Below are 55,006 nucleotides of genomic sequence, written 5' to 3'. Positions count from 1 at the left end.
GACCGGGGTGGCACCGGCCGGGAGACCGATCACCCGCCCCTTCGGCGTGAAGACGTAGACCTCCTTGGCGCCGATCTCGAACCGGAGGGAGTCGAGGAACTCGCCGGGGTCCGCGGTCTCGGCCTGCCAGTCGGAGATGTGTGCGAGCCACGCCATGTCGGTGTCGGAGGCGCGGACCTCGGCCTTGCCGCCGCCGTTCATCCGCTCCTTGTACATCCAATGCGCGGCGACGCCGTACTCCGCCTGGTGATGCATCTCGTGCGTGCGGATCTGGATCTCGACCGTGCGTCCGGCCGGGCCGATCACGGTCGTGTGCAGCGACTGGTAGAGGTTGAACTTCGGGGTGGCGATGTAGTCCTTGAACCGGCCGGGCAGCGGCGTCCAGCGGGCGTGGATGGCCCCGAGCACGGCGTAGCAGTCGCGCACGGAGGAGACGAGGACACGGATCCCGATCAGGTCGTAGATGTCGTCGAACTCGCGGCCGCGGATGACCATCTTCTGGTACACCGAGTACAGCTGCTTGGGCCGGCCGACGACCTTGCCGCGGATGCGCAGGTCGCGGAGGTCTTCGTCGATCTCCTCGATGACCTGGCTCAGGTACTTCTCCCGCTGCGGGGTGCGCTGGGCGATGAGGCTGTGGATCTCGTTGTAGATCTTCGGGTGCAGGACGGCGAAGGAGAGGTCTTCGAGCTCCGACTTGATCGCCTGGATACCGAGGCGGTTGGCCAGCGGCGCGTAGATCTCGAGCGTCTCCTTGGCCTTCTTCGCGGCCTTCTCCGGCGGGACGAAGCCCCAGGTGCGGGCGTTGTGCAGCCGGTCGGCGAGCTTGATGAGCAGCACGCGGATGTCCTTCGACATCGCGACGATCATCTTCCTGACGGTCTCGGCCTGGGCGCTCTCGCCGTACTTGACCTTGTCGAGCTTTGTCACGCCGTCGACGAGCATCGCGACCTCATCGCCGAACTCGGCGGTGAGGTCGGTGAGGGCATAGCCCGTGTCCTCGACCGTGTCGTGCAGCAGGGCGGCCGCGATCGCCCGCGGGCCGAGCCCCAGCTCCGCGAGGATCTGGGCGACGGCGAGCGGATGCGTGATGTACGGCTCGCCGCTCTGCCGCTTCTGCCCCTCGTGCTTCTCCTTGGCCACGGCATAGGCGCGGGAGATGACGGCGAAGTCGCCCTTGGGGTGGTTCGCCCTGACGGTGCGGATCAGGTTGTCGAGATCGTTGATCCGGGACGCACGCGAGAAGATGCGGGGCACCAGCCGTCGCAGACTCGAACCCTGCGATGCCGTCTGCGGCTCCGCCATCCACTCACCTCCGAATCAGACAATCCTACGCGCGCTGAGCGGGGGTCGGCCCCGCAACGGGGGCGTCAGGCTTCGACAGCCGCTTTGGCTCGCGCAGCGCGGATACGGGCGTCGCGCTCCTTGATCTGCGGCTCGTTCTCGCGGAAGAGCGAGTACAGCGGCGCGGCCACGAACAGGGTCGAGTAGGTCGCCACGAGGATGCCCACGAAGATCGACAGCGAGATGTCGGTCAGCGTCTCCGCACCGAGCCAGAAGGCGCCGATGAAGAGGATCGCACCGACCGGCAGCGCGGCCACCACGGAGGTGTTGATCGAGCGGATGAGGGTCTGGTTCACCGCGAGGTTGACCGATTCCCCGAACAGCCGCGACGTCTTCTCCCCGTCCTCCGTGGTGTTCTCCCTGATCTTGTCGAACACGACGGTGGTGTCGTACAGGGAGTACGCGAGGATCGTGAGGAAGCCGATGACGGCCGCGGGCGAGATCTCGAATCCGGCCAGGGCGTACACGCCGACCGTGATCACGAGCACGTCGAGCAGGCCGATGATCGCGGCCGCCGACATCTTCCACGTACGGAAGTAGATGGCGAGGATGAGGAAGGTCAGCGCGAGGAAGATCGCCAGGCCCCACAGGGACTGCCGGGTCACGCTCTCGCCCCAGGCCGGACCGATGTACGAGGAGGCGACGGCGTCCGGTTCGACGCCGTAGGCATCCGCGAGGGCGCGCGCCACCTGCTGCGTCTCGCCCGCGGTCATCTGGTCGGTCTGCACCCGGACATCCTGGTCGTTGACGATGACGACCTTGGTCGCGGCACCGGGGACGACGGACTGCACCGCTTCGGTCGCGGTGTCCTGATCCGTGGTGTCGGGCGCAGCGACGGTGAACTGCGAACCGCCGGTGAACTCGATCGAGAACTGGATCGGGCGGAACAGCGGCACGAGGGCCGAGCCGACGACCAGAGCGATCGCGATGATGAACCAGAGACGACGGCGCCCGACGAACGGGAAGGACGTCTTGCCCGTGTAGAGGTTGTTGCCGAACTCATTCATGGAAGGCATCAGTTGTCTCCCTCACTTCCGGCCGTGGTCTGTCTCTCGGCGGCGAGGGCCTCCGCCCGCTTGCGCTCGGCGATGGTCTGCCGGCGATCCGCCTCTCCGCGCGAACGCGCGTTCTTCGCTCCGCGCCCCGCGGACGCCGTGGCGACCTCGCGGTACTGCGAGCGGCTCCGGTACACGGCGCCCAGGGCCTCCGGATCCAGACCGGAGAGCTTGTGCCCGCCACCGAAGAACCGCGTACGAGCGAGCAGCTGCATCACCGGGTGGGTGAAGATCACGAAGATCAGCACGTCGATCACGGTGGTGAGGCCGAGCGTGAACGCGAAGCCCTTCACCGTCGAGTCGGCGAGGATGTACAGCACCACGGCGGCCAGGACGTTGATGGACTTGGAGATGTAGATCGTCCGCTTGGCCCGACCCCAGCCGTCCTCGACGGCACCGGTGATCGACTTGCCGTCGCGCAGCTCATCGCGGATGCGCTCGAAGTAGACGATGAAGGAGTCGGCGGTGAAGCCGATCGACACGATCAGGCCGGCGACGCCGGCGAGCGACAGGCGGAAGCCGATCCGCCACGCCAGGATGCAGATGACGATGTAGGTCAGCACTGCCATCACCGCGATCGACGCGATGATCACCGTCCCGAGCGCCCGGTAGGACAGCAGCGAGTACACCGCCACGAGCGCGAGGCCGATGAGGCCCGCGATGAGGCCGATCTGGAGCTGCTGGGTGCCGAGGGTCGCGGAGATCGTGTCCGAGCTCTGCACCTCGAAGCTGAGCGGAAGGGCTCCGAACTTCAGCTGGTCGGCCAGGGTCGTCGCGCTCTCCTGCGTGAAGCTGCCGGAGATGCTGGGGCGGCCGTCGAGGATGACGCCGTTCATTCGCGGCGCGCTGATGACCTCGCCGTCGAGCACGAAGGCGAACTGGTCGCGCGGCGACAGCCCGTCGATGCGGTTCTGGTTGAGCCGGGTGCTCACCTGACCGAAGGCGTCCGCGCCCTCGCCGTTCATGGTGAGCTGCACGATCCAGGCGCCGGAGCGCGGGTCGCGTCCCGCCGTCGCGTCGGTGATCGCACGGCCGTCGAGCTCCGCCGGGCCGAGGATGAACTTGGCGGTGTCGTCGGGCGAGCAGGCGATCACCGGCTCGTCCTTCGGCGCCTTTGACGGGTCGTTGGACGGGTTGGCGCAGTCGTACGCCTGGAACTCCGCCGCGAGCTTGTCGGTGACCCACGACAGGTCGCTGGCGTCGGTGGGCTCGGCCGTGGGCTCGGCGTTCAGCGAGGGGTCAGGGCTCGGGTACGGGGTGGAGTTGCCGTCCTCTCCGACGAACTCCGTGCTCGCGGCCGTGGTGTAGAGCACCGGACGGAACTCGAGCTGGGCGCTGGACTGGATCCGCTGCCGCGTCTGCTCGTCCGCCTCACCGGGGATCTGGACGACGATGTTGCGTCCACCCTCGGTCGTGATGTCGGCCTCGGCCACACCGGAGGCGTCGACGCGCTGACGGATGATCGCCGCGGCCTGGTCGAGCTGCTCCTGTGTCGGTGCCGCGCCGTCCTCCGTCTCCGCGCTCAGGACGATCTGGGTGCCGCCCTGCAGATCGAGCGCGAGCTCAGGTGTCCACGAACTCTGCTTGAAGACGTACACACCCAGCGCGTTGATGCCGAAGAGCACGCCCGTCACGAGGAGCAGGCCGAGGAGGACCCGCCAGGCGTGACGGACAGGAGAGGATGAAGCCACGTGTGTTCAGCTTTCTGGAAGGACGGTGATCCGGGAGGCCGCGACGGCCCTCGTCTTACTTGTCGTCGGCGTCCCGCTCGAGGCGGGCACGGGTCTCCTCCGGCGTCTCCAGCGCGGGAGCGGCGGTCTCGTCGACGACGTGGTCGTCCGCGGCGTCGACGGGCGCGTCGACGATGGCGTCCTTGGGCTCCACGACGCGGAGGATCGCCTGGCTGTGCACCTCGATGACGGTACCGGGAGCGATCTCCACCAGGGCCGGGGAGTCGAGGTCTTCGGCGTCGTACGCGACGATGGTGCCGTAGATGCCGCCCTGCAGCAGGACCTTGGCGCCGGGAACCGTCTTGGTCGCCTTCTCCTCCTGCTCGGCCTTCATCTGCCGGGTGCGCTTGCGCGTGTTGAAGATCATGAAGATCAGCAGGACGGCGAGGAGTCCGAAGAGGACAAATTCCATGGGCATGGGGATGGCGCCTTTCTCAGGTGCACGCACCAGCCTTTGGGCGCACAGCGGTATCGGGGAAGTCTTCAGCGATTATAGGTCATCCAACTTCAGCATCCCGTCCGGGTGCGCCACGCCGAGGTGGGCATACGCCTCCGGCGTCGCGACCCGCCCGCGAGGGGTGCGACCGAGGAAGCCGATCCGCACGAGGTAGGGCTCGACCACGCTCTCCACGGTCTCCGGTTCCTCCCCCACCGCGACCGCCAGTGTGCTGAGGCCGACGGGCCCGCCGCGGAACCGACGGACCAGGGCGTCCAGCACCGCGCGGTCCAGACGGTCCAGGCCGATCGCGTCCACGTCGTAGAGGTCGAGCGCCGCCCGCACGCCCCCGAGGGTCGCCTCGCCTCCGCCGTGCACGAGCGCATAGTCGCGCACCCGGCGCAGCAGGCGATTGGCGATGCGCGGGGTCCCGCGGGAGCGTCGCGCGATCTCGGAGAGCGAGTCGGTCGGGAGGTCGACACCGAGTACCGAGGCGGACCGCCCGATGACCTGCTCCAGCTCGCCCTCGTCGTAGAACTCGAGGTGACCGGTGAAGCCGAAGCGGTCGCGGAGCGGGTTCGGCAGCAGTCCGGAGCGCGTGGTGGCGCCGACGAGCGTGAACGGGGACAGCTCCAACGGAATGCTGGTGGCCCCCGCGCCCTTCCCGACCATGATGTCGATCCGGTAGTCCTCCATGGCGAGGTACAGCATCTCCTCCGCCGACCGGGCCATGCGGTGGATCTCGTCGATGAAGAGGACCTCGCCGGGCACGAGACTCGACAGCAGCGCCGCGAGGTCGCCGGCGTGCTGGATGGCCGGACCGCTGGACATGCGCAGCGGACGGTCGCTCTCGTGCGCGACGATCATGGCCAGTGTGGTCTTGCCGAGTCCCGGGGGCCCCGCGAGCAGGATGTGGTCCGCGGGGCGGGACTGGATGCGGGCCGCCTCCAGGAGCAGCTGCAGCTGTCCACGTACCTTCTGCTGTCCCACGAACTCGCCGAGGCTCGACGGCCGGAGAGCGCCCTCGATGGCGAGCTCGGACTCGTCGGTCGGCTCGGTCGGATCGAGGGCGTCAGCCACGACTCTGGCCTGCCTGCGCCGGGCCGAGCAGCGCGAGCGTGCGCCGCAGCAGCAGGGCCACAGAGGCCCGCTCGGCATCCGTGGCGTCCGTCGCCGTCTGGGTCGCCGCCTCGGCGGCGACCTTCTCGGACCAGCCGAGGCCGACCAGAGCCACCGTCACCTGGGCCACGACACCGTCCCCTCCCGACCCGGCGGGCGTCGACGGGGCAGCCACGGCCTGGACCTTGCCGGCGAGCTGCACGACGATGAGCTTCGCGGTCTTCGGTCCGATGCCGGAGACCCGGCGGAACGGTGCATCGTCCTCTGCGGTCACGGCCTCCGCGATCTGGTCCGCGGTGAGGTGCGACAGCACCCCGAGCGCAGACTTCGGGCCGACGCCGGTGACGCTGAGCAGCAGGGAGAAGATCTCCAACTCGCCGCGGTCGGCGAAGCCGAACAGCGAGAGCGAGTCCTCGCGCACGATGAGGCTCGTGTGCAAGAGGAGCTTCTCCCCCACCGTTGCGGTGTGGGCGACATCGGCGGGGACGGCGACCGCGAAGCCCACGCCCCCGACGTCAATGATGACCTGGTCCGGCGTCGTGTGCAGCACGGTGCCGTGCAGAGAGGAGATCATCCTGTCAGTCTAGGAGCCGGCTCGTAGATATGTTCGAGCGACACGCTCCGCGTCGGCCCACGCGCGCTGCGCGGGAGTCAGGCCGCCACCCGTGCGACTCGTCGACGGAGCGCCGCGGCGCCAAGCGTGACACAGCGCGATCGCCAGGGCGTCCGCCGCGTCCGCGGGCTGCGGAGGCGCGTCCAGCCGGAGGATCCGCGCGATCATAGCCTGGACCTGACGCTTGTCGGCGGAGCCGTACCCGGTCACCGCGGCCTTCACCTCGCTGGGCGTGTGGGTCGCCGCCGGCAGGCCGGCCTCGGCCGCGATCAGGAGGGCGACCCCGCTCGCCTGCGCCGTGCCCATCACGGTGTGCGTGTTCTGCTGCGCGAACACCCGCTCGACCGCGACGGCATCGGGCCGGTGCTCGGCGATCGCCGCGCGGATCCCCGCGGCGACGATCGCGAGCCGGTCGCCGATCTCCGCATCCGGGGCGGAGCGGATGACTCCGACGTGGACGAGCGTGCCGCGACGAGCGCGATCGACGTCGACGATGCCGACACCGCACCGGGTCAGTCCGGGGTCGATGCCGAGCACGCGCAACGAAGTGGTCACCTGACCAGGCTAGGCCGCGCGCCGCGTCGCCGGCTCGCGCCGCGCCTACGCGTCGTCGTTCTCGAGCTCTGCCTGGACCTCGGCCGACAGATCGAAGTTGCTGAAGACGTTCTGCACATCCTCGCTGTCCTCGAGCGCATCGATGAGGCGGAACACCTTGCGGGCGGTCTCCGCGTCGATCTCGACCTTGAGGTTCGGCACGAACTCGACGTCGGCCGACTCGTACTCGATCCCGGCGTCCTGCAGGGCGGAGCGGACGGCCACCAGGTCGCTCGCCTCGGTGATGACCTCGAAGCCCTCGGCGTGCGGTTCGATCTCCTCGGCGCCGGCCTCCAGCGCCGCCATCATGACGTCGTCCTCGGTCGTGCCCTCGGAACCGACGACGATGACGCCTTTGCGGCTGAAGTTGTACGCGACGCTGCCCGGATCGGCGAGGGTGCCGCCGTTGCGGCTGAGCGCGGTGCGTACCTCGGCCGCTGCACGGTTCTTGTTGTCGGTCAGACACTCGATCATGAGGGCGACGCCGTTGGGACCGTAGCCTTCGTACATGATCGAGGTGTATTCGACGGCCTCACCGCCGATGCCGGCGCCGCGCTTGATGGCGCGGTCGATGTTGTCCTTGGGGACCGAGGTCTTCTTCGCCTTGAGCACCGCGTCGAAGAGCGTCGGGTTGCCCTGCAGGTCGGCGCCGCCCAGCTTGGCCGCGACCTCGATGTTCTTGATGAGCTTGGCCCAGGACTTCGCACGGCGCGCGTCGATGACGGCCTTCTTGTGCTTGGTCGTGGCCCACTTGGAATGCCCGGACATAAGTCTCCGCTCGTCGTCTGCGCCCCGGAACGCCGCCCAGGGCGTCGTCCAGTCTATCGAACCGTGCCGCGGCACCGCTGTCGTCCCCCTCGCGCAGGCGTTCGCGCGAGTTCAGGCACCTGCGTGCGCACGCGCCTGAACTCGCGCCGATGCCTGAACCCACGACACCGTCAGCGGCGGGCGACCCGGTCGAGGAAGCGCCGGTGGAACCGCGTCTCGTTCGTGATCTCCGGGTGGAAGCTGAGCCCGAGCAGCCCGTCCTGCTCCACTGCGACCACGCGGCCGTCCGGCAGCGTCGCGAGCACCGAGGCCCTCGGCCCGACCGCCTCCACGACGGGTCCGCGGATGAAGGCCGCCGTCACCGGCTCGTCGAACGCGGGCACGGTCAGCTCGGCCTCGAACGATTCGGCCTGACGCCCGAACGCGTTGCGCCGCACGACGGCATCGAGTCCGCCGAAACTCTGCTGTCCTTCGATCGCGTCGACGACCTCGTCGGCCAGCAGGATCAGCCCCGCGCAGGTGCCGAGCATCGGCATCCCGTCGGCGATCGCCTCGCGGATCGGCTGCTGCAGCCCGAACAGTCGGGACAGCTTGTCGATCACGGTCGATTCGCCGCCGGGGAGCACGAGACCGTCGACGCGCGCGAGCTCCTCGGCCCTACGGACCAGGGTGACGTCGGCGCCGAGCACTTCCAGGAGCGCGGCGTGCTCCCGCACATCGCCCTGCAGGGCGAGGACGCCGACGCGCGGGCTACCAGCCACGCTCGGCGAGGCGGTGCGGCGCAGGCAGGTCGCTCACGTTGATGCCGACCATAGCCTCGCCCAGCCCGCGGGACACCTCGGCGATCACCTTCGGGTCGTCGAAGAACGTGGTGGCCTTGACGATGGCCTTCGCGCGCTCGGCCGGGTTTCCGGACTTGAAGATGCCGGAGCCGACGAACACGCCGTCGGCGCCGAGCTGCATCATCATCGCCGCATCGGCCGGGGTCGCGACGCCTCCGGCGACGAAGAGCACCACGGGGAGCTTCCCGGTCTCGGCGATCTCCGCGACGAGCTCGTACGGTGCCTGCAGCTCCTTCGCGGCGACGAACAGCTCATCCTTCGGCAGCGCGGTCAGCGCGGCGATCTCTCCCCGGATCTTCCGGATGTGCTTCATGGCCTCGGAGACGTCCCCCGTGCCGGCCTCACCCTTGGAGCGGATCATCGCAGCGCCCTCGTTGATGCGGCGGAGCGCCTCCCCCAGGTTCGTGGCGCCGCAGACGAACGGCACGGTGAAGCCGAACTTGTCGATGTGGTTCACGTAGTCGGCGGGCGAGAGCACCTCGGACTCGTCGATGTAGTCGACGCCGAGTTCCTGCAGCACCTGCGCCTCGACGAAGTGGCCGATCCGCGCCTTCGCCATGACGGGGATGGAGACCGCGTCGATGATGCTGTCGATCATGTCGGGGTCGCTCATCCGGGAGACACCGCCCTGCGCGCGGATGTCCGCGGGGACCCGCTCCAGCGCCATCACGGCGACGGCACCGGCGTCCTCGGCGATCTTCGCCTGCTCGGCGGTGACGACGTCCATGATGACGCCGCCCTTGAGCATCTCGGCGAGACCGCGCTTCACGCGTGCGGATCCGGTGGTGGGCTGCTCGGTCATGGGGGGCTCCTGTCGGATGATCCGAAATCGGTTTTGATCTAGATCAAAGGTAGCACTGTCCGATCCACCTAGAATCTCGGAGGAGGATCATGAGCGAGCAGATCAGGGGAACCACCGCGGCGGAGATCGCGGACAGCGTGCGCGCCCTCCGGGACCGCGGCACGCTCCGGCCCGGCGAGGTCCTTCCTCCCGTGCGCGAGCTCGCGGCGACCCTCGGGGTCAACCGCAACACGGCGGTCGCCGCCTACCGCCAGCTCGCGCAGGCGGGACTCGTGCATTCGCGAGGGCGCGCGGGCACGGTCGTCGCCGGGGTCGACGTCGTGCCGCAGGAGGGCTACGCACCGGACACCGTGCTCCGCGACATCGGCACCGGCAACCCTGACCCGGCCCGCATCCCCGACCCGTCGCAGGCGCTCGGCACGATCGGTCGTCGTCCCGTGCTCTACGGGGAGCCGGTGATCGACCGCGGTCTCGAAGCGTGGGCGCGGGAATGGATGGGTGCCGACCTCCCCGGTCACGACTTCCGGGTCACCGTGACCAGCGGTGCGGTGGATGCCGTCGAACGCCTGCTCGCGCAGGCGCTCATGCGTGACGACGCCGTGGCACTCGAGGACCCCTGCTTCCTCGCGAGCATCCACACCGTGCGGCTCGGCGGGTATCGCGCCATCACAGTCCCGGTGGACAGCGAGGGCATGACGGTCGACGGTCTCCGCGCCGCTCTGGACGCGGGCGTCCGCGCCGTGATCTGCACCCCGCGCGCGCAGAATCCGACGGGGGTGAGCCTCTCCCCCGCCCGCGCGGAGGCGCTGCGCGGCGTGCTCGCCGACCACCCGTATGTGCTCGTCATCGAGGACGACCACTTCTCTCTCCTCTCCCAGCGTCCCTACGAATCGCTGATCGGCCCCGGCCACCAGCGGTTCGCCCTGGTGCGCTCGGTGTCGAAGTTCCTCGGGCCTGACATGTGCCTGGCGCTCGCGGCGACCGACCCGGAAACCGCAGAGCGCCTGGCGATGCGGCTCAGCCCCGGCACCACGTGGGTGAGCCACCTGCTGCAGCGCCTCACGCTCGCCCAGCTCACCGACCCCGACGTCCGCGAGGAGATCGCGGAGGCGGGCCGGCACTACGCCGCGCGGAACGCCGCGTTCGCGGGACGCCTGCGCGCCGCGGGCATCGACGCGCCCGATCCGGACGGCCTGAGCCTGTGGGTCGGATTCGAGAAGCCCGCGCGCACGGTCGCCGACCACCTCATGCGGCGCGGCTGGCTCGCGCGCACCGGTGACGACTTCGCGCTCGACGAGCGCGCCGAGCCCTCGCATCACCTCCGACTCACCGTGCACGACCTCGCCGAGGACGACACGGAGACCCTCATCGCCGACCTCGTCGCCGCCGGACGATGATCACCCGACGCGGGGACCGCCCCGCCCAGAATGAAAGGGACCGGGTATGAAGATCCTGTCCATCCAGTCCGCCGTCGCGTACGGTCACGTCGGCAACTCCGCCGCCGTCTTCCCGCTGCAGCGCATCGGCGTCGAGGTGCTGCCGGTCTATACCGTGACGTTCTCGAACCACACCGGCTACGGCGCCTGGCGCGGCCCGCTGATCGACCCGGCCGACGTCGGCGAGGTCATCACCGGCATCGAGGAACGCGGCGTGTTCGGTTCCATCGATGCCGTGCTCAGCGGCTATCAGGGCAGCGAAGGCATCGGCGACGTCATCATCGACGCGGTCTCCCGGGTGAAGGCGGCCAACCCCGATGCGCTGTACGCGTGCGACCCGGTCATGGGCAATGCCAAGTCCGGCTGCTTCGTGGCTCCGGCCATCCCGATCCTGCTCCGCGAACGCGTGGTTCCCGTGGCCGACATCATCACGCCGAACCAGTTCGAGCTCGGCTTCCTCACCGAGACCGAGCCCGACACGCTCGAGTCCACCCTCGCGTCGGTCGACCTCGCGCGGGCGATGGGGCCGCGCACGGTGCTCGTCACGAGCGTCGAGCGGCCCGACCGCGAAGAGGGCACGATCGAGATGCTCGCCGTCGACGACGCAGGCGCCTGGCTCGTGCAGACCCCGCACCTGCCGATGAAGGCCAACGGCTCCGGCGACGTGACGGCCGCGCTGTTCACCGCGCACTACGTCGCGACCGGCAGCGCGCAGATCGCTCTGGAGCGCACCGCCTCCAGCGTCTACGACCTGCTGCAGGCCACGCTCGACTCGGGCGAGCGCGAGCTGCAGCTCGTCGAGGCGCAGGAGTTCTACGCGAACCCGCGGATGCAGTTCACCGCCCGCCAGGTGCGCTGACTCCTCCCCGACGGCGGGTCCCTGAGCCTGTCGAAGGGCCGGGTCACGACGCTTCGACAGGCTCAGCGACCCAGAGGCGGCTCAGCGACCCACTCCGGCGCCGCCGCGACGGCTCAGCGATCGGCGGCGGGCCAGGCCTCCGCGACGGCCTCCCGCACCTCACCGAGGAGCTGCGGGAGCGCCTTCGTCTTGGCGATGATCGGGAAGAAGTTCGCATCCGAGCGCCACCGCGGCACCACGTGCTGGTGCAGATGCGCGTCCACGCCCGCTCCGGCCACCGCGCCCTGGTTCATCCCGAGGTTGAAGCCGTCGCAGCCGGAGACCTCGCGGAGCACGCGCATCGCGGTCTGCGTGAGCGCGCCGATCTCCGCGACCTCCTCGGGCGTCGCCTGGTCGTAGGTGGCGATGTGCCGGTACGGGCACACGAGCAGATGCCCCGAGTTGTACGGGAAGAGGTTCAGCAGCACGTACGCGGTCTCCCCGCGCGCCACGATGAGCCGCTCGGCGTCCGGGTACTTCGGCGCCTCGCAGAACGGGCATTCCTCGCGCAGCGGTTCCGGCCCGGCCTGGATGTACGCCATCCGATGCGGGGTCCACAGCCGCTGGAACTCGTCGGGCACCCCGACGAGACGGGAGGCGTCCTCGAGGTCCGCCTCACCGCCCGTCATGCGAGGTCTCCCGCCTTCAACACCAGCGCGTGCGACGCGATGGCGGCGCTGATCCGGCGCACGGCGTCGGCGACCGGCACGCCGTTCTCCTGCGTGCCGTCGCGGAAGCGGAACGACACGGTGCCCGCGGCGCGATCCTGCTCCCCCACGATGAGGATCAGCGGGACCTTCGCGGTGGTGTGATTCCGGATCTTCTTCTGCATGCGGTCGTCGGAGTGATCGACGTCGGCCCGCACGCCCGCCGCGCGCAGCTGCGCGATGACGTCGTCCAGGTAGTCGCCGTACTGCTCGGCCACCGGCACACCCACCACCTGGCTGGGCGCGAGCCAGAGCGGGAAGTCGCCGGCGTAGTGCTCGAGCAGGATCGCGAAGAAGCGCTCGACGGAGCCGAGGAGCGCCCGGTGGATCATCACGGGGCGGTGCTTCTGCCCGTCAGGACCGGTGTACTCCAGCTCGAAGCGGTCGGGCTGGTTGAAGTCGAGCTGGATGGTCGACATCTGCCAGGTGCGGCCGATGGCGTCGCGGGCCTGCACCGAGATCTTCGGGCCGTAGAAGGCGGCGCCGCCCGGGTCGGCCACGAGCTCGAGACCGGACTCGATCGCGACCTCGCGCAGCGTGTCGATCGCCGTCGACCACTGCTCGGGCTCGCCCAGGAACTTCGGGTTGCCCTCCTCGTTCGTCGAGAGCTCGAGGTAGAAGTCGTTGAGGCCGTAGTCGCGGAGCAGGTCGAGCACGAGGTTCAGGTTGGTGGTGAGCTCCTCCTTGACCTGGTCCTGGGCGACGTAGATGTGCGCGTCGTCCTGGGTCAGGCCGCGCACGCGGGTGAGCCCCGACAGCGTTCCGCTCTTCTCGTAGCGATAGACCGTGCCGAACTCGGCCAGACGCAGCGGCAGCTCCCGGTAGGAGCGCCCGCGCGAACGGAAGATGAGGTTGTGGAACGGGCAGTTCATCGGCTTCAGGTAGTAGTCCTGGCCCTGGCGGGTGACGTTGCCCTCGTCGTCGACGACCTCGTCGAGGTGCATCGGGGGGAACATGCCGTCCGCGTAGGTCTGCAGGTGCCCCGACGTCATGAAGAGATCCTTCTTCGTGATGTGCGGGCTGTTGACGAGGTCGTAGCCGTTGCGCAGCAGGTGCTTGCGCAGGTTCTCCTCGATCTCGTAGCGGATGATGCCGCCCTTGGGGTGGAACACCGCCAGTCCCGAGCCGATCTCGTCCGGGAAGGAGAACAGGTCCATCTCGGCGCCGAGCTTGCGGTGGTCGCGGCGCTCGGCCTCGGCGATGCGCTCCTGGTAGGCACGGAGCTCGTCCTTCGTCGGCCATGCGGTGCCGTAGATGCGCTGGAGCTGCGGGTTCTTCTCACTCCCCCGCCAGTACGCGGCGGCGATGCGGGTGAGGTCCCAGCCGTTGCCGATCATGCGCGTGTTGGGCAGGTGCGGACCGCGGCAGAGGTCTTTCCAGACGACCTCGCCGTCGCGGGTGGTGTTGTCGTAGATCGTGAGCTCGCCCTCGCCCACCTCGACGGAGGCCCCCTCCGCGATCTCGGCAGCACCCTGGGTCCCTGAGCCTGTCGAAGGGCCCTTGAGCCCGATGAGCTCGAGCTTGAACGGCTCGTCCGCCAGCTCCGCGCGAGCCTCCTCGTCCGTCACGACACGACGGACGAAGCGCTGGCCCTCGCGGACGATGCGCTGCATCTCCTTGGAGATCGCCTTGATGTCCTCCGGCGTGAACGGGGTGTCGACGCCGAAGTCGTAGTAGAAGCCGTCGGTGATGGGCGGACCGATGCCGAGGTTCGCCTGCGGGTTGATCCGCTGCACCGCCTGGGCGAGGACGTGCGCGGTCGAGTGACGCAGGATGTTCAGGCCGTCGGGGCTGTCGATCGTGACGGGCTCGACGTCGTCGGTCTCGGTGACCGTCGCAGCGAGGTCCTTGAGGACGCCGCCGACGCGCATGGCGACGACGTTTCGGTCAGAGAACAGGGCGAAGCCGTCTGTCGGCTGGGCGTTTTCAGGCACTGATCACTCCATCTGGGTCTGGATCTAGGCTACTCGTCCGCTCGCGGGTCGCCGACCGTCACGCGGCGGTCTCCGACAGCGGATCCGCGGCCACCGGCGCGAAGATGATGATCGCCGCCCCGGCCAGCGCCACCACGGAGCCGATGACGTCCCACGAGGTGGGGCGGAATCCGTCGACGATGACGCCCCAGGCGAGGGATCCGGCGATGAAGATCCCGCCGTACGCAGCAAGGACGCGGCCGAAGTTCGCATCCGGCTGCAGGGCGGCGATGAACCCGTACGCACCGAGCGCCATGACCCCGAGGACCGCGAACAACCACCCGCGGTCTTCCTTCACCGCCTGCCAGATGAGCCAGGCACCGCCGATCTCGGCGACGGCGGCGAGGAGGAAGAGGACGGCGATGCGCAGCACGGTCATCGCCTCAGTGTGACAGCCGCGGCGTCCGACGGGGACGGTAGCGTGGGCGCATGACACGGACGATCGCCCGCTGGCTCCTCGCGCTCGCCCTCGGGGCGATGGGCGTGCTGCACTTCACCCAGACCCGTGGGTTCCGGGTCGTCGTGCCCGACTGGGCGACCCACCTGACCCGGATGGACAAGGACACGATCGTCCTGGCGTCGGGTGCGGCCGAGGTCGCGCTCGCCGCGGGGCTGGTGGCACTGCCGCGAGAAAGACGGAAGATGGGGTGGGCGACAGCGGGGTTCTTCGCCGCGGTCTTCCCCGGCAACTGGCACCAGTGGCGCACCGGGCGATCGACGCCGGGACTCGATACGGACCGACGGCGGTTCGGCCGCCTGTTCCTGCAACCTCTGCTGATCGCCTGGGCCCTGTGGGCGACCCGATGACCTCGCCTTCGATCGTCTGGTTCCGCGACGATCTCCGCCTGACCGACAACCCCGCGCTGCGTGCCGCCGTCGAGCGCGACGAACCGATCATCGCGCTCTTCGTCCTCGACGAGGAGTCCCCCGGCATCCGTCCGCTGGGCGGCGCGGCGCGCTGGTGGCTGCACCATTCGCTGGCCTCGCTCGCCGAGCGGCTGCAGGAGAAGGGGGCGACGCTGGTGCTGCGGTGCGGGCCCGCCGACCGGATCGTGCGGGAGCTGGTTGTGGAGTCGGGCGCCGGAGCGATCTTCTGGAACCGCCGCTACGGGGCGGCCGGGCGCGAGATCGACGCGGGGCTGAAGGCGGCGCTGCGCGACGACGGTCTCCAGGTGGCGTCTTTCGCGGCGTCGCTTCTGCACGAGCCGTGGACGGTGACCACCGGGAGCGGCACGCACTACTCGGTCTTCACGCCGTTCTGGCGGGCCTGCCTGGCCCTCCCGGCCCCGCGCGCCCCGCTCCCTGAGCCTCGAGAGCTCCGCGGCGACGGCAGGCGGCTCCGCTCCGACGCGCTGGACGACTGGAGGCTCCTGCCCACCGACCCGGACTGGGCGGGCGGTCTGCGCGATACCTGGGAGCCCGGCGAGCCCGCCGCGCGCCGCCGATTGCGGCACTTCCTCGCCGAAGACCTCCGCACGTACGACCACGCTCGCGACGCGCCGGCTGCCGGTGCCACCTCCCGGTTGTCCCCGCGTCTGCGCTGGGGCGAGCTCAGTCCGTTCACCGTGTGGCACGAGGCGATCGAGGTCGACGGGGCCGGCGGATTCCTCTCGGAACTCGGCTGGCGCGAGTTCGCCTGGCACACGCTGTTCCACTTCCCGGATCTCGCGACGAAGAACCTGCGGCGCGAGTTCGACGCCTTCCCGTGGCCTCCCCTGGACCCCGCGCGGCTGGAGCTCTGGCAGCACGGCGAGACCGGAGTCCCCCTCGTCGACGCGGGCATGCGCGAGCTCTGGCACACGGGGTACATGCACAACCGGGTGCGGATGGTCACGGCATCGTTCCTCGTCAAGAACCTCCTCATCGACTGGCGGCTCGGCGAGGAGTGGTTCTGGGACACGCTGGTGGACGCCGACGACGCGAGCAATCCGTTCAACTGGCAGTGGGTCGCGGGCTCCGGTGCCGACGCCGCCCCGTACTTCCGTGTGTTCAACCCGGAGCTGCAGGCCAAGAAGTTCGACGGCGAGGGGCAGTACATCGGCCGCTGGGCTGCGGGCGCCCCCGCCGAGCCGATCGTCGACCTCGGTGAGACTCGGAAGGCAGCGCTCGCGGCCTACGACGTCGTGAAGCGCTCCGGCGCACCGCGGAGCTGACGCCTGGCTCACGCCCGCGGCCACCGCCGGCGCATGGCAGACTGGTGCCCGTGAGCCCGTCCCGCAAGCCCGCCGTCGTGCGGGGCTTCGCGACCTCGTCGCTCGCGATCTTCGTGGCCCTGGCGGGTCACGTGAGCGGCGGCGGAGAGATGCCGGGCCCTCTGGGCATCCTGGTGCCCTGGCTGTTCGCCTTCATGGTGAGCGTGCTCCTCGCCGGACGAAGGCTCTCTCTCACCCGGCTCACGCTCTCCGTGGTCGTGAGCCAGTTCCTCTTCCACGTCCTCTTCGTGCTCGGCACGGTCACTCCGTCCGGCGCGGCGATCCGTCACGTGCACGGCGCTCCGCTCGTGCTCCCCCCAGCCGAAGGCTCTGCGGTCGTCGCGAGCGGGGATGCCGCGATGTGGCTCGGACATGCCCTCGCCGCGGTCGTCACGGTGACGGCGCTCCACCGCGGGGAGCGGCTGCTGCTCACCCTGCGCGCTCTCGCGGTCCGAATGGTCCGCTGGGTGCGTCGGCGTGCGGACGCGACGCTCGCCCCGCGCGCCGCTGCTTCTCCGTTCCGCCTCGCCGGGCTCTTCCTCGTGCCGGCGGGCCGTGGTCTTCGCCTCCTCACTCCGCTTCTCGGGCGCGCCCCGCCCTCTCTCCCCGCGCTCTGATCCGCGCCCGCGGCCTCCCGCCGTGCGGTGCGTCCTCGCGCCGTCCGCTGTGACGCGCGTCCGAACGCAGGTACCCGCGTCGCTCGGCGACGTCTGAAGAGAGGCTCTTCCATGTCCCCTGTCCGCAGATTCGCGGCCGGGGCGGTGCTGGCGGCTGTCGCGATCCTCGCGACGGCAGCGCCGGCGACCGCCCATGACCAACTCATCGAGAGCAGCCCCGCCGACGGGGAACGGCTCGACGCCGCGCCCGTCAGCGTCACGATGACGTTCTCGGGCGAGCTCCTCGTCCTCGACGAGTCGACCGCCGGGGCCGTCGTCCTCGTCGTCGACGCGGAGGGCGAGGACTGGGCCACGGGCGAGGTGGAGGTGCGCGGACGGAACGTCACCGCCGCCCTCCTGCCCGACATGCCCGACAGCGGGTACCAGGTGCGCTGGCAGGTCGTCTCCGAGGACGGGCACCCGATCGCGGGGGTCATCCCCTTCGCCGTCGGAGACGCCGTTCCGCTGGAGTCGACAGGGAACCCGGAGCCGACCGCGTCCGCCACGGGCGGATCGTCGACCGCATCGGATCAGAACGCAGACGAGACGGGCGGCCCGGTCCGGGTCCTGCTCGTCGGCGGGGCGGGCGCGGCACTCGCCGTCGCCGCCTTCGCCCTCCTCCTCATCCTCCGCCGCCGCCGCGCGGCCGCCGTGCCGCCGGAATCCGGCGACGACACGGCAGAGAACTCCTGAAAGGCATCATCATGAACACTCGCACTTCTCTCCCCCGCTTCGGCGCGGCGATCGTCCTCTCGCTGGTCGCGCTCACCGGGTGCACCGCGCCCACAGAAACCGAGACCCCGACCAGCACCCCCGCCAGTGACGATCTCCGGATCGACGACGCCTGGGTCAAGGCGGCCGACGAAGGCATGTCCGCGGCTTTCGGCGTGCTCGTCAACGAGGGCGAGGAGGACGTGACGGTGACATCGGTCACCTCCGCCGCCTCGCCGATGATCGAGCTCCACGAGACCGTGGAGAACGAGGCCGGGGAGATGGTCATGCGGGAGATCGCCGGGGGCTTCGTCGTCCCCGCCGGCGGCAGCCTCGCCCTCGAGCCCGGGGGTAATCACATCATGATGATGGACCTCTCCGAGCCTCTGGAAGCCGGTGACGAGGTCGCGTTCACCGTCACCCTGTCGGACGACTCCACGTTCGAGTTCGCCGCGCCGGTGAAGGACTACTCCGGCGCGAACGAGAACTACGACGGCGCCGACGACCACGAGGGCATGGACCACTGATGTCCGCGCGCGTCTCGGGCGCGCGCACCGGCCGCACCGGCTCGACCCGGCGGCAGTTCCTCCTCGGAGGGGCTGTCGCCGGTGTCGGCGCCGCCGTCGCGGTCGGGGCCGACCTCGCCCTCACGCGGGCGGACACGGAGGCTCCCGCGGCCCCCGCACCGCTCAACGGCTCCCTCACCGTCCCGTTCCACGGTGTCCATCAGGCCGGGATCGACACCCCTGCCCAGGCGCACGGCTCCTTCGTGGCGCTCGACCTCCGGCCGGAGGTCGACCGCGACGCGCTCCGCCGGCTCCTGCGGATCCTCACGGACGATGCGGCGCGGCTCACCCAGGGACGATCGGCGCTCGCGGACTCCGAGCCGGAGCTCGCCGTCGCCCCTGCCCGGTTGACCGTCACGTTCGGCTTCGGCCCGGCGCTCGTGGCACGAGCGGGCGGCAATACCCCCGCGTGGCTCGCTCCGCTTCCCGCCTTCCGCGTTGACCGCCTGCAGCCGGAGTTCTCGGACGGAGACCTGCTCCTGCAGATCGCCGCCGACGACCCCCTGACCGTCGCGCACGCGCAGCGCATGCTCCTGAAGGACGCGCGAGGCTTCGCGACCGTCCGATGGATCCAGCGGGGCTTCCGCCGGGCACACGGCACTGAGCGACCGGGCACGACCATGCGCAACCTCTTCGGCCAGGTCGACGGCACGAGCAATCCGCAGCCGGGGACCGCGGACTTCGACCAGGTGGTGTGGAGCGATGACGGCTGGCTCGCCGGCGGCACGGGCATGGTCCTCCGCCGCATCCGCATGGACCTCGACGCCTGGGACCGCCTGGATCGCGGAGGCCGCGAGGCCTCGGTGGGGCGGACGCTCCGTGACGGTGCGCCGCTCACGGGGACGTCGGAGTTCGACGAGCCGGACTTCGACGCGACGACGGCCATCGGGTTCCCCGTCATCCCGGCGTTCGCGCACATCCGGCGCGCACGGGGCGACGGCGCGGAGCGCATCTTCCGACGGGCGTACAACTACGACGAGCGCCCGGCCGGAGACGGCGTCTCCGAATCCGGGTTGCTCTTCGCCGCGTTCCAGGCCGATGTCGCGCGGCAGTTCGTCCCCATGCAGCAACGGCTCGACGAGCTCGACCTGCTCAACGAGTGGACGGTCCCGATCGGATCCGCCGTGTTCGCCATTCCGCCGGGGTGCGCGGAGGGCGGCTACATCGGGGAGACGCTCCTCGACTGAGGCCGAGGACTCAATGGGGTCCGCGTCGCCGCGCGGCGGCGACGGCGGGCCCCACGCCGTCAAGGACGGGTTTTCCGTGGCCCGTCAGGACCACTCGCGCGCTCGTCCGTGCCAGGGTCTCCAGCGACTCCATCGCGTCGGCGGTGTCGGCCGTGGCCGCCCTGGCGACGATCTGGGGACCGGTCTCGCCGGTGTACGGGTCGAGCGTCACGAGGGCGTCGCCGGCGATGAGCACCCCCGACTCCTCGAAGAGGTACGCGCAGTGCCCTTCCGTGTGCCCGGGAGTCCACAGGGCGATCGGGGTCCCTGGGGCATCGATCGGATGCTCGTGCCTCACGCGCGGCTGCGCCTCGACGCCGCGGACGTTCAGGGCTCCGGCGAGTGCCATCCGGGTGATCGTCGGGATGCCCCTCGGATGGGTGAGCACGTAGGGGACGCGCGGTGAGGCCGGACGGTAGCTGTAGGGATGACGGGCCAGCCGTGCGTCGCGAGGGTGGACGAACACGGAGACCCCTTCCTCGTGCAGCCTGCACGCGACACCGACGTGGTCGAAATGCCCGTGCGTCAGGACGACCGCATCGATGTCTGTCTCCTTCGCCCCGAGGTGGCTGAGCAGGTCGCGCAGTACGCCCCGGCTGCGCGGCAGTCCCGCATCGAACAGCGTCAGCCCGTCCGCGGTCTGCACGAGGTAGCAGTTGACGTCCGCCACGCTGATGCCGAAGAAGCCGGGAACGACCTCCCTCCATTGCCGCCCTCTGTTCATCCCCGGTCCTCCTCGTCGTCGGCGGGTCCGCGACCCGCATCGAAGTTGCACTCGTACCGCTCCCTGGCCTCGAGCAGCACGTGTGCGCCGATCACGGCGATGGGTTCCACCTCCCGCAGCAGCGGCTCGCAGTCGGGCCCCCGGCCGCAGTGCTCGCCTCGCAGGACCCAGGCGATGCGCTGCGGATCCTTCTCGGCGAGGTGTCGGTACTGACAGAGCTGGCGCGCGAGCCAGTCCTCCAGCGGACGCGTCCACCAGCGCTCGGCATCCAGGGGATTGACGGAGAGGCCGGGAAGCTCGAGTCCGCTCTCGGTGTCGACGCTGGAACGGCGCGCATCCGCATCCGGCCCCTCCGAGTAGCGGACGTGCAGGCCGGGGCATGCGCGGACGACGGCGGCCAGCTGCGCCAGGTGGTCGATGCGTCGCAGCCCGGTCGCCGCGTCGCGATCGGGAGCAGAGACGGGCCCGCAGGTGCGGTCGAGAGCAGCATCGGTCATGGCCCGAGCGTAAGAAGCGGCCGTGACGACGCCGAGGGGGATTGACAATCCGGGCATCGAGCGCATCATCGCCGGAGCGCTCGCGGACGCGGGGGAAGCTACCGCGCCGCTTCCGCCGCGTCAATGCCCTCTCAGCCCGTACCCAGGGGTTCTACCTTCGGGCAACCGCACCCACCTTGGAGGGGATCATGAGCGACACCACCCGCACCACCCGCTACGCCGAGACACCGATCCAGAAGACGGCGCTGATCGTCGGCATCGTCTTCCTCATCGTCGGCATCGCCGGCTTCATCCCGGGCCTGACCCACTCGGCCGAACACCTGCACGGAGCCGGAGCAGCGTCGGAGGCCCTGCTCCTCGGCCTCTTCCAGGTCTCGGTCCTGCACAACGTCGTGCACCTGCTGTTCGCCGTCGCGGGGATCGCGCTCGCCGCCTCGCCGCGCGCCTCCCGCCTCTACCTCATCATCGGCGGGCTCGCGTACCTCGTCGTCTGGCTGTACGGCCTCATCGCGGTCGGCAACGAGCAGCTGAACTTCCTGCCGGTGAACAACGCCGACAACTGGCTCCACCTCGGTCTCGCGATCGGCATGGTGCTGCTGGGCATCTTCGTCAGTCGAGAGCCGCGCGTCCCGCAGAACGGCGCCGGCACCGCGCGCATCTGACGCTCGGTGCACCACGTCGCGACGCCTCCTCCTCGCCTCGCGGAGGGGGCGTCCGTGCTGTCGCCGTCCCGTGCCCTACGCCCCGTCGAGGTTCCCGGTGACGGCGCTCCCGGCGGGCTCCGGCACGAGATACAGACCACCGGGCGAGTTCGCCGTATACGCCAGCGCGTCGACCCAGGCCCGGTTGATCTCCGGCTGGCGGCTGCCGACGTACTTGAACACCATGGAGCTCCCGGCGTGGAGCCAGACGGTGATCCGTCCGCCCCCGATGCTGGCGTCCTCCTTCCAGGTGTACGGGAAGGGCTCGCCCCGCCGCAGCTTCGCGGTCATCACCAGCTGCAGATGCCGCAGCGCGCGGTCCTCGACCTCGACCTTGGTGCTTCCGTCGTAGATGAATCTGCCCATGTCCGCCCTTCCTGAGATGATCGCCACGTGATCTCGTCCCACGGAGGTGCGATCGTCGATCGCCGGTGGTGATGTCCGTCCACCCTGTCACCGGCACCGCACCCGGGAGGACGAAGACACCGTTGTGCGGACAGGAAACGAACAGTTCGTGCGAGCGGTGTCCATTCCCCGGTCACCCCTCCGCCGGCTGCACGGCATTCCCCCAGACCCAGCAGCGGTAGGTGCGCTCGCCAGCACGGAACTCGATGCCCGCCGCGAGCGGAGTGGAGCGGACGACCTTGGCCTCCACGCGGATCGCCTCCGGGCCGAACCGCACCCACGCCCGCACCCGCCGCTGGAGCGCGTGCGGATAGACGGTGACAGCGGACTCGCGCAAGGCGAGCTCGCGATCGGACAGGGACTGCAGGGGGCCGCGGCGTGCGGCGGCCTCGATGGCCTGATGCTGCGACCGCATGTCGTTGTACGCGGAGAGCGCGCGACCCGAGTTCCCCACACCGGCTCCTTCCTCCGGCCTCTTCCAGGATACCGATATTCGAACACTTCTTCGAACTCGATCCCGGCGGCGCCGACTCGGAAATTCGCGCCGAGGTCGCAGGGCTCCGCCGTGAGGCTGCGACCTCGCGCAGATCTGCGACGTCGCGCGCGGGCAAGAAAAAACCCCCGGCAGAACCGGGGGTTTCAGGTGGTGCGCGATACTGGGATCGAACCAGTGACCTCTTCCGTGTCAGGGAAGCGCGCTACCGCTGCGCCAATCGCGCCCGTTGGGGCTATTCAGTTTTCCCGTGAGGTGGCGACGGGATTCGAACCCGTGTAAACGGCTTTGCAGGCCGGTGCCTAGCCGCTCGGCCACGCCACCGTGTGGATTGACCCCACGTGCCGCCGATCTTCGAGAAGATCTACTGCACTCGAGCGGATGACGAGACTCGAACTCGCGACCCCAACCTTGGCAAGGTTGTGCGCTACCAACTGCGCTACATCCGCATTTTGTTCCCGGTTGTCCCGGGCACTTATGAAACATTAGCCGATGATCCGCGCTCCGCCAAACCCGTGGCGAATCTCGCGCGTGTCTCCCAGACTGGTCATCGAGGCGCTCGCGGGTCGGGTAGTATCGGTTGACGTACCCCGCGGGTATGGGCGATTGGCGCAGTTGGTAGCGCGCTTCCTTCACACGGAAGAGGTCATCGGTTCGAGTCCGGTATCGCCCACAGAATCCCTCCGAAGGCCCCGGTCACCCGGGGCCTTCGGCGTTTTCGGATCGTCACAGGACCCTGCCGTCCCCCGGGCGCGAGACACGCAGCCACCGGTAGCCGTAGGCAGGAAGCTCCAGCTCCACCCCGCCGCCCTCGTCGAGGGGCACGCGCCGCGCGTCGAGGAGGTCGACCAGGGTCGTGCCCGCGGGCTCCTCCCCCAGCCGGAACCGCGTCGTCGCCGGCCGTTCCGCGAAGTTGTGAACGGCGATCGTGCGTCCCACATCCGCCTCCAGGGAGTGCACCAGCAGCGCCTCCTGCGGCTGGTCGATGACGCCGAACGTGCCCCACCCGAGCTCGGGCGACACCCGGTAGCGCGCGATCAGGTCGCGGACGAAGTGCAGCAACGATCCTCTGTCCTCGAGCTGCGCGGCGGCGTTCACGTGCGCCGGGGCATAGCCGTCCGCGGGAAGCGGCGCCACCAGACGCGAGGGGCGGGCGTCGGAGAAGCCGCCATTGCGATCCGCCGACCACTGCATCGGGGTGCGTACGGCCTGCCGCCCCTCGATGGCGATGTTCTCGCCCATCCCGATCTCCTCGCCGTAGAACAGCACCGGCGTCCCGGGGAGGGTGAAGAGAAGGCTGTAGGCCATCCGGATCCTCCGGGGATCGCCTTCCAGCATCGGCGGCAGCCGTCGGGTGATCCCGCGCCCGAACACCCGCTGCCGCTCGTCCGGGGCGAAGGCCTCGAAGACCTCCTGGCGCTCGGCGTCGCTCAGCTTGTCGAGGGTGAGCTCGTCGTGGTTCCGGAGGAAGTTCGCCCACTGCACCTCCGGCCCGAGAACCGGGCGGGCCGTGAGCGCCTCGACGAGCGGCGCGGGATCGCGGCGGGCGAGCGACAGATAGAGCGCCTGCATCGCCACGAAGTCGAACTGCATGGTCAGCTCATCGCCGTCCGCGCCCCCGAAGTACGCCCGCTGCTCCTCGTACGGGAGATTGACCTCGCCGAGCAGGATCGCCTCGCTGGACCGACGCTGGAGGAAGCGTCGCATGTCCCGCAGCAGCTCGTGCGGGTCGGGGAGGTCGGCCGTCTTCGGGACCTCGAGGAGGAACGGCACGGCGTCCACCCGGAAACCCGAGATGCCCAGCTGCAGCCAGAATCCGATCACCTTCGCGATCTCATCCCTGACCACGGGATTGGCGATGTTGAGGTCGGGCTGGTGCTCGTAGAAGCTGTGCTGGTACCACTGCCCCGACTTCTCGTCCTTCGTCCAGATCCCGTCGGCCTGCCCGGGGAACACCGTGTTCTTCTGGCCCTTCGGCGGCGCGTCGTCGCGCCACACGTAGTAGTCGCGATACGGCGAGTCGACACTCCGGAGCGCCGCGCGGAACCACGGGTGGCGGTCGGAGGTGTGGTTGACGACGAGGTCGACGATCACCCGGATACCGCGGTCGCGGGCCGTGCGGATCACCTCCACGAGGTCGCCGTGGGTGCCCAGACGAGGGTCCACGCCGTAGAAGTCGCTGACGTCGTAGCCGTCGTCGAGGTCGGGCGAGGGATAGAACGGCATGAGCCACAGGCACGTCACACCCAGCTGCGAGAGGTAGTCGATCCGCTGCGCGAGGCCGCGGAGGTCGCCGACGCCGTCGCCGTCCGCGTCCAGGAAGGTCTCCACGTCGAGGCAGTAGACGACGGCCGTCTTCCACCAGAGGTCGCTCGTGTCGGTGATCTTCATGTGCGCTCCCTCAGGGCGGGCAGGATCTCGGCGGCGGCCGCCTTCAGGAATCCGGTCTGCTCCCGACCGACGTGGTGCAGGTAGATCCGGTCGAAGCCGATGCCCACGAGCTCCGCCAGTCGTCCCGCGAGGGAACGGGCGTCATGATCGACGAGGACCGCTCGTCGCAGGGCTGTCTCGTCGACCTCGCCGACGGCAGCATCGAAGTCCTCCGGCTGTTCGATGTTCCACGCCAGCGGCGGCGTGACGATCCCCTGCCGCCACTGCTCCTTCGCGACCGTGTACGCCTCGGCATCGTCGGCGCCCCAGCTCACGTGCGTCTGCAGGATGCACGGCCCCTGTCCTCCGGCTGAACGGTAGGCCTCGACCACCCTCCGAAGCGCGGACGGCTCCTGGGCGACGGTCGCGAGCCCGTCCGCCCACCCGGCCGCCCACTCCGCGGTCTCGGGGCTGACCGCGGTGGCGAAGAGGGGTGGCGGCTGCGCCGGCCGGGTCCAGACCCGGGCGCGGTGCACGCGCACGAGACCGTCGTGGTCGACCTCCTCTCCGGCCAGCAGCCGCCGGATCACGTCCACGCTCTCGCCCAACCGCGCGTTCCGGACGTCCTTGGCCGGCCAGATGTCGCCCGTCACGTGCTCGTTCATGGCTTCCCCGCTGCCGAGCGCGGCCCAGAACCGTCCGGGGAACATCTCCTCCAGCGTTCCGAAGGCCTGCGCGACGATCGCGGGGTGGTACCGCTGTCCCGGCGCGTTGACCATGCCGATCGGGAAGCGGGTGCGGGCCAGCGCCGCGGCGATCCAGCTGAACGCGAATCCCGACTCCCCCTGCTCGGGCAGCCACGGGGCCAGGTGGTCGGAGCACATCGCCCCGTCGAAGCCGGCCCACTCCGCGCTGACGACCGCGTCGAGCAAGGCGCTGGGGCGGATCTGCTCATGGGAGGCGTGGAATCCGATGAAGACCATAGGCCGAGTCTGGCAAGGGACGACGCTCCGCGGCAGTGGTTGACAGGAGCGCCGGCTGCTGCCAAGTGGCAGCGATGTCCGAGGGACGACGTACGCTGCTCCGGTGCCGAAACCCCGCCTTCTCCCCGGACCCTGCCCGCTGTGCGGCGGTCTCGCCGGGCTGCGGACGGACGATGCGTGGCACTGCGCGCTCTGCGACTGGCGCTACGGGGACTCCCCCGACCCCGACCTGCCGTTCCCGCGGATCGACGTCGTGTACTACCTCCGTTACGACCGCAGGGTGAAGATCGGCACGAGCAGGCAGCCACGGCGCCGCCTCGCGAGCATCCGTCATGACGAGCTCCTCGCCTTCGAACAGGGCGACCGGGTGCGCGAACAGCAGCGGCATCGCGAGTTCGCCTCCGCCCGCGAAGGCGGCGAGTGGTTCACTCTGACGCCCGAGATCCGCGCTCACATCGCCCGCTTGCAGCAGGGCGGCGACCCCTGGCACCAGTACGCCCGCTGGATCAGCGCCGCTCTCCGGGGCTGAGCCGCCTATCACCACGCGTCCGATCGCACCAGGGGATCCCGACCTTCGCGGACGGCAGGCAGACTCGCCCATGAACGGGCGCACCCGGCGCCCCGCGTGAGAGGACAGACATGAACGGACGAGAGAACATCCCCGCCGACGACGTCAGCGCGCAGGATCCGCTCGCCGGCGACGGGAGCGGCGACCCGAACAGCGACCGCCAGTTCCTCCAGGACCTGCCTCCGGCCCAGGTCGACACCGAGCAGCAGCAGGAGCATCAGGCCGAGGCCGACGACGAGGAGTAATCCTCGCGACGACGAGGGGCGACCGGATCGGCATCCGGTCGCCCCTCGTCGTGTCCGGCGTCAGGCGGTCGCCGCGCGTCCGCGCGTGCTCTGCGGCTGGGGCTGGGAGAACAGCACGACGACGATGACGGCGGCACCGACGACGACGTGCGGGAGCCAGACGTTCAGCGCCTCGTCCGCGAAGCCGAACAGCCACGGCGACAGGGCGAGGAAGAGGCTTGCGACGATGTCGAAGACGAGGTGCACGGGCATGGGGATCAGCCCGAACGGACCCCACTCGTACTTCGTGAAGAGGCTGTAGACGATGAGGCCGATGCCGAGGACGATCGGGATGACGACGGGGGCTCCGCCCATGCCGGCGAAGCCGAAGAGCCAGGGCGCGGCGATCAGGGCGATTCCGACGACGTAGTCGAGAACTCCATGGACCTTGGTCGGGATGAAACGCATGATTCCTCCTTGGGTGCCGCCGGCGGCGACTCACAGGAAGGTTCGGAGCCCTGCCCCCATCGGATGGGAACGCGGCGTCCGCCTCAGCTCTGTGCCCACCCGTATCGCCGTTGGAGCGCCGCGGCGACCCGGGCGTACCGGGTACGGTCCAGGGCCGCCGCCTCCCGGCGCAGACCACGCTCGTGGACGCTGTAGAGCTGTTCGATGTCGACCCAGGACTCGCGGCCCTGCCCGTCCCACTCCCCGCTCCCGATCGAGAGGTAGTCACGGTCGCCGTCGTGCGGCCTGCTGGTCATCCGCACCGCGTACACCCGCTCGGACGACTGCCGTCCGATCACCAGCACCGGCCGGTCCTTGCCTCGGCCGTCGTTCTCCTCGTACGGCACCCAGGTCCAGACGACCTCGCCCGCATCCGGGGCCCCGTCCCGCTGCGGCGCGTACGACACGCGGACGGCCGGCATGCGCCCGGCGTCGAGCCGCACGGTCTCGGTGCCGCGGGCGCGTCCCGGCTCGACGCCGGCATCCGATGCCGACCGTCGCTCGCGCTCCTCGGCCGTCCGCAGACGCGCGTCCGGGCGCCGCGGACCGGGAGAGGTCCGCGACGCCCGGGGGGAGCCCACTGCTCGGCGCAGGAGATCCGCGAGTGTCTTCAGGATGCCGTTGCTGGTCGTGCCCACACGGTCACCCTAACCGTCGTCACGCGTTCGCGAGAGCGTAGCCCTCCTCGCCGTGGACGACCTGGTCGACACCGGCGATCTCGTCCTCGCTCGTGATGCGGAACCCGATCGTCTTCTGGATCACGAAGCCGATCACCCAGGCCACCACGAAGGAGTAGATCAGAACTCCGGCCGCGGCGATCACCTGGACGGCGAGCTGGCGGGCGTCGCCGCCGACGAACAGGCCGGTGCCGGTCGCGAAGAAACCGAGGTACACGGTGCCGATGAGACCGCCGACGAGGTGGATACCGACCACGTCGAGCGAGTCGTCGAAGCCGAGGCGGAACTTCAGCTCCACGGCGAGGGCGCAGACGATGCCGGCGACCGCGCCGAGCAGGAGGGACCACCCGGGGGTGAGGTTGGCGCACGCCGGGGTGATCGCCACGAGACCCGCCACCGCGCCGGACGCGGCGCCGACGGAGGTGGGCTTGCCGTCCTTGATGCGCTCGATGAGGATCCAGCCGAGGATCGCGGCCGCTGTCGCGCCCAGGGTGTTCAGGCCGATGAGGCCGACGCCGCCCATGTCCTCGGCAAGCCACTCCGCGCCGGCGTTGAAGCCGAACCAGCCGAACCACAGCAGGGCGGCGCCCAGCAGCGTCAGCGGCACGTTGTGCGGCTTGAGGATGCCCTTCTGGAAGCCGATGCGCTTGCCCAGCACCAGGGCGAGGGCCAGCGCCGCGGCGCCCGCGTTGATGTGCACAGCGGTGCCGCCGGCGTAGTCGATCACGCCGATGCCGCTGTCCTCGCCGAACAGGGTGGTGCCGAGGTTCATGATCCAGCCACCGCCCCAGACCCAGGCGGCGACCGGGAAGTAGCCGACCGTGGCGAAGACGCCCGCGAAGATCAGCCAGCTGCCGAACTTCGCCCGATCGGCGATCGCCCCGGAGATGAGGGCGACGGTGATGATCGCGAAGGTGGCGCCGTACGCGACGCTGAGGAGGGCGACGTTCGATCCCTCACCCGAGGCGAGGCTGGACAGGCCGATGTCCGCGAACGGGTTGCCCGCGAAAGCCGTCGGGCTGTCCACGGCGCTCATCGAGAAGCCGAAGAGAATCCACAGCACGGCGACGAGTCCGATCGAGCCGAAGCTCATCATCATCATGCTGACGACGCTCTTCGCCTTGACGAGACCGCCGTAGAAGAACGCGACGCCGGGCGTCATGAGCAGCACCAGTGCCGTCGCGGTGATCGCCCACGAGATGTTGCCGGGAGCATCCATAGGAAAACCTCACATCCGAAGTAGTTGAGAGCTTCAGTGTGACCACGGGCGATTTCGCCCATGCGTGAGGTTTGTTTCCCCGCGGTTACAGCCCGGCTCCGCGTGTGAACATCGCGTTACGCCGGCCTGCGGGCTTACGCAGAATGCGTGAGTGCGTTGAGCCGGGAGATGGCGCGCAGGTACTTCTTGCGGTAGCCGCCGGCGAGCATCTCGTCGGAGAACACGGCGTCGAGCCCGAGGCCCGTCGCGAGGATCGGGATCTGGGCGTCGTAGACACGGTCGACGAAGGCGACGAACCGCAGGGCCTCGGACTGGTCGGTGAGCTGGCGTACGCCCCGCAGCCCCACCCGGTGCAGGCCGTCGATGAGCCGGATGTAGCGCGAGGGGTGCACCTGCGCCAAGTGCCGGATGAGGTCGTCGAACGTGTCGTCAGAGACGGCGCCGTCCGCCGCGGCGGCGTCTACGGCGGCGCTGTAGGCGGCATCGTCCAGCGCCACGGCGTGACCGTCGATCGCGCGCTGCCGGAAGTCGACGCCGTCGATGCGCAGGGTCTGGAAGCTGTCCGACATCGCGTGGATCTCGCGGAGGAAGTCCTGCGCGGCGAAGCGCCCCTCGCCGAGCGCGTTCGGCGGCGTGTTGGACGTGGCCGCGAGCCGGGTGCCGGTGGGCACGAGCTCCCCCAGCAGGCGCGTCATGACCATGGTGTCGCCCGGGTCGTCGAGCTCGAACTCGTCGATGCAGAGCAGATCGGCGCCCTTGAGGAGGTCGACGGTGTTCTTGTAGCCGAGGGCACCCACCAGGGCGGTGTACTCGATGAACGAGCCGAAGTACTTCCGTCGGGCCGGCATCGCGTGGTAGATCGAGGCGAGCAGATGGGTCTTGCCCACGCCGAAGCCGCCGTCGAGGTAGACGCCGGGCTTGAGCTCCGGCTCCTTCTTGGCCCGGCTGAACAGACCGCCGCGCTTGACGGGAGCGCCGCGTCCTGCGAAGCGGAGCAGCGTCTGCTTCGCCTCCTCCTGGGACGGGTAGGCGGGGTCCGCCCGATAGCTGTCGAACGTGGCGTCGTCGAACTGCGGCGGCGGCACGAGGCTCGCGAGCATCTCGGGTCCGCTGACCGTCGGCGTGCGCTCGGTGAGGTGGACGGTTCCGGTGCGGGTGGTCGGGTCGGTCATCACGGTCCTGAATCAGGCAACGGCCTGTGTCGAAGTCTTACGGATCGGGTCCCGGGGGCGCGCGGAGGATCTATCGTCGAAGGGACGGATCCACACTACGCCGTCCGCACCGCCCGCTCGCCCGCTCACCGCTACGGAGACCCCATGGCCATCGAGTTCGACTCCTCCTCCCCCAAGTTCGCCGAGTACGCCGAGCCCGGCCGCCTGGTGACGACCGAGTGGCTCGCCGCCCACCTGGGAGAGCCCGGCCTCGTGGTCGTCGAGTCGGACGAGGATGTCCTCCTCTACGAGACGGGCCACATCCTCGGAGCGGTGAAGGTGGACTGGCACACCGAGCTGAACGATCCGGTGGTGCGGGACTACGTCGACGGTGAGGGCTTCGCCGAGCTGCTCAGCCGCAAGGGCATCGCCCGCGACGACACGGTCGTGATCTACGGCGACAAGAACAACTGGTGGGCCGCCTACGCACTGTGGGTGTTCTCGCTCTTCGGCCACGAGGACGTGCGCCTCCTCGACGGCGGTCGTGACCGCTGGATCACGGAGGGCCGCGAGCTGACCCGGGAGGCGACGAACCGTCCCGCCACGGAGTACCCGGTGGTGGAGCGCGACGACTCGGTCATCCGCGCATACAAGGAGGACGTGCTCGCCCACCTCGGCAATCCGCTCATCGACGTCCGTTCGCCGGAGGAGTACAGCGGCGAGCGGACCACGGCTCCGGCCTACCCGGAGGAGGGGACGCTGCGGGCCGGCCACATCCCCACCGCGCAGAGCGTGCCGTGGGCGAAGGCCGTCGCCGAGGACGGCGGCTTCAAGAGCCGTGCCGAGCTCGACGCCATCTACCGCGATGGCGCCGGGCTGCAGGACGGCGACGACGTCGTGGCATACTGCCGCATCGGGGAGCGCTCGAGCCACACCTGGTTCGTGCTCAAGCACCTCCTCGGCTTCGAGAACGTCCGCAACTACGACGGCTCGTGGACGGAGTGGGGCAGCGCCGTGCGCGTCCCGATCGTGACGGGCACAGAGCCCGGGACCGTCTGAGGTGGGAGAATGGCGGGGATGAACGCCTCCGCCCTGCCTGACACTCTCGCCGAGATCCGCGACGGATTCCTGGAGACCCCGGAATCGGACCGCTTGCTGCTACTCCTGGAGTATGCGGACGAGCTGCCCGCCGTCTCCGACGAGGTGGCGGCGCATCCGGAGATGTGCGAGCGCGTCGCGGAGTGTCAATCGCCGGTCTACATCTACGTCGAAGTCCACGACGACGTCGTGACCATGCACGCCACGGCTCCGGAAGAGGCGCCGACGACCCGGGGGTTCGCGAGCATCCTGGTGCAGGGCCTCACCGGGCTGACGGCGGACGAGGTCCTGGCGATCCCCGAGGACTACCCGCAGTCGATCGGGCTCACGAAGGCGGTGTCACCGCTGCGGATCGGCGGCATGACCGGCATGCTGATGCGCGCCAAGAACCAGGTCAGGCAGAAGCGCTGAGCCCCTGCGCCGCAAGCCACTCCGTGATCGCGGTGGTCCAGCCCTTCTCGTCGTAGTTCCAGAGCTTGGTGTGCCTCGCGACCGTGAAGCGCGGCATGGTGACGAGTTCCGGCCGCGCCTCCTGCAGGGCGTGTGAGGCGTCCGCGGGGACGAAGCCGTCGTCGTCGCTGTGCAGGATGAGGATCGGCGCGTGCAGTTCGTCGGCACGGGCGACCATATCCAGGCGGTCGAACAGGATGGGTTCGTCCGCGCCGCTGAGTTTCGCCGTGAGCGGCAGCTGCAGCGCCCCCATCGCGAGGGCGGGAAGGGGTTCACGCACCCGGGCGACCCGAGCCTGGAAGCGCAGCACGGTGCGCCAATCCACGACCGGCGACTCCAGAATGATGCCCGCGATGCGGTCGCGATAGCCGGAGTTGACCGCGGCCTGCAACGACACGGCGCCGCCCATGGACCAGCCCATCAGCACGACCCGCTCCGCGCCGTGACGCAACGCGTAGGCGATCCCGGCGTCCACGTCCCGCCACTCCGACGCCCCGAGGGCGTAGGCGCCCGCCTTGGTCCGCGGCGCCTCGCCGTCGTTGCGGTACGACACGACGAGCGTGGGCAGCCCCGCCGCATGCAGCACCGGCACGGCACGGAGGCATTCCGCCCGCGTCGTGCCGCGACCGTGCACCTGGATGACCCAGGTCGAGGAGTTCCCGGGGAAGAACCACGCGGGGCACGGTCCGGCCGGAGAGCCGATGAGCACGTTCTCCCATCGCAGGTGCAACTCGCTCGGCGACGTGTAGTAGCTGCCGCTGAACGAGGCTCCGCGGTCCACCCGGGCTCCGGGTTCGATCTTCGTGAGGAGCTTGCGCCGCACGGTCGTGCTGTCCGCGCTGAGCACCGCGCCGAGCTTGACGTAGCCGTAGGTGCCCGTGGTGAAGAGGCCGTATCGCCCCGGCAGCTCGGTGTCGAGGGTGCGGCGGAGCTCGATCGTCTGGGCCCCGGTGTCGATCGCGAGGATCTCGGTGTCCTGGACGCGGCTTCGCAACGGGATGACGACCCGACGCGCCGCCGCGATCACGAGGACGCCGACGGTGGCGCCCAGGGCGAGGAGCGCGGGGACAACGATCGCAACGGCGTGCCTGAGACTCTTCATCGCCTTCCGACTCTAGCCTGTTGCCGTGACCGCACACCCCGAGGCCGGGACGCCCTTCGACGCCGCCGTCGCCGAACTGCGCGCGACCGCGTTCCGCGACGACATCGCGGTCCGTGAGATTCCCACCCCGCAGAATCTGGCGCCCTTCGCGATCGCCCTGTCCGCCGACGTCCGCCCGGGCGAGGACGGCGACTCCGTATACGGGACCGGACGGTTCATCCTCCTGCACGATCCCGACGAACCGGATGCCTGGGGCGGCGCCTGGCGCATCGTGATCTTCGCCCAGGCTCCGCTGGAGACCGAGATCGGCACAGACCCCCTGCTCGCCGACGTCACCTGGTCGTGGCTCGTCGACGCGCTGGATTCTCGAGACGCGATCTACCACTCCCCGTCCGGCACGTCGACGAAGACGCTGTCGAAGGGATTCGGCGGCCTCGCCGACGAGGGAGACGGTGCACAGATAGAATTGCGGGCGTCCTGGACTCCGGAGGGCCCGTTCCGACCGCACGTCGAAGCATGGGCCGAGCTGGTCGGAATGCTGGCGGGGCTTCCGCCGGGTTCCGAGGGCATCGCCGTGATCGGCGCGCGAAAGGCTGTACGTGACTGAATACTCCGTGATCTCCGAAACCGAGGAGTTCCGCGCCGCCTGTGCTGCGCTCGCCGCAGGCACCGGCCCGGTCGCCGTCGATGTCGAGCGGGCGTCCGGCTTCCGCTACTCGCAGCGGGCCTATCTGGTTCAGGTATTCCGGCGCGAGGCCGGGGTGTTCCTGTTCGACCCGCCCGCGATCGGCGACTTCGCTCCCCTGCAGGAGGCCATCGGCGACGTCGAGTGGGTGCTCCACGCGGCCAGCCAGGACCTCCCGTCGCTGCGCGAGCTGCACCTGGAGCCGAAGGAGATCTTCGACACCGAGCTCGCGTCCCGCCTGCTCGGTCACGACCGGGTGGGTCTGGCCGCCGTCGTCGAGGACACGCTCGGCATCACCCTGAAGAAGGAGCACTCAGCAGCCGACTGGTCGACCCGTCCGCTGCCCGACTCCTGGCTGGACTATGCCGCGCTGGACGTGCTGCACCTCGTCGACGTCCGTGACGCCCTCGTCGCCGAGCTCGAAGAACAGGGCAAGACCGCGTTCGCCGCGCAGGAGTTCGCCGCCACCCTGGCGCGCGCCCCGAAGGCCCCGCGCGAAGACCCCTGGCGGCGGCTGAGCGGGCTCCACCAGGTGCGCGGCGCCCGTAACCTCGCCGTCGCCCGCGCCCTGTGGGAGGCGCGCGAGATGTACGCGCAGCAGCAGGACATCTCGCCCGGGCGCCTCGTGCCCGACCGCTCCCTCGTCGCCGCCGTCCTCGCCAACCCCGCCTCCAAGCAGGCTCTCGCGGGAGTCAAGGAGTTCCAGGGTCGCGCGAGCCGCACCCAGCTCGACCGCTGGTGGCAGGCGATCGTCGACGGCCGTGCCGCCGAGACGCTGCCGCGCGAGCGTGTGCCCAGCGACGCGCTCCCGCCGCCCCGCGCCTGGGGCGACCGCAACCCGGAGGCGGACGCCCGCCTGAAGGCCGCCCGTCCCGCCGTCGAGGCCGTCGCGGAGGAGCTGGGTATGCCCACGGAGAACCTCCTCACGCCCGAGTACCTGCGCCGGGTCGCGTGGGACGGCCCGGGCACGACGGCGGAAGAGATCGGCGCCGCGCTGTCCGCGCTCGGGGCCCGCCCCTGGCAGGTTGAACAGACTGCACAGAAGATCGCCGACGCCTTTGTAGAGGCGGCGCAATCGCCGGACACCACGTCCGCGACGGCTTCGTAGGTTCGATCCAACCGATTCCTCCCGGTTTCCGGCCGTTCATAGACTGAGGCCACCGCACTAACTTGGAGGCAGAGTGGCCGAGATCTCGGACGTCTTCTTCGTCGATGGAGTGCGCACCCCCTTCGGGCGCGCCGGCGAAAAGGGCATGTACTGGAACACCCGCGCGGATGACCTCGCCGTGAAGGCGACCATCGGCCTGATGGAGCGCAACGCGGCCGTGCCGGCGGACCGCATCGACGATGTCGCCATCGCCGCGACGAGCCAGACCGGCGACCAGGGGCTCACCCTCGGGCGGTCGGTGGCGATCCTCGCCGGACTCCCCCAGACCGTCCCCGGACTCGCGGTGGAGCGCATGTGCGCCGGCGCGATGACGAGCGTGACGACCATGGGCGCCTCGATCGGCGTGGGCATGTACGACCTCGCCCTCGCAGGCGGCGTCGAGCACATGGGTCACCACCCGATCGGCGCGAACGCCGACCCCAACCCGCGTTTCGTGGCGGAGAAGATGGTCGACCCTGGCGCCCTCAACATGGGCGTCACCGCGGAGCGCATCTTCGACCGCTTCCCGCACCTCACCAAGGAGCGCTCCGACCGCTACGGCATGCGCAGCCAGCAGAAGGTGCAGGCGGCGTACGACGCCGGCAAGATCCAGCCGGACCTCGTGTCCGTCGCGATCAAGGGTGCCGACGGTGCCTGGGGCCTCGCCACCGAGGATGAGGGCCGCCGTCCGCAGACCACGATGGAGGACCTCGCCGGCCTCAAGACGCCGTTCCGCCCGCACGGTCGCGTGACCGCCGGAACCTCCTCGCCGCTCACCGACGGCGCGACGATGTCGCTGCTCGCCGGCGGCAGCGCGGTCAAGGAGCTCGGACTCGCGCCGAAGATGCGGATGGTCTCGTTCGCGTTCGCCGGTGTGCAGCCCGAGATCATGGGTATCGGCCCGATCCCGTCGACCGAGAAGGCGCTCAAGAAGGCCGGTCTGGACATCTCCGACATCGGACTCTTCGAGCTCAATGAGGCGTTCGCCATCCAGGTGATCTCCCTCCTCGACCACTTCGGCATCGACGACGACGACCCCCGGGTGAATCCGTGGGGCGGCGCGATCGCGGTCGGCCACCCGCTGGCCGCTTCCGGCGTCCGCCTCATGATCCAGCTCGCGGCGCAGTTCGCGGAGCGCCCCGACGTGCGATACGGCCTGACGGCGATGTGCGTCGGTCTCGGCCAGGGCGGCTCGGTCATCTGGGAGAACCCGCACTACGACGGAAAGAAGAAGAAGTGAGCTACGACGACGTCGACTTCTCGCCCATCCAGGCGCTCACCGAGGGAGAGGTCGTCACGCACTCCCCCGTGCGCGACATCCGCCTCGCGTCGGGCAAGGTCCTCGCCCTGATCACGCTGGACAACGGTCGTGACCACACCCGTCCGAACACCCTGGGTCCTGCCACCCTCACCGAACTCGGCGCGACGCTGGACGGCCTCAAGGCCCGCGCGGCGGCCGGCGAGATCCAGGCGGTCGGCATCACCGGCAAGCAGTACATCATGGCCGCCGGCGCCGACCTCTCGGACATCAGCAAGGTCGGCTCGCGCGACAACGCGCGTCTGATCGCCCAGCTCGGTCACAAGGTCCTCGGGAAGCTGAGCGAGCTCGGCGTGCCGTCGTTCGCGTTCGTGAACGGCCTCGCGCTCGGCGGCGGCCTGGAGATCGCCCTGAACTCCACGTACCGCACGGTCGACGCCTCGGCCGCGGCCGTGGCGCTGCCCGAGGTCTTCCTCGGCATCATCCCCGGGTGGGGCGGCGCCTACCTGCTGCCGAACCTCATCGGCATCGAGAACGCCCTCGAGGTGGTCATCTCCAACCCGCTCAAGCAGAACCGCATGCTCAAGCCGCAGCAGGCCTTCGACCTGGGCATCTTCGACGCCATCTTCCCCGCGGCGAACTACCTCGAGAACTCGCTCGCCTGGGCGGACGCGGTCCTCGGCGGCACGAAGGTCGTGCGCAAGAACGAGCCGGGCAAGATCGAGCGCCTCACCAAGTGGCCGATCGCCATCAAGATGGCGCGGGGCATGCTGGAGTCCAAGATCGGCACCGTGCCGAAGTCGCCGTACGCGGCTCTCGAGCTGCTCGACAAGGCGAAGAGCGGCACCAAGGCGGAGGGCTTCGCCCGCGAGGACGAGGCTCTGGCGGAACTGGTGACCGGCGATCAGTTCGCCGCGTCGATGTACGCCTTCGACCTCGTGCAGAAGCGCGCGAAGCGTCCGGTCGGCGCCCCCGACAAGGAGCTCGCGAAGAAGGTCACCAAGGTCGGCATCATCGGTGCGGGTCTCATGGCCAGCCAGTTCGCGCTGCTGTTCGTGCGCAAGCTCCAGGTGCCCGTGCTGATCACCGACCTCGACCAGGCGCGCGTCGACAAGGGCGTCGCCTACATCCACGAGGAGATCGGCAAGCTGGAGGCCAAGGGCCGGGTGGACGCGGACACCGCGAACAAGCTGCGCGGTCTCGTCACGGGCACCACCGACAAGAGCCTCTACGCGGACTGCGACTTCGTCATCGAGGCGGTCTTCGAAGAGGTCGGCGTCAAGCAGCAGGTCTTCGGCGAGATCGAGAAGATCATCGCGGAGGACGCGGTGCTCGCCACGAACACCTCGTCGCTCTCGGTCGAGGAGATCGGCGCGAAGCTCGCCCACCCGGAGCGGCTCGTCGGCTTCCACTTCTTCAACCCGGTCGCGGTCATGCCGCTGATCGAGATCGTGAAGACGCCGACGACCGCCGACACCGCCCTGTCGACGGCGTTCGTCGTCGCCAAGAACCTCGGCAAGAACGCGGTGCTCACCGCCGATGCCCCGGGCTTCGTGGTGAACCGTCTGCTCGCGAAGGTCATGGGCGAGGCGGCGCGCGCCGTCTACGAGGGCACCCCGATCGCCGACGTCGAGAAGGCGTTCGCGCCGCTCGGCCTGCCGATGGGCCCCTTCCAGCTCATCGACCTCGTCGGCTGGAAGGTCGCCGCGCACGTGCAGGACACCATGGTGCGCGCGTTCCCCGACCGGTTCTACGCCAACGAGAACTTCCATGCCCTGGCCGAGCTCGACCAGGTCGTCGAGAAGGACAAGGGCGGCCGGGTGGTCGGCTGGACGAAGCAGGCCGAGAAGGTCCTGGCGCCCGCCGTCGGCAAGAGCCCGGCGTCGGCGGCCACGATCCTGCAGCGCGTGCAGGACGGACTCGCGACCGAGATCAAGCTGATGCTCGACGAGGGCGTGGTGCCGGAGGTCGAGGACATCGACCTGTGCCTCATCCTCGGCGCCGGCTGGCCGTTCATCGATGGTGGGGCGTCGCCGTACCTCGACCGCGAGGGGGCCTCCGAGCGCGCGTTCGGCGGCTCGTTCCACACGCCGCAGATCCGCGGTATCGAGAACCGCTGATCAGCTCTCCGCAGGGGGTCGCGCCATGGGCGCGGCCCCCTGCGTCGTCCCCGATGCCGGCCGAGTATCCGGCTCGCCGCGTCGTGGCCAGTGCGACAGGGCGTGCTCGGCGAGGGCGGTGATGGTCAGGGACGGGTTCACCCCCGGATTCGCGGGTACGGCGGCTCCATCGACGACGTGCAGCCCCGGGTGTCCCCAGACGCGCTGATACTCGTCCACGACCCCCTCCTCCGGCGAGCCGGAGATCACCGCCCCGCCGAGGAAGTGCGCGGTGAGCGGGATCCCGAAGACCTCCGGCCAGGAGCCGCGCGGCTCGGTGGGCACTCCGCCCTCGCGCTGCAGGCGAGCAGCGATGGCACGGGCGGCACGATGCGCCTCGGGGAGGTGGCTGGGGTTCGGTGCGCCGTGCCCCTGGGCGCTCGTGAGCTGCACGCGCCCGAAGCGCCGCCGCAGCGACAGCGTGAGCGAGTTGTCGGCGGTCTGCATGACGAGCGCGATGATCCCCCGCTCGCTCCAGCGCCGGAGGGAGGCGAGGCGGAGGGCCCGCGCGGGACGGCGCAGCACCTGCCCCGCGAGCGCGACGAGGCGACCCGGCAGGGCGCGGTCACCGGGGACCAGCACGGTGGCGAGAGCGCCCATCAGGTTCGATCCCGGACCGTAGCGGACGTTCTCGACATGGGTGCGGTCGTCCACGTGGAAAGAGGTGGTGATCGCCACGCCCCGCGCCAGCTCCACCCGCTCCGGCACGCGAACCGCGACGGCGCCGTCCAACGCCTCCGAGTTCGTCCGGGTGAGCCGGCCCACGGCGTCGGAGATCCGCGGGAGCGCGCCAGACGCCTTCATCCGATGGAGGAGCTGCTGGGTGCCCCAGGTCCCCGCCGCCAGCACGACCTCTCGCGCGGTGACGGTCTGCTCACGCCGCCGGAACCAGGCACCACTCCGTCGTGTCGTGACGGAGAAGCCGCCGTCCTGCAGCTCACGCACCTCGGTGACGGTGCGCAGCGGCTCGATGACCGCCCCGCGGCGCTCGGCCAGGGCGAGGTAGTTCTTCACGAGGGTGTTCTTCGCGCCGACGCGGCAGCCGACCATGCAGTTCCCACAGAGCGTGCAGCCCGTGCGCTCCGGACCCTCGCCGCCGAAGAACGGATCGGCGACCCGCTGCCCCGGCTGCCCGAACCACACGCCGACCGGGGCTCGGCGAAAGGTCGCACCCACCCCGAGGTCCTCCGCGGCTCCCGCCATGATCCGCTCCACAGGACCCTCGTGCGGATAGCGCTCCACCACGCCGAGCATGCGCTTGGCCATGGCGTAGTGCGGGGCCAAGGCCGCCCGCCAGTCTCGGATCGACGCCCACTGGGAGTCGGCGAAGAATGCCGCGCCCGGTTCGTACAGCGTATTCGCGTAGTTGAGCGACCCACCGCCCACGCCCGCCCCCGCGAGGATCATGACGTGCGGGAGCCGGTGGATGCGCTGCACCCCGAAGCACCCGAGCGCCGGTGCCCAGAGGTAGCGACGGACGTCCCAGCTCGTCTTCGCGAAGTCCTCGTCGGCGAAGCGCCGCCCGGCCTCGAACACACGCACGCGGTAGCCCTTCTCCGTGAGCCGGAGGGCCGCGACGGAGCCGCCGAAGCCCGACCCGACGATGACGACGTCCTCATCGAACATGCGCGTCCCTCCGCTCCGCCCGGGTCATGACGGTCAGTGCCCCCGCCCGGACCGAGATCGTGCAGGAATCCTCCCCCACGCGCTCGCCGTCCGCGTAGGCCACGAGGCCCGGAGCGGAGACCGTGACGGTGCGGGCGCGGAGGTGCTGCACCTCGGGCCGCGCGAGGTGCATCCCGCGCAGGAGGAGGGGGAACAGGCGCAGCAGCCGGAGGCGGCCGAGGGGGCCCACGGCGACGACGTCGAGGGCGCCGTCGTCCGGGGCCGCGCCCACGCAGACCGGCATCCCCCCGCCGTAGCTGGCCGTGTTCCCGACCGCCACGAGGGTGCCGCGGGCCGGGGTCATCGGGCCGTCATCGGCACGGATCGTGAAATCGAGGGGACGCAGCCGGATGAGCTCGATCAGCAGCGCGAGGTAGTAGCGCAGCGCGCCGGAGGGCCAGCGGAGACGGTTGGTGCGATCGCTCACCCGGGCGTCGAAACCCAGAGCCGCCACGGTGAGGAACAGCGAGGTGCCCGTCGCAGTCCGCACCTCGCCGACGTCGAAGGCACGGGGCACGCCGGTCAGCGCGAGCTCGACCGCCTCCGCCACGTCCGCGCGCGGCAGCCCGAGAGCGCGCGCCAGATCGTTCCCCGTGCCGGCGGGGACGACCGTGACCGGGACGCCCGAGGCACACACGAGCTCGAGGATGCCGGAGAGGGTGCCGTCGCCGCCGACCACGACGAGTCCGTCGGGTGCCGCGTCCAGCGCGGCCCCGGCCAGTCGCCTCGTGTCCGCAGCCGACTCTCCGACGTAGACGCGGACGACCGCGCCCCGCTGCCGCAGATGATCGAGCGCCTCCTGCGCGACGCGCTGTCCGCGGCCCTTGCCGGACAGCGGGTTCGACAGCACCGCGATGTGACCCATGTCAGACGGTCGCCCTGTGCCCGCCGTCGACGAGGACGGCGCCCGGGTTCATGATGCCGCGAGGATCGAGTTCCCGCTTCACGGCCGTGAGGATCCGCACACCGGCGTCCCCGATCTCCTGTGCGAGCCAGGGGGCGTGATCGCGACCCACGGCGTGGTGATGACTGATCGTCCCGCCGTTCGCGAGGATCGCGTCGTTCACCCTGCCCTTCACGACGGTCCAGGCGCCGAGCGGATCCTGTCGCAGCCCGGCGAGCACCGTGAAGTAGAGGGACGCGCCGGTCGGGTACACGTGCGAGACATGACACATGACGTACGAGCGGGCGTCCGCCGCGTCGAAGCCGTCCCGCAGCGCCCCCTCGACCGCTTCCTTCAGAGTGCGCAGGTTCGACCAGGTGGTCGCGGTCTCCAGCGTCTCGCAGAACACCCCGGCATCGAGCAGTGCGTCACGCAGGTATGGACCGTCGAAGCGTCCCGCCGCCCATTCCTCCGCGTCGCCGGTGCCCGCAGACCGTCCACCCGCCGCGGCGAGGATCTCCGCGGTCCGGTCCCGGCGTGCCGCGGCGTCGTCGCCCTCGAACACCGTCACGACGCTCGCCCCCTTCGCAAGAGCCTTCCCGATCCGGCCGACCTGGGCGAGGCTCACGGCGGTCTCGGCTTCATCCGAGAGCCGGATGACCGTGGGGCCGGCCCCCTGCTGGACGACCCGGCGGAGCGCATCGGCGCCGCGGTCGAAGTCCGGAAAGGTCCACGACTCGAAGATCCGCGCCGTCGGTACCGGGTGCACGCGGACGCGGACCTCCGTGATCACGCCGAAGATCCCCTCGGAGCCCAGGAAGAGGCGGAGGAGATCGGGCCCGGCCGCCGATCCCGGCGCGCGGCCGAGGTCGAGATTCCCCGTGGGCGTCGCGACGCGGATCCCGGTCACCATCGCGTCGAAGCGCCCGTTGCCCGCCGAGTTCTGTCCGGACGACCGAGCGGCGGCGAAACCGCCGATGGTCGCATACCGGAAGCTCTGCGGGAAGTGCCCCAGCTCGAACCCGTGCGCCGACAGCAGCGCTTCGGCCTCGGGTCCGGTCGTGCCTGCTGCGAGGGTCGCCTCGCCGCTCACTTCGTCGAGCCGGAGCAGCCCGGAAAGCCGGCGCAGGTCCAGGCTGAGCACCGCACGATGTCGGCCGGTCTCCGGGTCCAGCGCCCCGACGACGCTCGTTCCCCCGCCGAAGGGGATCACGGCGATCCCGCGCTCCCCCGCCAGCGCGAGGCAGGCGCGGACGGCGTCGTGGTCCGCGGGGAACACGACGGCATCGGGAGCGTCCTGCTCGACAGCCCGCCGCCGCAGGAGATCGGGCGTGGAGCGCCCCCCGGCATGCCGAAGGCGCATCGACGTCGTGGCATCGACCGCGTCGGGACCGACCGCGGCCACCAGCGCGTCGAGATCATCGACCGTCAGCCGGGAGGGCCGTACACGCACGTCGTCCAGCGCGGGCGGACGCGGCGGGCGGGGAACACGGCCCAGCAGCAGGGGCAGCAGGCCCCGGACCGCGAGAGGGAGGTCCTTCGCCCTTTCCGGGTCCCCCCAGCCGTTCCAGCGCATCTCGGGCCTGTCGGCTCCTCTGCCGTTCCGCTGCTCCATGGGTTACAGTGTGACACATCATGGAAGAACGTCAACCTTCGGATGTTCCCTCGGAAGCCTTCACTCCCGCCTGGGATGCCACGCAACGCCGAGTCCTCGACGCTGCGGACGACCTGCTCGTCCGCAGCGGTGTCCACGGTGTGACCATCGCCGCACTCGCCCGGCGCTCCGGCCTCAGCCGTCCCACCATCTACCGGACCTGGCGCGACGCCGACGACGTCGTCCGTTCCGCGCTCCTGCGGCGGGTCGCCGACCTCCTCCAGGAGTTCCCGGCGAAGGTCGAATCCCGGGATGCGCTCGTCGCCGATGTGCTGCAGTTCACCTCCCTCTTCCGGGCTGACCCGGTGTACAGCCGTCTCCTCGAGGAGGAACCCGAGGCGTTCACGCGGTACACGCTGCACCGGGTGGGCTCCAGCCAGCGGCTCATCCTCCGGTGGCTGGCCGACGCGATCGCAGCGGCACAGGCCCAGGGCTCGGTACGTGCGGGCGAACCCGGCGAGATCGCCGTCATGCTGCTCCTGATCGCCCAGTCCGCCGTGCTGTCGCACGGCACGGTGGCCGACCTCATCGACGAGCAGGCCTGGGAACGCGAGCTCCGCGCCGCGCTGGACGGCCACCTGCGGCCATGACCTCCGCCTCGACCGCTCTCAACGCGCTGCGCCGCCGAAGCGAGCTCGTGGCCGCGGCCGACGACACGTGCGACCTCCTCGTGGTCGGTGGCGGGATCACCGGAACGGGCGTCGCCCTGGACGCCGCGTCGCGCGGTCTCCGCGTGACCCTCATCGAGGCGGAGGACCTCGCCTTCGGGACGAGCCGGTTCAGCTCGAAGCTCGTCCACGGCGGCCTGCGGTACCTCGCGACGGGCGACGTGGCGACGGCGCGCGAGAGTGCGCGGGAGCGGCATCTGCTGATGTCGGTGATCGCACCCCACCTCATCCGTCCGCTCGGACAGCTGCTCCCGTTCGCCCCCGGTGTCAGCGGCCGCCAGCGGGGGGCCGGGGCGGCGGGGATGGCCATGGGGGACCTCCTCCGCCTGCAGGCGCGCACGAGCGCGAAGACCCTCCCGGGGCCGCACCCCGTCGGGACGGCGAGGGCCCTGCGCCTGTTCCCCGCCCTGAACCCCCGCGGACTCCGCGGCGGCATGGTCACGTACGACGGCCAGCTGTCCGATGACGCCGCCCTCGTCGTGGCTGTCGCCCGCACGGCTGCCGGTCTCGGCGCGCGGATCCTCACGCGAGTCCGCGCCGAGCGGCTGCCCGCCGACGGGGCCACGGCGACGGACATGCTCACCGGGGAACGCATCGATATCCGGGCACGGGCGGTCGTCAACGCCACCGGGGTGTGGGCGGCGACCCTCGACAAGGGTCTCACAGTGCGCCCGAGCCGCGGCACCCACATCGTCCTGGACGCCGCGGATCTCGGCGATCCGGCCGCTGCGCTGACCATCCCGCTGGAAGGTTCCATCAGCCGCTATGTGTTCGCCCTGCCACAGCGCGGCGGGCGTCTCATCGTCGGTCTCACCGATGTCGACGCGCCGGGCCCCATCCCCTCCGTCGCCGAGCCCACCGAGGCCGAGATCAGCTTCCTCCTGGAGACGCTGAACCGCCTGCTCGCGGTGCCAGTGGCGCGGGACCGCGTCCGTGGGGCCTTCGCCGGCCTCCGCCCGCTCGTAGACACCGGAGCAGCCGAGACCGCGGACGTCTCCCGTCGTCACCTCGTGCGCGCCTCCGAGTCCGGCATCATCTCCGTCCTCGGCGGCAAGCTGACGACCTACCGCCGGATGGCGGAAGATGCCGTGGACCTGGCGGTGCAGCAGCGAGGCCTCCTGGCCGGTCCCAGCAACACCGCGACGCTGCGCCTGATCGACGATCCCGCACCGGGTGACGGCTCGCAGGACGGCATCGCCGAGGGCACCACTCTCTCCCGCGCCGCCGTCGAGCACGCCGTCCGATTCCAGGGCGCGCTCACGGCAGCCGATGTGCTGGACCGCCGCACGCGGATCGGACTCGTCCCCGACGAGCGCGCCCGCGCCCTTGCCGTAGTGGAACAGATCGTCGCCGAGACGGTGGCCGACCTCGGCTGACCGACGGGGAGTCCTGCTCGGGAAACGCGTCAGTGGCGCTCGTGGAGCGGGAGCTCGATCGCGCCGGTCTCGCCGGCGTGGCGGGCCTTCGGGATGCGGGTGCCCAGCACCTGTGCCACGACGTCCTGGGCGATCTTCGATGCCGTGAGCCCGGCGTCGGCGAGGATCTGATCACGCGACGCGTGGTCGATGAACTCGTCGGGAAGACCCAGCTCGTCCACCGCCGTGTCGATGCCCGCCTCGCGGAGCACCTGCCGCACGCGCGTGCCGATGCCGCCCACGCGGATGCCGTCCTCCAGCGTGATCACCAGGCGGTGCCGCGCCGCGAGCTCGACGACCGAGGGCTGCACCGGGATCGCCCACCGCGGGTCGATCACGGTGGCGCCGATGCCCTGGGCGCGCAGCCGCTCCGCCACGTCGACGGCCAGGGAGGCGAAGGGGCCGATGGCGACGATGAGGACGTCTTCGCCCTCGCCGCGCGCCAGCACGTCCACGCCGTCCGAGAGGCGCTCGAGCGCCGGCAGATCGGCGGAGACGTCGCCCTTCGGGAAGCGGATGACGGTCGGAGCGTCCTCGACGGCGACCGCTTCGTCCAGCGCCTCGGTCAGTCGTGCACCGTCACGGGGTGCGGCGATGCGGATATGCGGGACGATCTGCAGCATGGCCAGATCCCACATGCCGTGGTGGCTGGGACCGTCGGGACCCGTGACGCCGGCCCGATCGAGCACGAAGGTGACGCCCGCGCGGTGCAGCGCGACGTCCATGAGCACCTGGTCGAACGCCCGTCCCATGAACGTGGCGTACACGGCGACGACCGGGTGCAGGCCGCCGTAGGCGAGTCCGGCGGCCGAGGCCACCGCGTGCTGCTCGGCGATGCCGACGTCGTAGACACGGTCGGGGAAGCGCTCCGCGAAGGGGGCGAGACCGGTGGGCCGGAGCATCGCCGCAGTGATGGCGATCACGTCCGAGCGGCGTTCCCCGACCTTCACGAGAGCGTCGGAGAAGACGTCGGTCCACCCGCGGCCGCCCGAGGACAGCGTCTCCCCCGTCGTCGGGTCGATCTTTCCGACCGCGTGGAACTGGTCGGCCTCATCGTCACGGGCCGGCTGGTAGCCGCGGCCCTTCTCGGTGATCGCGTGCACGATGACCGGAGCGCCGTACGACTTCGCCAGTTCCAGGGTCTCCAGCAGGGCCGGAAGGTCGTGACCGTCGACCGGACCGAGGTACTTGATGTCGAGGTTGGAGTACAGGGCCTCGTTGTTCGTGAACCGGGAGAGGAAGCCGTGAGTGCCGCCCCGCACGCCGCGGAACACCGCGCGGCCCACCGGCCCGAACGCGCGGAACAGGCGATCGGACTTGTGATGGAGGTCCTTGTAGGCCGCCGCGGTGCGGACCCGGTTGAGGAAGCGGGACATGCCGCCGATGGTCGGCGCGTAGGAGCGGCCGTTGTCGTTGACGACGATCACGAGGTTGCGGTCGTTGTCGTCGGAGATGTTGTTCAGCGCCTCCCACGTCATGCCGCCGGTCAGCGCACCGTCGCCGACGACCGCGACGACGTGTCGGTCCGCGCGACCCGTCGCGGTGAGCGCCCGGGACACACCATCGGCCCAGCTCAGCGAGCTGGAGGCGTGGGACGACTCGACGACGTCGTGGGGGCTCTCCGCACGCTGCGGGTAACCGGCGAGACCCTCCCGGACGCGGAGCTTCGAGAAGTCCTGACGGCCGGTGAGGATCTTGTGGACGTAGGACTGGTGGCCGGTGTCGAAGATGAAAGGATCGTCCGGAGACGAGAACACGCGGTGCAGGGCGATCGTCAGCTCGACGACGCCGAGGTTCGGACCGAGGTGACCGCCCGTCTGCGAGACGTTCTCGACGAGGAAAGCCCGGATCTCCGCAGCGAGTTCTTCCAGTTGCTCCGGCGAGAGTCGATCAAGATCACGCGGTCCAGAGATGCTCGGAAGAATGGGCATCTGCGCCTCCTCACAGGCCTCGGCAGAGCGTCCGAACGGGTGCGGACGTCTTCCCGATCCTACCGCTCGGAGCCGGGAATCCCCCGAGGGCGGGAGACCCTTGACACGCCGAAGGGGCCCGTGTCCGTGGACACGGGCCCCTTCGTCGTCGCGGCTCAGACGAGCGAGCGCAGCACGTACTGCAGGATGCCGCCGTTGCGGTAGTAGTCCGCCTCACCGGGGGTGTCGATGCGGACGACCGCGTCGAACTCCACCGGCTGCTTGCCCTCGGGCGAGTGCTCGCTCGGGGTGGCGGTGACCTTGACCGTCTTCGGGGTGACGCCGTTGTTGAGCTCCTCGAGTCCCGTGATCGAGACGATCTCGGTGCCGTCGAGACCCAGCGACTCCCAGCTCTCGCCGGCGGGGAACTGCAGCGGGACGACGCCCATGCCGATGAGGTTGGAGCGGTGGATACGCTCGAAGCTCTCCGTGATCACGGCCTTCACGCCCAGGAGGCTCGTGCCCTTGGCCGCCCAGTCACGGGACGAGCCGGAGCCGTACTCCTTGCCGCCGAAGACGACGAGCGGGGTGCCCTGCTCGGCGTAGTTCATGCACGCGTCGTAGATGTACGACTGCGGGCCGCCCGGCTGCGTGAAGTCGCGGGTGTAGCCACCCTCGACGACCTGTCCGTCGTTCACGGCCGAGACCATGAGGTTCTTCAGGCGGATGTTCGCGAAGGTGCCGCGGATCATGACCTCGTGGTTGCCGCGCCGCGAGCCGAAGGAGTTGAAGTCCTTGCGGTCGACGCCGTGCTCCGTGAGGTACTGGGCCGCGGGGGTGCCCGGCTTGATGTTTCCGGCGGGCGAGATGTGGTCGGTGGTGACCGAGTCGCCGAGCGTCGCCATGACGCGCGCACCCTCGATGTCCTTCACCGGGGTGAGCTCCATCGTCATGCCGTCGAAGTACGGGGCCTTGCGCACGTAGGTCGAGTTCTCGTCCCACTGGAACGTGTCGTCGTCCGGCGTGGGCAGGTTGCGCCAGCGCTCGTCACCGTCGAACACGGTGGCGTACTGCTTGATGAACTGGTCGCGCGAGATCGACGAGTCGACGATCTCCTGCACCTCGTCCGGCGAAGGCCAGATGTCCTTGAGGAACACGTCGTTGCCGTCCGCGTCCTTGCCGAGCGCGTCGGTCTCGAAGTCGAAGTGCATCGAGCCGGCGAGGGCGTACGCGATGACCAGCGGCGGGCTGGCCAGGTAGTTCATCTTCACGTCCGGGCTGATGCGACCCTCGAAGTTGCGGTTGCCCGAGAGGACGGCCGTGACCGCGAGGTCGTGCGAGTTGATCGCCTCGGAGACCTCTTCGATCAGCGGACCGGAGTTTCCGATGCAGATGGTGCAGCCGTAGCCGACGGTGTAGAAGCCGAGACCCTCGAGGTCCTTGTCCAGACCCGACTTCTCGTAGTAGTCCGTGACGACCTTCGAGCCGGGGCCGAGCGTGGTCTTGACCCACGGCTTCTGCTTGAGGCCCTTCTCCCGCGCCTTGCGGGCGAGGAGACCGGCGGCGATCATGACCGACGGGTTGGACGTGTTGGTGCACGACGTGATGGCGGCCAGCGTGACGGCGCCGTTGTCGAGGGTGTACTTCTCGCCCTCGGGAGTCGTGACCGGCACGGGGTTCGACACGTTGGCCGGCGCACCGCTGCTGATGTGCACGGGACGCGTGGTCGGCTCCTCCTCGCCGGGGACCTGACCGGGGTCGGACGCCGGGAAGGAGTGCTTGGACTCGAGGTCGACGATGTCGTCGCTGGTCGAGGCCGTGGCGTAGTTCAGGATGTCCTGCTCGAACTGCGTCTTCGCCTCCGAGAGGAGGATGCGGTCCTGCGGGCGCTTCGGTCCGGCGATCGACGGGACGACCGTGCTCAGGTCGAGCTCCATGTACTCGCTGAAGACCGGCTCGTGGGAGGCGTCGTGCCAGAGCTTCTGCTCCTTGGCGTAGGCCTCCACGAGCGCGACGGCCTCGTCGCTGCGGCCGGTGAGGCGCAGGTAGTCGAGGGTGACGTCGTCGATCGGGAAGATCGCGGCGGTCGAGCCGAACTCGGGCGACATGTTGCCGATCGTCGCACGGTTCGCGAGCGGCACCGAGGCGACGCCCTCGCCGTAGAACTCGACGAACTTGCCGACGACGCCGTGCTTGCGCAGCATGTCGGTGATGGTCAGCACCACGTCGGTCGCGGTCACGCCGGCGGGGATCTCACCCGAGAGCTTGAAGCCGACGACGCGCGGGATGAGCATCGACACGGGCTGGCCGAGCATCGCGGCCTCGGCCTCGATGCCGCCGACGCCCCAGCCGAGCACGCCCAGTCCGTTGACCATCGTGGTGTGCGAGTCGGTGCCGACACAGGTGTCGGGGTAGGCCTGGAGGACGCCGCCGTTGGTGCGGTCGTAGATGACCTTCGCCAGGTGCTCGATGTTGACCTGGTGGACGATGCCGGTGCCGGGGGGCACGACCTTGAAGTCCTGGAACGCGGTCTGGCCCCAGCGCAGGAACTGGTACCGCTCGCCGTTCCGCTCGTACTCGATCTCGACGTTGCGCTCGAGGGCGTTCTCGGTGCCGAACAGGTCGGCGATGACGGAGTGGTCGATGACCATCTCGGCCGGCGAGAGCGGGTTGATCTTGTTCGGGTCGCCGCCGAGCGCCGTCACAGCCTCGCGCATGGTGGCGAGGTCGACGATGCAGGGCACACCGGTGAAGTCCTGCATGACCACACGCGCCGGCGTGAACTGGATCTCGGTGTTGGGCTCCGCGTTGGCGTCCCAGGACCCGAGCGCCTCGATCTGCGCCTTCGTGACGTTCGCGCCGTCCTCGGTGCGGAGCAGGTTCTCCAGGAGGACCTTGAGGCTGAAGGGGAGCTTGTCGAAACCGGGCACCGTGTCGATGCGGAAGATCTCGTAGTCGGTGCTGCCGACCGTCAGGGTGCTCTTGGCACCGAAGCTGTTCACCGTGGACACGAATCCGTCTCCTTCTATTCGGATGGGAGCGACAGGCGCCTCCATCTTGCTCGCCGGTGCGGCCGCGCGGCTAGCAAGGGGGACCTAACCAGTCTGCTCCGCGCAGGTCACCGGCGAAAGCCCGTGATTTATCTTGATGTCGAGATAAATCTATCACGCCGCCGCGGGGTCGTCGTGCGACGACGCGCGGGGATAGAGCGCGCGGACGACCAGCCAGGTCACGGCGATCAGGGGCGCGAACAACGGCAGTCCCATCACGAGCTTGAGGGTCCCGAGGGCGGTGACGTCACCGGCCAGGTACAGCGGGAACTGCACGATCAGCCGCGCGAAGAACAGCGTGGCCCAGGCGATGCCGAGCCAGAAGAAGGCCCGCCGCTTGCGACGATCCGCACGCCAGGCGGTGCCCTCCCCCATGAGGAAGCCGACCGCGAGACCGATGACCGACCAGCCGACGAGAGCCGAGACGAGGATCGCCGAGCCGTAGACCGCGTTGGTGATGAGGCCGGGAACGAAGTTGTCCTCGCCGCGGCCGGTCCACAGCGCCAGACCGGCGGCGGCCACGGCCGCAATCAGCCCGCCGAGGGCGGCCGACGGCGGCGACTTCTGCACCAGCCGGACGACGGTGAACACGGCCGCCAGACCGACGGACACTCCGAGGGGCAGCAGCAGGGGCTCAGGCCGAAGGGTGAACAGGATCACGAACGCGAGGCTCGGCAGCACCGACTCCAGGATCCCGCGCCAGCCGCCCATGGCCGACCAGACCACCTTGTGCGTGCTCGCGCTTTCGGACGGGTCGAGCCCGGCCTTGCGCGCGGCGCCGCCGAGTGCTGCTCCGAGGATCTCCGACGCGCTCTGCGTGCGTGGCTCCTCGGCGTCCGGCGTGGTCACGCGGAGCCCGGCGTCGCCGGCATCTTCAGGGGAATGAGGTCGCGCGGCGGCATGGGCGCTCCCCCGCGGACGACGACGATCGAGCGGAAGAGGTCCTCGACCTTCGCCGCGGCCTCGGGGTCGGACGCCGCCGCTCCGCCGATCACGCCGCGGAGGAACCAGCGCGGGCCGTCGATGCCGATGAAGCGCGCCAGACGCAGGCCGGAGCCCTCGCTGGCCGTCGCGGGGACCTCGGCGAGGAGCTCCTTGCCGAGCGGACCCTCCCGCTCCTCGACGCGACCGCCCTGCGCCTTCACCTGGTCGCGGAGCTGGACCCGCGTCTCATCCCACAGACCGCCGCTCCGCGGAGCCGCGAACGGCTGCACCTGGAGCGACGACTCGGCGTAGTCGAGCCCGACCGCCACGATGCGCTTGCTCTGCTCCTCGACCTCGAGCCGCAGGTTCAGTCCCTCGCGCGGCAGGATCTTGATCCCGCCGAGGTCGATGTACGGGCGGACGGGGTTCGCCTCGGAGTCGTCGAACGGGCCCTCGGTGGCGCGGTTCTCGGGCGCCGACTTGGAAGGAGTGTCGTTGCTGTCGGTCATTTCGCCTGTCCTGCTTCGTTCTCGGGAGTCTGTGCCTGGTAGCCGGTCGAGCCGAATCCGCCGGCGCCGCGGACGCTGTCCGGAAGCTCGTCGACCGGGAGGAACCGGGCGCGGGTGACGGGCATCACGATGAGCTGTGCGATGCGATCGCCGACGGCGACATCGTACGCGCTGTGGATGTCCGTGTTGATCAGACTGACCTTGATCTCGCCCCGGTAGCCGGCGTCGACGGTGCCGGGCGAGTTCACGATCGAGATGCCGTGCTTCGCCGCGAGACCGCTCCGGGGCACCACGAAGGCCGCATAGCCGTCCGGCAGCGCGATACGCACGCCCGTGGGCACGAGAGCCCGCTCCCCCGGCTCGAGCCGTACGGCCTCGGCGGCCACGAGATCGGCTCCGGCGTCGCCCGGATGCGCATAGCCGGGGACCACTGCGGCGATAATGGGGACATCAACGGAATCGGTCACCCCATGAGGCTAATGCAGAACCCCGCAACGGACGCACGTCCCCGCTACCACGAACGCCTGGCCCCCAGCCTGTGGCTGCTGGTCACGATCGCCCTGGCGGGACCGATGGTGTCCCTCATCTTCGTGCCGGTCGGCTCGACCTTCGCGCTGCTGCTCGGCGGAGCGGTGTCCGCGCTGCTCGTGGTGGCGGCCATCGCCTTGGCTCCGGTCGTCTCGGTGCAGGACGACGTACTCCGCGCCGGGCCTGCTCACATCGACGTGCGCTATCTCGGCGAGCCGATGGCTTTGACCGGCGAGGACGCGCGCAGCGCCAGAGGACCCGAGCTCCCCGCACGCGGCTGGCACCTCATCCGCGGTGGCATCGATGGAGTCGTCGTGGTGCCGAACGCCGACGAGGCGGACCCCGTCGTCGCCTGGACGATCTCGACCCGCACCCCGGACCGCCTCGCCGCGGCCATCCGCGCCGCACGGGACTGACCGCACCCGCAGACGACAGCGCGCCCCTGACCGGGATGGTCGGGGGCGCGTGGGGCGTCGCTCAGAGGGCTGCTCAGGCAGCGCACTCCTTGCAGATGGGGCCATCGGGTCCCTCGTGGTCGAGCTGCGAGCGGTGCTTCACGAGGAAGCAGCTCATGCAGGTGAACTCGTCCTGCTGCGCGGGCAGCACGACGACATCCAGCTCGAGATCGGAGAGGTCCGCGCCAGGGAGGTCGAAGCTCGACGGGTTGTCGGAGTCCTCGTCTCCGGTCGTGCCGGACAGCTTGTCCGGCACACGCTCCTTGAGGGCTTCGATCGACTCGGAGTCGTCTTCACTCTTTCGGGGAGCGTCGTAATCGGTTGCCATGCGGTGAATCTCCACTTTCATGGTGCGAGTGGGCGGGTGCGCCGTCGGGTAATCGGCGGCCATAGTTTGCATGACCGGCGGGCGTTTCGCAAATGCCCTCCCATGCGACAGGGCAAACTCACGGCACGCCCGCCGTATTCCCCGTTCCGGCCAGCCCGGCGTGACACCATGAACGCACACCCATCAGAGGGGCATTCGCATGGAAAACGTCACCATCGTCGGCACAGAGGCAGGAGTGCTCGTCCTCGCTACCGAGGCGGGCGAGCGGTTCGCGCTGCCCATCGACGCCGTGCTGCAGCGGGAGATCCGCCGCGCGACGCGCCAGGCCGAGCCGGCCGCCCAGCAGCTCGCTGCGAGTCCACGCGACATCCAGGCACAGATCCGCGCCGGTCTCACCGCCGCGGAGGTCGCGGAGCTCCTCGGGATCAGCGTCGACGACGTCGCCCGGTTCGAGGGCCCCGTCCTCGCCGAGCGCGAGCACATCATCGGCCAGGCGCTCGCCGTGCCCGTCCTCATCGGCAGCGAGGTCGAGCCGGATGCGCAGCCCACCTTCGGAGCCGCGATCCGCGCCAAGCTCGCCGAGGTGGCCGCGTCGTCCGAACGCTGGGCCAGCTGGAAGGAGGAATCCGGTTGGATCATCAAGCTGGAGTTCTCCGCCAACGACGTCGAGCATGACGCCCGCTGGAGCTTCGATCCGCGGCGCAGCGCCCTCTCCCCCCTGAACGCCGACGCCACGCAGCTCTCCCGCCAGGGTTCGCTCCCGGAGGGCCTCATCCCGCGCCTGCGGGCGGTGGAGGCGGACCGTGCCGCTTCCCCCTACAAGGACGACAGCCGCTTTGACTCCGGTGCCTTCGGTCCTCGTCTGGTCCCGGCTCCGGTTGCAGAGGCCGACGAGCCGGCGCAGCCCGAGCGGTCGGCGCCGGCGGTCCAGGACGCCGCGATCAACCGCGCACCCGACTCCGCCTCGACGAGTCCGGAGACCGCCGACCTCCTCGAAGCCCTGCGCCGCCGTCGCGGTCAGCGGGAACCGTCGCCGATCGAGCACGAGATCGAGGAGACTCCGGAAGAGTCCGACCCCATCGCTCTGTTCGCCGCCCTGGAGGAGCCGGACGACGAGCCCGAGGCCCCCGAGCCCGCGCCGCGTCAGCCTGCTTCCGGGGACAGCGACGGCAGCGGGCGTCGGCGCCGCCGGAACGCGATGCCGTCGTGGGACGAGATCGTCTTCGGAGCGCGCACCGACGAGTGATCGGTTCCCGGTCGAGCCTCAGGAGGCGAACGATCCGAACCGCAGGAAGGGAACCCGCGTCTCATCCGGCGTGAGCGCCCCGTGCTGCCCCACCATGCCGCGATTGCGCTGGTCGTCGGCAGTGCCGTCGTAGAGTGCCCGGACTCCCGTGGCGATGACCAGGACGTCGCCGATGCGATCCAGGACCTCGTCTCGCACGACCGGACCGAAGAGCCCGGCCTCCACTGCCTCCGCGCGGGTGACGACATCGGCCGCGCCCTCGAGGTCGCGGCGAAGCCGCGTCGCAACCAGAGCGGCATCGGCGTCCGGCTCAGGGTAGAGGTGCAGCATGCGGGGTTCCCCGCCCACGTGACGGATTCCCGCGAGATGCGACTCCTCGAGCACTACCTGACGGTGGAACGGCACATCGACCATCCCGTGATCCGAGGTCACGACCACGCCGACCCGCGGGGGGACGCGGAGCGACAGCGCCCCGTCGATCCGCTCCAACGCGGCCACCCACTCGGCGGACGCGACACCGTGCTTGTGCCCCGCCTTGTCGACCTCGGGGAGGTAGCAGTACACCAGCGAGCCCGGATGCTCCGCGGCCAGCGTGTAGGCGACCTCGACCCGCTCCTCCGGCGTCGCGGCAGACACGAAGGTCGCTCCCCGCAACGTCGCCCGCGTGAAGCCGCTGTGCGCGTAGGTCGCGAGTCCGACGGCGAACGTCTCCTGTCCGACCGACGCCGCGCGCTCGAACACGGTGGACGTCCCCTGCCAGGTGAGGGGATCCAGGCCGTCCGTCTCCCACCCGCTGAGCTGGTTCACGAGCACGTCCCGTTCCGGATCCCTGACCCGGTACCCGACGAGGCCGTGCTCCCCCGGCCAGGCACCCGTGGTGAGACTGGTCAGCGCCGCCGCCGTCGTCGTCGGGAACACCGTCTGGGCGACGTCCTTCTTGGTCATGGATGCGGTGAGCGACCGGGCATGACCGGCGTGGCCCCTGAGGCTGATCGCCCCGAGGCCGTCGATCACCACGAGCACGGCCGAATCGGCGCTCGGCAGCGTGGCGGATTCGCCTCGGAGAGCGGCGCACAGGTCGTCCGCCACCCCGACGACGCTCCGGGCGCCGGGCGGCACGGACGGTAGCATGAAGGACATCCGAGCCAGTCTGACACAGGCTCCCGTACGCCCTCAGGAAGTCCATGCCGAAAACCCCGCCGCCCGAGCCCGTCGAGGAACGCATCCAGGACATCGATCTCTCTCACGAGATGCAGGGATCCTTCCTGGAGTACGCGTACTCCGTCATCTACTCGCGGGCACTCCCCGACGCCAGAGACGGCCTCAAGCCGGTGCAGCGCCGCATCCTGTTCCAGATGGCCGAGATGGGCCTGCGCCCGGACCGCGGTCATGTGAAGAGCGCCCGCGTGGTGGGCGAGGTCATGGGAAAGCTGCACCCCCACGGCGACTCGGCCATCTACGACGCCCTCGTCCGCCTCGCGCAGGAGTGGGCCCTCCGGGTGCCGCTCGTCGACGGTCACGGCAACTTCGGCTCCTTGGACGACGGCCCCGCCGCCGCCCGGTACACCGAGGCGCGCCTCGCCGCGCCCGCGCTGTCGCTCACCGAGAACCTCGACGAGGACGTCGTCGACTTCATCCCGAACTACGACGGCCAGTTCCAGCAGCCGGCCGTGCTGCCCGCGGCG

56 protein-coding genes and 4 tRNA genes (2 of these 60 only partly in view) are annotated in these 55,006 nt (G+C 70.1%); 23 read left to right on the top strand and 37 right to left on the bottom strand.

The window, feature by feature from the left end; all coding sequences use genetic code 11:
* The 10 genes from KVS71_RS14785 to pdxS form a co-directional block, all read right to left on the bottom strand.
* On the bottom strand, positions 1-1,305 hold the 5' portion of the coding sequence (locus KVS71_RS14785) for a bifunctional (p)ppGpp synthetase/guanosine-3',5'-bis(diphosphate) 3'-pyrophosphohydrolase (RefSeq protein ID WP_060922270.1). The gene continues 948 nt to the left of window position 1, outside the view; the window shows 1,305 of its 2,253 coding nt (coding positions 1-1,305); it begins with the start codon at positions 1,303-1,305; the stop codon falls past the left edge of the window.
* 65 nt (positions 1,306-1,370) lie between these two features.
* Positions 1,371-2,360 carry a protein translocase subunit SecF gene (secF, locus tag KVS71_RS14780; protein WP_060922271.1) on the bottom strand — a complete coding sequence of 330 codons (990 nt, stop codon included), beginning with the start codon at positions 2,358-2,360 and terminating at the stop codon, positions 1,371-1,373.
* On the bottom strand, positions 2,360-4,090 hold the full coding sequence (gene secD / locus KVS71_RS14775; protein ID WP_060922272.1) for a protein translocase subunit SecD: 1,731 nt from the start codon (positions 4,088-4,090) through the stop codon (positions 2,360-2,362). The genes secF and secD overlap by 1 nt, the downstream gene beginning before the upstream one ends.
* A 55-nt stretch (positions 4,091-4,145) precedes the next feature.
* Complete coding sequence (gene yajC, locus KVS71_RS14770) at positions 4,146-4,541, bottom strand: preprotein translocase subunit YajC (RefSeq protein WP_060922273.1); 396 nt, start codon at positions 4,539-4,541, stop codon at positions 4,146-4,148.
* Between the two features lie 78 nt (positions 4,542-4,619).
* Positions 4,620-5,645, bottom strand: a complete 1,026-nt coding sequence (ruvB, locus tag KVS71_RS14765; RefSeq protein WP_060922274.1) for a Holliday junction branch migration DNA helicase RuvB — start codon at positions 5,643-5,645, stop codon at positions 4,620-4,622.
* A complete protein-coding gene (ruvA, locus tag KVS71_RS14760) occupies positions 5,638-6,258 on the bottom strand; it encodes a Holliday junction branch migration protein RuvA (protein WP_217584902.1) in 621 nt (206 codons plus the stop codon). The genes ruvB and ruvA overlap by 8 nt, the downstream gene beginning before the upstream one ends.
* 9 nt (positions 6,259-6,267) lie before the next feature.
* Complete coding sequence (gene ruvC / locus KVS71_RS14755) at positions 6,268-6,852, bottom strand: crossover junction endodeoxyribonuclease RuvC (RefSeq protein ID WP_060922276.1); 585 nt, start codon at positions 6,850-6,852, stop codon at positions 6,268-6,270.
* 45 nt (positions 6,853-6,897) lie between these two features.
* Complete coding sequence (locus tag KVS71_RS14750) at positions 6,898-7,659, bottom strand: YebC/PmpR family DNA-binding transcriptional regulator (RefSeq protein WP_060922277.1); 762 nt, start codon at positions 7,657-7,659, stop codon at positions 6,898-6,900.
* A gap of 170 nt (positions 7,660-7,829) precedes the next feature.
* Complete coding sequence (pdxT, locus tag KVS71_RS14745; protein ID WP_217584901.1) at positions 7,830-8,420, bottom strand: pyridoxal 5'-phosphate synthase glutaminase subunit PdxT; 591 nt, start codon at positions 8,418-8,420, stop codon at positions 7,830-7,832.
* Positions 8,410-9,303 (bottom strand): pyridoxal 5'-phosphate synthase lyase subunit PdxS, encoded by an 894-nt coding sequence (pdxS, locus tag KVS71_RS14740; RefSeq protein ID WP_025103530.1) that lies wholly within the window; start codon positions 9,301-9,303, stop codon positions 8,410-8,412. Before pdxS ends, pdxT begins: the two co-directional genes overlap by 11 nt.
* A gap of 89 nt (positions 9,304-9,392) precedes the next feature.
* Between pdxS and KVS71_RS14735 the strand changes: the two genes are divergently transcribed.
* Both KVS71_RS14735 and pdxY read left to right on the top strand, forming a co-directional pair.
* Entirely contained in the window at positions 9,393-10,700 is a 1,308-nt protein-coding gene (locus KVS71_RS14735; RefSeq protein ID WP_217584900.1) for an aminotransferase class I/II-fold pyridoxal phosphate-dependent enzyme, read from the top strand.
* A 46-nt stretch (positions 10,701-10,746) separates the two neighbouring features.
* On the top strand, positions 10,747-11,598 hold the full coding sequence (gene pdxY, locus KVS71_RS14730; RefSeq protein WP_060922279.1) for a pyridoxal kinase PdxY: 852 nt from the start codon (positions 10,747-10,749) through the stop codon (positions 11,596-11,598).
* A 113-nt stretch (positions 11,599-11,711) separates the two neighbouring features.
* Here pdxY and KVS71_RS14725 read toward each other — a convergent pair whose 3' ends face one another.
* The 3 genes from KVS71_RS14725 to KVS71_RS14715 all read right to left on the bottom strand — a co-directional run bounded on the left by KVS71_RS14725 (position 11,712) and on the right by KVS71_RS14715 (position 14,696).
* Positions 11,712-12,266: an HIT domain-containing protein gene (locus KVS71_RS14725; protein ID WP_025103533.1), complete on the bottom strand. Its 555-nt coding sequence runs from the start codon at positions 12,264-12,266 to the stop codon at positions 11,712-11,714.
* Positions 12,263-14,215, bottom strand: coding sequence for a threonine--tRNA ligase (gene thrS / locus KVS71_RS14720; protein WP_231919695.1), 1,953 nt, complete (start codon positions 14,213-14,215; stop codon positions 12,263-12,265). The genes KVS71_RS14725 and thrS overlap by 4 nt, the downstream gene beginning before the upstream one ends.
* A 121-nt stretch (positions 14,216-14,336) precedes the next feature.
* Positions 14,337-14,696 (bottom strand): YnfA family protein, encoded by a 360-nt coding sequence (locus KVS71_RS14715; protein WP_060923165.1) that lies wholly within the window; start codon positions 14,694-14,696, stop codon positions 14,337-14,339.
* Positions 14,697-14,746: 50 nt separating this feature from the next.
* Between KVS71_RS14715 and KVS71_RS14710 the strand changes: the two genes are divergently transcribed.
* The 6 genes from KVS71_RS14710 to KVS71_RS14685 all read left to right on the top strand — a co-directional run bounded on the left by KVS71_RS14710 (position 14,747) and on the right by KVS71_RS14685 (position 19,629).
* Positions 14,747-15,124, top strand: coding sequence for a hypothetical protein (locus KVS71_RS14710; RefSeq protein WP_060923166.1), 378 nt, complete (start codon positions 14,747-14,749; stop codon positions 15,122-15,124).
* Entirely contained in the window at positions 15,121-16,470 is a 1,350-nt protein-coding gene (locus tag KVS71_RS14705) for a deoxyribodipyrimidine photo-lyase (protein WP_060923171.1), read from the top strand. The genes KVS71_RS14710 and KVS71_RS14705 overlap by 4 nt, the downstream gene beginning before the upstream one ends.
* A gap of 50 nt (positions 16,471-16,520) precedes the next feature.
* Entirely contained in the window at positions 16,521-17,126 is a 606-nt protein-coding gene (locus KVS71_RS14700) for a hypothetical protein (RefSeq protein ID WP_144881117.1), read from the top strand.
* 111 nt (positions 17,127-17,237) lie between these two features.
* Positions 17,238-17,858, top strand: coding sequence for a copper resistance CopC family protein (locus tag KVS71_RS14695; protein ID WP_217584899.1), 621 nt, complete (start codon positions 17,238-17,240; stop codon positions 17,856-17,858).
* Positions 17,859-17,869: 11 nt separating this feature from the next.
* Positions 17,870-18,403: a copper chaperone PCu(A)C gene (locus KVS71_RS14690; RefSeq protein WP_144881118.1), complete on the top strand. Its 534-nt coding sequence runs from the start codon at positions 17,870-17,872 to the stop codon at positions 18,401-18,403.
* Positions 18,403-19,629 carry a Dyp-type peroxidase gene (locus KVS71_RS14685; protein ID WP_217584898.1) on the top strand — a complete coding sequence of 409 codons (1,227 nt, stop codon included), beginning with the start codon at positions 18,403-18,405 and terminating at the stop codon, positions 19,627-19,629. Before KVS71_RS14690 ends, KVS71_RS14685 begins: the two co-directional genes overlap by 1 nt.
* Before the next feature lie 10 nt (positions 19,630-19,639).
* Here KVS71_RS14685 and KVS71_RS14680 read toward each other — a convergent pair whose 3' ends face one another.
* The gene (locus KVS71_RS14680) at positions 19,640-20,392 is read right to left on the bottom strand and encodes an MBL fold metallo-hydrolase (RefSeq protein WP_217584897.1); all 753 of its coding nucleotides are present in this window, start codon (positions 20,390-20,392) and stop codon (positions 19,640-19,642) included.
* Positions 20,389-20,889, bottom strand: a complete 501-nt coding sequence (locus KVS71_RS14675) for a DUF6098 family protein (protein WP_254635799.1) — start codon at positions 20,887-20,889, stop codon at positions 20,389-20,391. The genes KVS71_RS14680 and KVS71_RS14675 overlap by 4 nt, the downstream gene beginning before the upstream one ends.
* A 188-nt stretch (positions 20,890-21,077) precedes the next feature.
* On the opposite strand from KVS71_RS14675, the gene KVS71_RS14670 reads away from it, so the two are divergent.
* Positions 21,078-21,551, top strand: a complete 474-nt coding sequence (locus KVS71_RS14670; protein ID WP_217584896.1) for a DUF4383 domain-containing protein — start codon at positions 21,078-21,080, stop codon at positions 21,549-21,551.
* 75 nt (positions 21,552-21,626) lie between these two features.
* On the opposite strand, the gene KVS71_RS14665 is transcribed toward KVS71_RS14670, so the two are convergent.
* The 5 genes from KVS71_RS14665 to KVS71_RS14645 form a co-directional block, all read right to left on the bottom strand.
* Positions 21,627-21,956 (bottom strand): ATP-dependent DNA ligase, encoded by a 330-nt coding sequence (locus tag KVS71_RS14665; RefSeq protein WP_105949881.1) that lies wholly within the window; start codon positions 21,954-21,956, stop codon positions 21,627-21,629.
* A 172-nt stretch (positions 21,957-22,128) separates the two neighbouring features.
* Positions 22,129-22,449 carry a hypothetical protein gene (locus KVS71_RS14660; RefSeq protein ID WP_025103546.1) on the bottom strand — a complete coding sequence of 107 codons (321 nt, stop codon included), beginning with the start codon at positions 22,447-22,449 and terminating at the stop codon, positions 22,129-22,131.
* A gap of 190 nt (positions 22,450-22,639) precedes the next feature.
* Positions 22,640-22,714, bottom strand: a tRNA-Val gene (locus tag KVS71_RS14655).
* Positions 22,715-22,741: 27 nt separating this feature from the next.
* Positions 22,742-22,812: transfer RNA gene (locus tag KVS71_RS14650), tRNA-Cys, on the bottom strand.
* Between the two features lie 52 nt (positions 22,813-22,864).
* Positions 22,865-22,937, bottom strand: a tRNA-Gly gene (locus tag KVS71_RS14645).
* A gap of 151 nt (positions 22,938-23,088) precedes the next feature.
* Between KVS71_RS14645 and KVS71_RS14640 the strand changes: the two genes are divergently transcribed.
* A tRNA-Val gene (locus KVS71_RS14640) sits at positions 23,089-23,161 on the top strand.
* A 53-nt stretch (positions 23,162-23,214) separates the two neighbouring features.
* On the opposite strand, the gene KVS71_RS14635 is transcribed toward KVS71_RS14640, so the two are convergent.
* On the bottom strand, positions 23,215-24,879 hold the full coding sequence (locus KVS71_RS14635; RefSeq protein ID WP_217584895.1) for an alpha-amylase family protein: 1,665 nt from the start codon (positions 24,877-24,879) through the stop codon (positions 23,215-23,217).
* Positions 24,876-25,841: a TIGR03885 family FMN-dependent LLM class oxidoreductase gene (locus KVS71_RS14630; RefSeq protein ID WP_060922082.1), complete on the bottom strand. Its 966-nt coding sequence runs from the start codon at positions 25,839-25,841 to the stop codon at positions 24,876-24,878. The genes KVS71_RS14635 and KVS71_RS14630 overlap by 4 nt, the downstream gene beginning before the upstream one ends.
* Before the next feature lie 103 nt (positions 25,842-25,944).
* Between KVS71_RS14630 and KVS71_RS14625 the strand changes: the two genes are divergently transcribed.
* On the top strand, positions 25,945-26,370 hold the full coding sequence (locus KVS71_RS14625) for a GIY-YIG nuclease family protein (protein ID WP_060922081.1): 426 nt from the start codon (positions 25,945-25,947) through the stop codon (positions 26,368-26,370).
* 110 nt (positions 26,371-26,480) lie between these two features.
* Positions 26,481-26,654, top strand: a complete 174-nt coding sequence (locus KVS71_RS14620; protein WP_153244978.1) for a hypothetical protein — start codon at positions 26,481-26,483, stop codon at positions 26,652-26,654.
* A gap of 60 nt (positions 26,655-26,714) precedes the next feature.
* On the opposite strand, the gene KVS71_RS14615 is transcribed toward KVS71_RS14620, so the two are convergent.
* The 4 genes from KVS71_RS14615 to zapE all read right to left on the bottom strand — a co-directional run bounded on the left by KVS71_RS14615 (position 26,715) and on the right by zapE (position 30,208).
* On the bottom strand, positions 26,715-27,101 hold the full coding sequence (locus tag KVS71_RS14615; protein ID WP_060922080.1) for an SPW repeat protein: 387 nt from the start codon (positions 27,099-27,101) through the stop codon (positions 26,715-26,717).
* Positions 27,102-27,184: 83 nt separating this feature from the next.
* Complete coding sequence (locus KVS71_RS14610) at positions 27,185-27,778, bottom strand: type II toxin-antitoxin system PemK/MazF family toxin (protein WP_025103551.1); 594 nt, start codon at positions 27,776-27,778, stop codon at positions 27,185-27,187.
* A 19-nt stretch (positions 27,779-27,797) separates the two neighbouring features.
* Positions 27,798-29,036 carry an ammonium transporter gene (locus KVS71_RS14605; RefSeq protein WP_217584894.1) on the bottom strand — a complete coding sequence of 413 codons (1,239 nt, stop codon included), beginning with the start codon at positions 29,034-29,036 and terminating at the stop codon, positions 27,798-27,800.
* A gap of 134 nt (positions 29,037-29,170) precedes the next feature.
* Positions 29,171-30,208 carry a cell division protein ZapE gene (gene zapE, locus KVS71_RS14600; RefSeq protein ID WP_060922079.1) on the bottom strand — a complete coding sequence of 346 codons (1,038 nt, stop codon included), beginning with the start codon at positions 30,206-30,208 and terminating at the stop codon, positions 29,171-29,173.
* A 144-nt stretch (positions 30,209-30,352) separates the two neighbouring features.
* Between zapE and KVS71_RS14595 the strand changes: the two genes are divergently transcribed.
* Both KVS71_RS14595 and KVS71_RS14590 read left to right on the top strand, forming a co-directional pair.
* Positions 30,353-31,246, top strand: a complete 894-nt coding sequence (locus KVS71_RS14595; RefSeq protein ID WP_217584893.1) for a sulfurtransferase — start codon at positions 30,353-30,355, stop codon at positions 31,244-31,246.
* 18 nt (positions 31,247-31,264) lie between these two features.
* Positions 31,265-31,696: a SufE family protein gene (locus tag KVS71_RS14590; protein WP_060922077.1), complete on the top strand. Its 432-nt coding sequence runs from the start codon at positions 31,265-31,267 to the stop codon at positions 31,694-31,696.
* Here the strand turns inward: KVS71_RS14590 and KVS71_RS14585 are convergent.
* The gene (locus tag KVS71_RS14585; RefSeq protein WP_217584892.1) at positions 31,680-32,837 is read right to left on the bottom strand and encodes an alpha/beta fold hydrolase; all 1,158 of its coding nucleotides are present in this window, start codon (positions 32,835-32,837) and stop codon (positions 31,680-31,682) included. The genes KVS71_RS14590 and KVS71_RS14585 overlap by 17 nt on opposite strands.
* A 25-nt stretch (positions 32,838-32,862) precedes the next feature.
* On the opposite strand from KVS71_RS14585, the gene KVS71_RS14580 reads away from it, so the two are divergent.
* The 4 genes from KVS71_RS14580 (at position 32,863) to KVS71_RS14565 (ending at position 38,047) form a co-directional block, all read left to right on the top strand.
* Positions 32,863-33,444 (top strand): DUF3000 domain-containing protein, encoded by a 582-nt coding sequence (locus KVS71_RS14580; protein WP_025103557.1) that lies wholly within the window; start codon positions 32,863-32,865, stop codon positions 33,442-33,444.
* Positions 33,437-34,630: an HRDC domain-containing protein gene (locus KVS71_RS14575; protein WP_126893129.1), complete on the top strand. Its 1,194-nt coding sequence runs from the start codon at positions 33,437-33,439 to the stop codon at positions 34,628-34,630. The genes KVS71_RS14580 and KVS71_RS14575 overlap by 8 nt, the downstream gene beginning before the upstream one ends.
* 73 nt (positions 34,631-34,703) lie before the next feature.
* Complete coding sequence (locus tag KVS71_RS14570) at positions 34,704-35,909, top strand: thiolase family protein (protein ID WP_060921823.1); 1,206 nt, start codon at positions 34,704-34,706, stop codon at positions 35,907-35,909.
* Positions 35,906-38,047, top strand: coding sequence for a 3-hydroxyacyl-CoA dehydrogenase NAD-binding domain-containing protein (locus KVS71_RS14565; RefSeq protein WP_217584891.1), 2,142 nt, complete (start codon positions 35,906-35,908; stop codon positions 38,045-38,047). The genes KVS71_RS14570 and KVS71_RS14565 overlap by 4 nt, the downstream gene beginning before the upstream one ends.
* Here the strand turns inward: KVS71_RS14565 and KVS71_RS14560 are convergent, their stop codons facing one another.
* From KVS71_RS14560 to KVS71_RS14550, 3 genes are read right to left on the bottom strand one after another with little or no spacing between them, the layout of a single operon-like run.
* Positions 38,048-39,712: a GMC family oxidoreductase gene (locus KVS71_RS14560; protein WP_217584890.1), complete on the bottom strand. Its 1,665-nt coding sequence runs from the start codon at positions 39,710-39,712 to the stop codon at positions 38,048-38,050.
* On the bottom strand, positions 39,702-40,616 hold the full coding sequence (locus KVS71_RS14555) for a YegS/Rv2252/BmrU family lipid kinase (RefSeq protein ID WP_217584889.1): 915 nt from the start codon (positions 40,614-40,616) through the stop codon (positions 39,702-39,704). The genes KVS71_RS14560 and KVS71_RS14555 overlap by 11 nt, the downstream gene beginning before the upstream one ends.
* Before the next feature lies 1 nt (position 40,617).
* Positions 40,618-42,249 carry an FAD-binding oxidoreductase gene (locus tag KVS71_RS14550; protein WP_254635798.1) on the bottom strand — a complete coding sequence of 544 codons (1,632 nt, stop codon included), beginning with the start codon at positions 42,247-42,249 and terminating at the stop codon, positions 40,618-40,620.
* A gap of 20 nt (positions 42,250-42,269) precedes the next feature.
* Between KVS71_RS14550 and KVS71_RS14545 the strand changes: the two genes are divergently transcribed.
* A complete protein-coding gene (locus KVS71_RS14545) occupies positions 42,270-42,878 on the top strand; it encodes a TetR/AcrR family transcriptional regulator (RefSeq protein ID WP_217584888.1) in 609 nt (202 codons plus the stop codon).
* A complete protein-coding gene (locus tag KVS71_RS14540; RefSeq protein WP_217584887.1) occupies positions 42,875-44,332 on the top strand; it encodes a glycerol-3-phosphate dehydrogenase/oxidase in 1,458 nt (485 codons plus the stop codon). The genes KVS71_RS14545 and KVS71_RS14540 overlap by 4 nt, the downstream gene beginning before the upstream one ends.
* A 29-nt stretch (positions 44,333-44,361) precedes the next feature.
* On the opposite strand, the gene dxs is transcribed toward KVS71_RS14540, so the two are convergent.
* The 5 genes from dxs to dut all read right to left on the bottom strand — a co-directional run bounded on the left by dxs (position 44,362) and on the right by dut (position 51,231).
* The gene (gene dxs / locus KVS71_RS14535; RefSeq protein WP_060921816.1) at positions 44,362-46,302 is read right to left on the bottom strand and encodes a 1-deoxy-D-xylulose-5-phosphate synthase; all 1,941 of its coding nucleotides are present in this window, start codon (positions 46,300-46,302) and stop codon (positions 44,362-44,364) included.
* A 155-nt stretch (positions 46,303-46,457) separates the two neighbouring features.
* On the bottom strand, positions 46,458-49,337 hold the full coding sequence (locus KVS71_RS14530; protein ID WP_199787641.1) for an aconitate hydratase: 2,880 nt from the start codon (positions 49,335-49,337) through the stop codon (positions 46,458-46,460).
* A 108-nt stretch (positions 49,338-49,445) separates the two neighbouring features.
* Positions 49,446-50,180, bottom strand: a complete 735-nt coding sequence (locus tag KVS71_RS14525) for a DUF3159 domain-containing protein (protein ID WP_105949896.1) — start codon at positions 50,178-50,180, stop codon at positions 49,446-49,448.
* The gene (locus KVS71_RS14520; protein ID WP_060921813.1) at positions 50,177-50,764 is read right to left on the bottom strand and encodes a DUF3710 domain-containing protein; all 588 of its coding nucleotides are present in this window, start codon (positions 50,762-50,764) and stop codon (positions 50,177-50,179) included. The genes KVS71_RS14525 and KVS71_RS14520 overlap by 4 nt, the downstream gene beginning before the upstream one ends.
* Positions 50,761-51,231, bottom strand: a complete 471-nt coding sequence (gene dut / locus KVS71_RS14515; RefSeq protein WP_060921812.1) for a dUTP diphosphatase — start codon at positions 51,229-51,231, stop codon at positions 50,761-50,763. Before dut ends, KVS71_RS14520 begins: the two co-directional genes overlap by 4 nt.
* A gap of 12 nt (positions 51,232-51,243) precedes the next feature.
* Between dut and KVS71_RS14510 the strand changes: the two genes are divergently transcribed.
* Positions 51,244-51,708 carry a DUF3093 domain-containing protein gene (locus tag KVS71_RS14510; protein ID WP_217584886.1) on the top strand — a complete coding sequence of 155 codons (465 nt, stop codon included), beginning with the start codon at positions 51,244-51,246 and terminating at the stop codon, positions 51,706-51,708.
* Between the two features lie 73 nt (positions 51,709-51,781).
* Here the strand turns inward: KVS71_RS14510 and KVS71_RS14505 are convergent, their stop codons facing one another.
* A complete protein-coding gene (locus KVS71_RS14505) occupies positions 51,782-52,075 on the bottom strand; it encodes a DUF4193 domain-containing protein (RefSeq protein ID WP_060921810.1) in 294 nt (97 codons plus the stop codon).
* Between the two features lie 199 nt (positions 52,076-52,274).
* Here KVS71_RS14505 and sepH point away from each other — a divergent pair, with 199 nt between their 5' ends.
* Positions 52,275-53,321: a septation protein SepH gene (gene sepH / locus KVS71_RS14500; protein ID WP_217584885.1), complete on the top strand. Its 1,047-nt coding sequence runs from the start codon at positions 52,275-52,277 to the stop codon at positions 53,319-53,321.
* A gap of 18 nt (positions 53,322-53,339) precedes the next feature.
* On the opposite strand, the gene KVS71_RS14495 is transcribed toward sepH, so the two are convergent.
* On the bottom strand, positions 53,340-54,461 hold the full coding sequence (locus KVS71_RS14495) for a nucleotide pyrophosphatase/phosphodiesterase family protein (protein WP_217584884.1): 1,122 nt from the start codon (positions 54,459-54,461) through the stop codon (positions 53,340-53,342).
* A 44-nt stretch (positions 54,462-54,505) separates the two neighbouring features.
* Between KVS71_RS14495 and KVS71_RS14490 the strand changes: the two genes are divergently transcribed.
* Positions 54,506-55,006: the beginning of a DNA topoisomerase IV subunit A gene (locus KVS71_RS14490; protein WP_217584883.1), read on the top strand. Its footprint extends 1,941 nt past the window's final position; the window shows 501 of its 2,442 coding nt (coding positions 1-501); the start codon lies at positions 54,506-54,508; its stop codon lies off the right edge, out of view.

The organism is Microbacterium sp. GbtcB4 (assembly GCF_019091465.1).
GTDB lineage: Bacteria > Actinomycetota > Actinomycetes > Actinomycetales > Microbacteriaceae > Microbacterium > Microbacterium paraoxydans.
This window is presented reverse-complemented; position numbering and strand designations above follow the sequence as displayed.

Excerpts from the sequence above, each read along its gene's own strand:
- secF (WP_060922271.1), bottom strand. The coding sequence starts at position 2,360 with ATGCCTTCCATGAATGAGTTCGGCAACAACCTCTACACGGGCAAGACG.
- yajC (WP_060922273.1), bottom strand. The coding sequence starts at position 4,541 with ATGGAATTTGTCCTCTTCGGACTCCTCGCCGTCCTGCTGATCTTCATG.
- ruvA (WP_217584902.1), bottom strand. The coding sequence starts at position 6,258 with ATGATCTCCTCTCTGCACGGCACCGTGCTGCACACGACGCCGGACCAG.
- KVS71_RS14750 (WP_060922277.1), bottom strand. The coding sequence starts at position 7,659 with ATGTCCGGGCATTCCAAGTGGGCCACGACCAAGCACAAGAAGGCCGTC.
- pdxS (WP_025103530.1), bottom strand. The coding sequence starts at position 9,303 with ATGACCGAGCAGCCCACCACCGGATCCGCACGCGTGAAGCGCGGTCTC.
- KVS71_RS14735 (WP_217584900.1), top strand. The coding sequence starts at position 9,393 with ATGAGCGAGCAGATCAGGGGAACCACCGCGGCGGAGATCGCGGACAGC.
- pdxY (WP_060922279.1), top strand. The coding sequence starts at position 10,747 with ATGAAGATCCTGTCCATCCAGTCCGCCGTCGCGTACGGTCACGTCGGC.
- KVS71_RS14725 (WP_025103533.1), bottom strand. The coding sequence starts at position 12,266 with ATGACGGGCGGTGAGGCGGACCTCGAGGACGCCTCCCGTCTCGTCGGG.
- thrS (WP_231919695.1), bottom strand. The coding sequence starts at position 14,215 with ATGCGCGTCGGCGGCGTCCTCAAGGACCTCGCTGCGACGGTCACCGAG.
- KVS71_RS14715 (WP_060923165.1), bottom strand. The coding sequence starts at position 14,696 with ATGACCGTGCTGCGCATCGCCGTCCTCTTCCTCCTCGCCGCCGTCGCC.
- KVS71_RS14710 (WP_060923166.1), top strand. The coding sequence starts at position 14,747 with ATGACACGGACGATCGCCCGCTGGCTCCTCGCGCTCGCCCTCGGGGCG.
- KVS71_RS14705 (WP_060923171.1), top strand. The coding sequence starts at position 15,121 with ATGACCTCGCCTTCGATCGTCTGGTTCCGCGACGATCTCCGCCTGACC.
- KVS71_RS14695 (WP_217584899.1), top strand. The coding sequence starts at position 17,238 with ATGTCCCCTGTCCGCAGATTCGCGGCCGGGGCGGTGCTGGCGGCTGTC.
- KVS71_RS14690 (WP_144881118.1), top strand. The coding sequence starts at position 17,870 with ATGAACACTCGCACTTCTCTCCCCCGCTTCGGCGCGGCGATCGTCCTC.
- KVS71_RS14685 (WP_217584898.1), top strand. The coding sequence starts at position 18,403 with ATGTCCGCGCGCGTCTCGGGCGCGCGCACCGGCCGCACCGGCTCGACC.
- KVS71_RS14680 (WP_217584897.1), bottom strand. The coding sequence starts at position 20,392 with ATGAACAGAGGGCGGCAATGGAGGGAGGTCGTTCCCGGCTTCTTCGGC.
- KVS71_RS14675 (WP_254635799.1), bottom strand. The coding sequence starts at position 20,889 with ATGACCGATGCTGCTCTCGACCGCACCTGCGGGCCCGTCTCTGCTCCC.
- KVS71_RS14670 (WP_217584896.1), top strand. The coding sequence starts at position 21,078 with ATGAGCGACACCACCCGCACCACCCGCTACGCCGAGACACCGATCCAG.
- KVS71_RS14665 (WP_105949881.1), bottom strand. The coding sequence starts at position 21,956 with ATGGGCAGATTCATCTACGACGGAAGCACCAAGGTCGAGGTCGAGGAC.
- KVS71_RS14635 (WP_217584895.1), bottom strand. The coding sequence starts at position 24,879 with ATGAAGATCACCGACACGAGCGACCTCTGGTGGAAGACGGCCGTCGTC.
- KVS71_RS14630 (WP_060922082.1), bottom strand. The coding sequence starts at position 25,841 with ATGGTCTTCATCGGATTCCACGCCTCCCATGAGCAGATCCGCCCCAGC.
- KVS71_RS14620 (WP_153244978.1), top strand. The coding sequence starts at position 26,481 with ATGAACGGACGAGAGAACATCCCCGCCGACGACGTCAGCGCGCAGGAT.
- KVS71_RS14615 (WP_060922080.1), bottom strand. The coding sequence starts at position 27,101 with ATGCGTTTCATCCCGACCAAGGTCCATGGAGTTCTCGACTACGTCGTC.
- KVS71_RS14605 (WP_217584894.1), bottom strand. The coding sequence starts at position 29,036 with ATGGATGCTCCCGGCAACATCTCGTGGGCGATCACCGCGACGGCACTG.
- zapE (WP_060922079.1), bottom strand. The coding sequence starts at position 30,208 with ATGACCGACCCGACCACCCGCACCGGAACCGTCCACCTCACCGAGCGC.
- KVS71_RS14595 (WP_217584893.1), top strand. The coding sequence starts at position 30,353 with ATGGCCATCGAGTTCGACTCCTCCTCCCCCAAGTTCGCCGAGTACGCC.
- KVS71_RS14590 (WP_060922077.1), top strand. The coding sequence starts at position 31,265 with ATGAACGCCTCCGCCCTGCCTGACACTCTCGCCGAGATCCGCGACGGA.
- KVS71_RS14585 (WP_217584892.1), bottom strand. The coding sequence starts at position 32,837 with ATGAAGAGTCTCAGGCACGCCGTTGCGATCGTTGTCCCCGCGCTCCTC.
- KVS71_RS14560 (WP_217584890.1), bottom strand. The coding sequence starts at position 39,712 with ATGTTCGATGAGGACGTCGTCATCGTCGGGTCGGGCTTCGGCGGCTCC.
- KVS71_RS14555 (WP_217584889.1), bottom strand. The coding sequence starts at position 40,616 with ATGGGTCACATCGCGGTGCTGTCGAACCCGCTGTCCGGCAAGGGCCGC.
- KVS71_RS14550 (WP_254635798.1), bottom strand. The coding sequence starts at position 42,249 with ATGGAGCAGCGGAACGGCAGAGGAGCCGACAGGCCCGAGATGCGCTGG.
- KVS71_RS14545 (WP_217584888.1), top strand. The coding sequence starts at position 42,270 with ATGGAAGAACGTCAACCTTCGGATGTTCCCTCGGAAGCCTTCACTCCC.
- KVS71_RS14540 (WP_217584887.1), top strand. The coding sequence starts at position 42,875 with ATGACCTCCGCCTCGACCGCTCTCAACGCGCTGCGCCGCCGAAGCGAG.
- dxs (WP_060921816.1), bottom strand. The coding sequence starts at position 46,302 with ATGCCCATTCTTCCGAGCATCTCTGGACCGCGTGATCTTGATCGACTC.
- KVS71_RS14530 (WP_199787641.1), bottom strand. The coding sequence starts at position 49,337 with ATGGAGGCGCCTGTCGCTCCCATCCGAATAGAAGGAGACGGATTCGTG.
- KVS71_RS14520 (WP_060921813.1), bottom strand. The coding sequence starts at position 50,764 with ATGACCGACAGCAACGACACTCCTTCCAAGTCGGCGCCCGAGAACCGC.
- KVS71_RS14510 (WP_217584886.1), top strand. The coding sequence starts at position 51,244 with ATGCAGAACCCCGCAACGGACGCACGTCCCCGCTACCACGAACGCCTG.
- KVS71_RS14505 (WP_060921810.1), bottom strand. The coding sequence starts at position 52,075 with ATGGCAACCGATTACGACGCTCCCCGAAAGAGTGAAGACGACTCCGAG.
- sepH (WP_217584885.1), top strand. The coding sequence starts at position 52,275 with ATGGAAAACGTCACCATCGTCGGCACAGAGGCAGGAGTGCTCGTCCTC.
- KVS71_RS14495 (WP_217584884.1), bottom strand. The coding sequence starts at position 54,461 with ATGTCCTTCATGCTACCGTCCGTGCCGCCCGGCGCCCGGAGCGTCGTC.